Source organism: Pseudomonas sp. WS 5503 (genome assembly GCF_012985385.1).
GTDB classification, from domain to species: domain Bacteria; phylum Pseudomonadota; class Gammaproteobacteria; order Pseudomonadales; family Pseudomonadaceae; genus Aquipseudomonas; species Aquipseudomonas paracarnis.
This window is the reverse complement of record NZ_JAAQWI010000001.1, coordinates 337691-392197: the sequence shown is the minus strand read 5'-3', so window position 1 is coordinate 392197 and position 54507 is coordinate 337691. Positions and strand designations below refer to the sequence as shown.

Sequence of the window (54507 nt, the reverse complement as noted above, 5' to 3'; positions counted from 1 at the left end):
GGCAGCTGGAGCCCGGGCTGTGGGTCAATCAGTGGCGTGAACCCTGTGTGGATGAGAAGTTGTTGCCGCATTTTGCAACGCTGCCGGCAAACGTCTACAAGGTCGAGGCCGACAAACAAATGATTGCCCTGTATTGGGGCGAAAAGGGCGAAGCAAGTGTGCTGAAAGACATCGATGCGCTGCTCAAGGCCCTGGCCTGACCCACACCTGTAGGAGCGAGCTTGCTCGCGAAAATCGCCAACGATAACGCGGATAATCAGGCTATACGCGGCGCTCTCCAGGTTTTCGCGAGCAAGCTCGCTCCTACAGAAAAACCGGCCAATAAAAAGCCCGACATCATCATCGGGCTGGAGCTGGCCAGGCAGGCCGGTAAATCTGTAGGTTGCCGCTAGCCTAGCCGTGTATTGCGTTCTGTACAGCTTTTTCCCACACCTTTTCTATTATTGATCCTGTGAATATTTGAATATTGGCGGGTGGCCAGCCTGTGGGCCGGGTTCTGAAATGACCGGAAAGTCGCGTTTTTCCTAGCCTTTGGAGCGATTGACAATTGCTCGGAATTGGATGAAGGTGGCGTACCCAAATCAAACGGGCGTATGAATTGAGCGTTTGCCTGTCAGACGACTCATACAAAACCCGACTATCGCACTGGCGGGTGTGCCTGGCGGATTGGCGTGAGCATTGATTCAACTGTCAATGTCAAACCAGAGACCAGCGTCCAGTGTGTACTGTTCAGCTTCCATATCGTGGAGATCAGTTGATGATTTACGAAGGTAAAGCCATCACGGTTAAGGCTCTTGAAAGTGGCATCGTCGAACTCAAATTCGACCTCAAGGGTGAGTCCGTCAACAAGTTCAACCGTCTAACCCTGAACGAACTGCGTCAGGCCGTAGACACCATCAAAGCAGATGCTTCGGTCAAGGGCGTGATCGTCTCCAGCGGCAAGGACGTGTTTATCGTCGGCGCTGACATCACCGAATTCGTCGACAACTTCAAGCTGCCCGATGCCGAGCTGGTGGCTGGCAACCTCGAAGCCAACAAGATCTTCAGCGATTTCGAAGACCTCAACGTGCCGACCGTTGCTGCCATCAATGGCATCGCGTTGGGCGGCGGCCTGGAAATGTGCCTGGCGGCAGACTTCCGCGTCATGTCTGCGACGGCCAAGATCGGCCTGCCGGAAGTCAAGCTGGGCATCTACCCAGGCTTTGGCGGTACCGTGCGCCTGCCGCGCCTGATCGGTGCCGACAACGCGATCGAATGGATCGCCGCCGGCAAGGAAAACAAAGCTGAAGATGCACTGAAAGTCGGTGCTGTCGACGCTGTGGTTGCCCCGGACAAATTGGCCGAAGCCGCGCTGAACCTGATCAAGGGCGCCATCAGCGGCGAATTTGACTACAAGGCCAAACGTCAGCCGAAGCTGGAAAAACTCAAGCTCAACGCCATCGAACAGATGATGTCGTTCGAAACCGCCAAAGGTTTCGTGGCCGGCCAGGCCGGCCCGAACTACCCGGCGCCGGTGGAAGCGATCAAGACCATCCAGAAGGCCGCGAACTTCGGTCGCGACAAAGCCCTGGAAGTGGAAGCGGCAGGCTTCGTCAAACTGGCGAAAACCTCGGCGGCCCAGAGCCTGATCGGCCTGTTCCTGAACGATCAGGAACTGAAGAAAAAGGCCAAGGCCTACGACGAAATCGCCAAGGACGTGAAACAGGCCGCCGTACTCGGCGCCGGTATCATGGGCGGCGGTATCGCCTATCAGTCGGCGTCCAAAGGCACGCCGATCCTGATGAAAGACATCAACGAACACGGTATCGAGCAGGGCCTGGCCGAAGCCGCCAAGCTGCTGGTGGGCCGCGTTGATAAAGGTCGCATGACCGCTGCAAAAATGGCTGAAGTGCTTAACGGCATTCGCCCTACGCTGTCCTACGGCGATTTCGGCCACGTCGACCTGGTGGTCGAAGCGGTTGTCGAAAACCCGAAGGTCAAGCAAGCCGTACTGGCTGAAGTGGAAGCCCAGGTCAAAGATGACACCATCCTGGCCTCCAACACCTCGACCATTTCCATCTCGTTGCTGGCCAAGGCCCTCAAGCGTCCGGAAAACTTCGTCGGCATGCACTTCTTCAACCCGGTGCACATGATGCCGCTGGTAGAAGTGATCCGTGGCGAGAAGTCCAGCGAGCTGGCCGTTGCCACCACCGTTGCCTACGCCAAGAAAATGGGCAAGAACCCGATCGTCGTCAACGATTGCCCGGGCTTTTTGGTCAACCGTGTGCTGTTCCCGTACTTTGGCGGTTTCGCCAAGCTGGTCAGCGCCGGTGTGGATTTTGTGCGCATCGACAAGGTCATGGAAAAATTTGGCTGGCCCATGGGCCCGGCGTACCTGATGGACGTGGTCGGCATCGACACCGGCCACCACGGTCGCGACGTCATGGCTGAAGGCTTCCCGGACCGCATGAAAGACGACCGTCGTTCGGCTGTCGATGCACTCTACGAAGCCAAGCGCCTGGGCCAGAAGAACGGCAAGGGCTTCTACGCCTACGAGACCGACAAGAAGGGCAAGCAGAAGAAAGTGGCCGACCCGTCGGTGCACGAAGTACTCGCTCCGGTCATCTACGAACAGCGTGAGGTGTCCGACGAGGACATCATCAACTGGATGATGATCGCCCTGTGCCTGGAAACCGTGCGTTGCCTGGAAGACGGCATCGTCGAAACCGCCGCCGAAGCCGATATGGGCCTGGTGTACGGCATTGGTTTCCCTCCATTCCGTGGTGGTGCGCTGCGTTACATCGACTCCATCGGTGTGGCCCAGTTCGTTGCCCTGGCTGATCAGTACGCTGATCTGGGCCCGCTGTACCACCCGACCGCGAAGCTTCGTGAAATGGCCAAGAATGGCCAGAGCTTCTTCGGTTAAGTGCCCAGACGACTAGAGCGAGAATATTTATGAGCTTGAATCCAAGAGACGTCGTGATCGTCGACTTCGGTCGTACGCCGATGGGCCGCTCCAAGGGCGGCATGCACCGCAACACCCGCGCCGAAGACATGTCGGCGCACCTGATCAGCAAAGTGCTGGAGCGTAACACCAAGGTCGACCCGAACGAAGTCGAGGACGTGATCTGGGGCTGCGTCAACCAGACCCTGGAGCAGGGCTGGAACATCGCGCGCATGGCGTCGTTGATGACCCAGATCCCGCACACCGCGGCCGGCCAGACCGTCAGCCGTCTGTGTGGTTCGTCGATGAGCGCGCTGCACACCGCTGCGCAAGCGATCATGACCGGCAACGGCGATGTATTCGTGGTCGGCGGCGTGGAGCACATGGGCCACGTCAGCATGATGCACGGCGTCGATCCTAACCCGCACATGTCCCTCTACGCGGCGAAAGCCTCGGGCATGATGGGCCTTACCGCGGAAATGCTCGGCAAAATGCACGGCATCACCCGTGAAGCCCAGGACGCCTTCGGCCTGCGCTCCCACCAGCTCGCCCACAAGGCGACTGTGGAAGGCAAGTTCAAGGATGAAATCATCCCGATGAACGGCTACGACGAGAATGGCTTCCTGAAACTGTTCGACTACGACGAAACCATTCGTCCGGACACTACCCTGGAAAGCCTGGCGGCCCTCAAGCCAGCCTTCAATCCAAAGGGCGGCACCGTGACAGCCGGTACTTCCTCGCAAATCACCGATGGTGCTTCGTGCATGATCGTGATGTCGGCACAGCGTGCCCAGGACCTGGGTATCCAGCCGCTGGCGGTGATTCGTTCGATGGCAGTGGCGGGTGTGGATCCGGCGATCATGGGCTATGGTCCAGTACCGGCCACACAAAAAGCCTTGAAGCGCGCAGGCCTTTCCATCTCCGATATCGACTTCTTCGAGCTCAACGAAGCTTTCGCCGCACAGGCCTTGCCAGTGCTGAAAGATCTGAAAGTACTCGACAAGATGAACGAGAAGGTTAACCTGCACGGCGGTGCGATTGCCCTGGGCCACCCATTCGGTTGCTCCGGTGCGCGTATCTCTGGCACTTTGCTTAACGTGATGAAGCAAAATGGCGGCAACCTTGGGGTTGCAACCATGTGCATTGGTCTCGGCCAAGGCATCTCTACCGTCTTCGAACGCGTCTAAACGTTCGGTTGACGGAAGCCGGGGCCCAGTGCCCCGGTTTTTGTTTTTTGGAACTTTTAAATATTTTTTTTCAACAAATTTTGCATGAGGGCCAGAGCATGAAAGTCGAACCAGGGCTCTACCAGCATTACAAGGGGCCGCAGTACCGTGTTTTCAGCGTGGCGCGCCACTCTGAAACCGAAGAAGAAGTGGTGTTTTACCAAGCGCTGTATGGCGAATACGGCTTTTGGGTGCGCCCTTTGAGCATGTTCCTGGAGACCGTCGAAGTTGACGGCGAGCAGGTCCCGCGCTTTGCTTTGGTCACGGCCGAACCCAGTCTTTTTACAGGGCAATAACGGAAGGTCGCGCAGAATGCTGCGCTTGACCTCATCCGGTTGCCACTATATATAGCGTTGCCGCGTCAGGCGCCAACTGCCTTTCACTTCTCGAATTCAGGAATTTTCCGATCCATGGGCAAATCGCTGGTCATTGTGGAATCCCCGGCTAAGGCCAAGACCATCAACAAGTACTTGGGCAACGAGTACGTGGTGAAGTCGAGTATCGGCCATATCCGAGACCTGCCCACCAGCGGTTCGGCTAGCGCCAGCAAGGAGCCTGCCGCCAAGCGCGGCAAGGCCGCCGCGGGCGAAGGTCCGGTACTCACGCCTAAAGAAAAAGCGCGCAAGCAACTGGTTTCGCGCATGGGTGTGGACCCGGACCATGGCTGGAAGGCCAAGTACGAAATCCTTCCGGGCAAGGAAAAGGTCATCGAAGAGCTGCGCCGGCTCGCCAAAGATGCTGACACCATCTATCTCGCGACGGACTTGGACCGCGAAGGGGAAGCCATTGCCTGGCACCTGCGCGAAGCCATCGGCGGTGATGACAGCCGCTACAAGCGCGTGGTGTTCAACGAAATCACCAAGAAAGCCATCCAGGAAGCCTTCTCCAAGCCGGGCGAGCTGGACATCGACCGTGTCAACGCCCAGCAGGCCCGTCGCTTCCTCGACCGCGTCGTCGGCTACATGGTCTCGCCACTGCTGTGGGCGAAGATCGCTCGTGGCCTGTCCGCCGGCCGTGTGCAATCGGTTGCGGTGAAGCTGGTGGTGGAACGTGAGCGCGAGATCCGTGCGTTCATTCCTGAAGAATACTGGGAAGTCCACGCCGACCTCGGCACTGCCAAGGGCGCCAATGTGCGCTTTGAAGTGGCCCGTGAGAAAGGCGAGGCCTTCAAACCACTGAACGAAGCCCAGGCCATGGCCGCGCTGGAGAAGCTCAAGGCTTCCAGCTACAGCATCGTCAAGCGTGAAGACAAACCGACCAGCAGCAAGCCGTCGGCGCCGTTCATCACCTCCACCCTGCAACAGGCCGCGAGCAACCGCCTGGGCTTCGGGGTGAAGAAGACCATGATGATGGCCCAGCGTCTGTATGAGGCTGGCTACATCACCTATATGCGTACGGACTCCACCAACCTCTCGCAAGACGCGGTGGCGATGGCGCGTACCTATATTGAAAGCGAATTCGGCAAGACCTACCTGCCGGAGAAGCCGAACGTCTACAGCAGCAAGGAAGGCGCACAAGAGGCTCACGAAGCGATTCGTCCTTCTGACGCAAACACCACGCCTGCCAAGCTGAGCGGCATGGAGCGCGACGCTGAGCGCCTCTACGAGCTGATCTGGCGCCAGTTCCTGGCTTGCCAGATGCTGCCGGCGCAATACCTGTCTACTACCGTCAGCGTGGGCGCGGGCGATTTCGAGTTGCGTGCCAAGGGCCGTATCCTCAAGTTCGACGGCTACACCCGTGTGATGCCGCAGATCGCCAAGCCTGGCGATGATGATGTGCTGCCGGACATGGCCCAGGGCGACACGCTGAAGCTGATCGAGCTCGACCCGTCCCAGCACTTCACCAAGCCTCCGGCGCGTTATTCCGAAGCCAGCCTGGTGAAAGAGATGGAGAAGCGCGGTATCGGTCGTCCGTCGACCTACGCGGCGATCATCTCCACCATCCAGGACCGTGGCTACGTTGCGCTGCACAACCGTCGTTTCTATTCGGAAAAGATGGGTGACATCGTCACCGAGCGTCTGTCGGAGAGCTTCTCCAACCTGATGGACTACGGCTTCACCGCCGGCATGGAAGAGAACCTCGATGACGTGGCCCAGGGCGAACGCGACTGGAAAAACGTGCTGGACGAGTTCTACGGCGACTTCAAGAAAAAGCTCGAAGTGGCTGAGAACCCCGAGAACGGGATGCGCGCCAACCAGCCGGTGATGACGGATATTCCGTGCACTACCTGCGGTCGACCGATGCAGATTCGTACCGCCTCCACCGGCGTGTTCCTCGGTTGCTCGGGCTACAGCCTGCCGCCCAAAGAGCGCTGCAAGGCGACCGTCAACCTGGTGCCGGGCGATGAAATCGCGGCTGACGACGAGGGTGAGTCCGAGTCGCTGGTGCTGCGTGGCAAGCATCGCTGCCCGATCTGCAGCACGGCGATGGACGCCTACCTGCTGGACGAGAAGCACAAGCTGCACATCTGTGGTAACAACCCGGATTGCAACGGCTACGAGATCGAGGAGGGCACCTATCGCATCAAGGGCTATGAAGGCCCGAGCCTGGAATGCGACAAGTGCGGCAGCGAGATGCAGCTCAAGACCGGCCGTTTCGGCAAGTTCTTCGGCTGCACCAACCCGACCTGCAAGAACACCCGCAAACTGCTCAAAAGCGGTGATGCGGCGCCGCCGAAGATGGACCCGGTGAAAATGCCCGAGCTCAAGTGCGAGAAGGTCAACGACACCTACATCCTGCGTGACGGCGCTTCGGGGCTGTTCCTGGCTGCGAGCCAGTTCCCGAAAAACCGCGAGACCCGTGCGCCACTGGTGATGGAGATCGTGCCGCACAAGGACGAGATCGATCCGAAGTACCACTTCCTGTGTGAAGCGCCGAAGAAGGACCCGGATGGTCGTCCAGCCGTGATCCGCTACAGCCGCAAGACCAAGGAGCAGTACGTGCAGACCGAAGTGGACGGCAAGCCTACTGGCTGGAAAGCGTTCTACGACGGCGGCAAGTGGAAGGTCGAGGACAAGCGCCAGGGCGCTTGATCCGCTAGTCTGTTAACGCCAAAAGCCGTCTGTATAGACGGCTTTTGCTTACTGTAGGATTGAGTTTGTTGTGGCGAGCAAGCTTGCTTGCGCTGGGGTGCGAAGCGCCCCCAATAGCTGGCGACTGCTACGCAGTCGAGCGGGAGCAAGCTCCCTCGCCACAGCAAGCTCGCTCCTACACAGCCAGCATCACGCCTATTCGTTGTGGAGATTGCCGTCATGGCCAACGAACTCTATACCCGTACCAATCAGAAAATTTACTTCGCGGGTTTATCCCTGGACGCCCTTGGCCGTGCCGAGGAAGGGAAAGAGATGAATGCCATCGCGCTGGTGCAGGCGGGGCGCGAAGCGGCGTTGTTCCACCTGTACGGTGCCTTGCTGGGGCTGTGCCATGAAATCGCCGGGTTCTACCGCCTACCCCAGGCCGGTGCGCCGCGTGCAGAAATGATCATGAATCGTGAAGTGCTGGACGCCATGGCGATCCCCGAGTTGGCCGAACTGGTGGAAATGGCCCAGAGCCCCGACAGTTGGGTGGCGCGGCTGCTCAAAGCACATGCGGATATGTTTCAGCCGCCGCGTATTCCCCATGTGCCCAAGGGGGATGTCACCCAGCCGCTGATCGTCGCCGTGGCCTTGGAACAGGATGAGCCTAAGCTTTTGAGCCGTGAGGAGTTGGAAGGCTGGCGCCAGGAGTTGAAGAAGATGGCGCTGCGCTTTCGTGAAGGGCTCAACGAGTGCTGAAGGAGTAAATGACGGGGGCTGGCTGCGCAGCGACGCTGAACCTGTGGCAATGGAGCTTGCTCCCGCGACGGCCGGACGGCCGACGCTTATCTACCTGACGCCCTAGGATCCCAATGTGGGAGCTGGCTTGCCTGCGATGGCCGCCTGACAGGCGACCCTGTTATACCGAGTACATATCCATTCCTGCGGTAACGGCCACTTTGGGTTCCGCCTGGCGGCGGGTCACTTTCGAAAAGCGCGAAAGTAACCAAAGCGCTCTTGCCCCACCACTCGGCACCTCGCCTAGGCTCGGCGTGCCCGAACACAGCCTTGAATCCGTGGGCCGCCGCCACGCGCCATCCATGGCGCGGGGCGGCTAACCCGGCGTCCTGCCGGGTTACCCACGAATTCAAGCCTGCGTTCGGCCAGCGTGGTTTAACGGGGCGCCTGAGATCAAAAGCCAGATCAAGATCACAAGCAGATCAAGATCAAGAGCAGATCAAGATCAAGATCAAGAGCGGCTCGCTTCGCATCGTGGTTACCGTTGGCTGCTACAGCTTGCAAAGTTCTGTGAATGCCCTTGCTGCGATAGAGGCGAGTCAGAAAAGCCCTGAGATAACTGACCACCGCCATCGCAGGAGAGCCAGCTCCCACATTGATTAGCGTTTTGCCATGGCACCATTCATCAAGCCGTCAACAAACCTGTCCATATCCCCTGCGAGGCTGGGTGGATGACTGATATAATCCCAGGCCTTTCGTGGAGAACAGACTTTTATGCCAACGTCCTTTCTGGAAATTGTTGAACTGCCTGACGGCCGAATCGAACTGCGCCGGGCGGAGGACGAGGGTTCTCTGGTTATTCTGGATTTCTCCGAAGACGCCAAAGTCTTCCTGCAAGGCCAGCACGTCGAAGTGGCTAAAGCCATGTTGAGCGTGGGTGTGCAGATGGCAGGTCGCCTTGCCGAAGGCGAGCCGGAGAAAGAAGAAGGGCCGCGCGTTCTTCACTGAGTCCTTCGTGAAGGCTGCTTCGGTGGCGCGCCCATCATTACCCCAATCGAATATTCAAACTCTGTGCATCACCCGTACGCGCAGCGCTGATCAGTTGCTGCTTGGCGCTGGCATTCAGCGGGCTCAACCAGCTCACCACCGTATGGCTACGGCCCAGGCGCAAGGCTTCACAGGTTAGTTGCTGGGCGCTTTGTGCGCCGCGTGGTTGCAGCAACAGGATGCGCTCGCGGTTGAGTCCGGCGTCCCGCAGCCAGGCCTGCGTGAGGCTGGCGGGCGGGGCGATCAATGTCAGCCAGCGGGCGTCCTGATCTTCGCTCAATTCGCGCAGGATAGGTGCCAGCAGGTTCAGGCAGCTCTCAGCCGCACCGCGCAACGACAATTCACTGAACGCCTCAGGTTCGCCGCCCCAGGGGGCTTCGACCGTTTCCTTGAGGATTGGCGCAAGGGGCTGGGCCATGAAGGCCTCGAACAGCGACAGTTGTGTGTGTTGTGGGGTGTGCACGAGCTGCATGATGCCTCCTTTAACGGCGAATGACGCCGACACTCAAGCCTTCGATCACCAGGTCCTGGTCTTTCAGGTTGACTTCGATCGGGGCAAACTCAGGGTTTTCGGCCAGGAGCCAGACCTTGCTGCCTTCGCGCTTGAAGCGTTTGACCGTGACCTCGTCGCCAATACGGGCAACGACGATCTGGCCATTGCGGGCTTCGCGGGTAGTATGCACGGCCAGCAGGTCACCGTCGAAGATGCCCACGTCCTTCATGCTCATGCCGTGCACACGCAACAGGTAGTCGGCACGCGGATGGAAGAAGGTCGGGTTGATGTTGCAGGATTCCTCGACGTGCTGCTGCGCCAGGATCGGCGCACCTGCGGCGACGCGACCGATGATCGGCAATGTCGACTCGTCTGCCTTGGCTTCGAAGCCAGGGATGCGAATACCCCGCGAAGCACCGGGGGTCATCTCGATCGCACCTTTGCGAGCGAGTGCCTTGAGGTGTTCCTCGGCGGCGTTCGGGGACTTGAACCCCAATTCCAGGGCAATCTCCGCACGGGTAGGCGGGTAACCATTGTCATCAAGGCAGCGCTTGATAAAAGCCAGAATCTCAGCTTGGCGTGGCGTCAGTTTTAGCATGTTGATCGCTCTGTCTTTTTATACAGTGACTGGGATTATATACAGTGAACTGCGCTTGGCAATCATCCTTTTTGGCGGCTCCGCTGGACGGTCTTCCGTCAGCCGTCCTACAGAGCAGAAGCGGCGCTGCCTACAGAGCTGCGAGGATATGATTAAATAGCGGTGAAACAGATGACCGACCAGCCGCAAAGCGGACCCGCAGGCTTGACAAGACACACTCTGAAACGTATGTTTCAAACAAGTGTTTGTCAGGCGGAGTAGCCATGGCCCAGTCGGAAACCGTTGAACGCATTCTCGATGCTGCCGAGCAATTGTTCGCGGAAAAAGGATTTGCTGAAACTTCATTGCGTCTGATCACCAGCAAGGCTGGGGTCAACCTGGCCGCCGTGAATTACCACTTCGGCTCGAAAAAGGCCCTGATCCAGGCGGTGTTCTCACGCTTTCTGGGCCCGTTCTGCGCAAGCCTCGACCGTGAGCTGGAACGCCGCCAGGCCAAGGCCGATCACAAGCCCAGCCTGGAAGAGCTGCTGGAAATCCTCGTGGAGCAAGCGTTGGTCGTGCAGCCCCGTAGCGGCAACGATTTATCGATCTTCATGCGCCTGCTTGGCCTGGCGTTCAGCCAGAGCCAGGGCCACTTGCGCCGTTATCTGGAAGACATGTACGGCAAGGTGTTCCGCCGCTATATGCTGCTGGTCAACGAAGCGGCGCCGCGTATTCCGCCTATCGAACTGTTCTGGCGTGTGCATTTCATGCTCGGTGCCGCAGCTTTCAGCATGTCGGGTATCAAGGCGTTGCGGGCAATTGCCGAGACCGATTTCGGTGTGAACACGTCCATCGAGCAAGTCATGCGCCTGATGGTGCCGTTCCTTGCCGCTGGCATGCGCGCCGAAACCGGCGTCACCGACCCGGCCATGGCCACCGCCCAGTTGCGCCCGCGCAGCAAAACCGTACCGGTCGCCGCCAAGGTTTGATCGCTGCGGGTGGGCGCGGTCGCTTGCATCCGCTAAGCTAGCCGCCATGCCGATTTCAGCTATTTATTCGCAACCCGTGGTCCTTGCCCTGCCTGGCAGGGACCACGGGTTGTGTGCGTTATTTAAGGAAGGTTTATGACTGCTGCCCTGCAAGGTTCTTTGATGGTCGACGTCGCCGGTACCTGGCTCACGGCCGAGGATCGTCATCTGTTGCGCCAACCGGAAGTGGGCGGCCTGATCATTTTTGCGCGCAATATCGAGCACCCGCGTCAGGTTCGCGAATTGAGCGCAGCCATTCGCGCAGTGCGCCCGGACCTGCTGCTGGCTGTGGACCAGGAAGGCGGCCGCGTACAGCGTCTGCGCCAAGGCTTCGTGCGCCTGCCGGCCATGCGTGCGCTGGCGGATAACCCCAACGCTGAATACCTGGCTGAGCAGTGCGGCTGGATCATGGCCACCGAGGTGCTGGCGGTGGGCCTGGACCTGAGTTTTGCCCCCGTGCTGGACCTCGACTACCAACGCAGCGCCGTGGTCGGTACCCGTGCTTTCGAAGGCGACCCCGAGCGCGCTGCCGTGCTCGCGGGTGCATTTATCCGTGGCATGAACAGCGCCGGCATGGCCGCCACCGGCAAGCACTTCCCTGGCCATGGTTGGGCCGAGGCCGATTCCCACGTCGCCATTCCCAATGACGAGCGCAGCCTGGAACAGATTCGCGCCAACGACCTGGTGCCTTTCGCGCGCCTGAGCAAGCAATTGGCCGCCGTGATGCCGGCGCACGTCATCTACCCGCAGGTCGATGCCCAGCCTGCTGGTTTTTCGCGTCGCTGGTTGCAGGACATCCTGCGCGGTGAGTTGCAGTTTGACGGGGTCATCTTCAGCGATGACCTGTCCATGGCCGGCGCCCATGTGGTCGGCGATGCGGCCAGTCGGATCGAAGCGGCGCTGACCGCCGGTTGTGACATGGGCTTGGTGTGCAATGACCGTGCGGCGGCCGAGCTGGCGCTCAGTGCAGCACAGCGGATGAAGGTCACGCCATCGGCGCGGATTGCGCGTATGCGTGGGCAGGCGGTTGCGTCGACTGATTACAAACAGGATCCGCGTTGGCTGACAGCGCTTACTGCGTTGCGTGATGCGCAGTTGATCGACTGAAAACCGAAGCGCGGCCATCGCAGGCAAGCCAGCTCCCACATTTTGATTTGTGAATACATTCAGGTGTGGGAGCTGGCTTGCTCGCGAAGGCGGCCTAACAGTCAGCGCTTCTCTTGCTTGTTGGGCAACGGCGCAAACAACGCTTCAATCTCGTCATTGCCCAACTGCCAATCCCCCGTGGTTCGCCCATCCAGCACACCCGCAGCCAGATCGGACTTCTCCTTCTGCAAATGCTGGATTTTCTCCTCCACTGTGCCCCGGGCAATCATCTTGTACACGAACACCGGCTTTTCCTGCCCGATGCGGTACGCACGGTCGGTGGCCTGGTTTTCCGTGGCCGGGTTCCACCAGGGGTCATAGTGGATAACCGTGTCGGCTTCGGTCAGGTTCAAGCCGACGCCGCCGGCCTTCAGGCTGATTAAAAAGATCTGCAACTTACCGCTCTGGAAATCCTTCACCGGTGTACGTCGATCCCGGGTCTGGCCGGTCAGCAGGGCGTAGGCAATGCCGCGCTTTTTCAGTTCGGCCTCGATCAGGCTCAGCATCGAGGTGAACTGTGAGAACAGCAGGATCCGGCGGCCTTCGGCAAACAGCTCGTCGAGCATGTCCATCAGGCTGTCGAGCTTGCCCGAGCTGCTGCCACGGGCGGGCAGGGTGGCGTCGTTGACAAGGCGCAGGTCGCAGCACACCTGGCGCAGTTTGAGCAGGGCTTCGAGGATGATGATCTGGCTGCGAGCCACGCCCTTGCGGGTGATCTCGTCGCGGACCTTTTTATCCATGGCCAGGCGCATGGTTTCGTACACGTCGCGCTGGGCCTCGTTGAGGTCGACCCAGTGGATAATTTCGGTCTTGGGTGGCAGTTCGGTTGCCACTTGTTCCTTGGTGCGGCGTAGCAGGAAGGGTTTGATCCGACCGTTGAGGTGCTGCAATCGCACCTCGCTGGCACGTTTTTCAATCGGCACGCGGTAATCACGGTTGAAGCTCTTCACGTCGCCCAGCCAGCCCGGCAGCAGGAAGTGAAACAGCGACCACAGTTCGCCCAAGTGATTTTCCAAAGGCGTGCCGCTCAGGCACAGGCGCTGGCGGGCATTCAGCTCGCGTGCGGCCTGGGCTGCCTTGCTGGACGGATTCTTGATGTACTGCGCTTCATCCAGGATCAAGACGTGCAAGGGCAGGGCGGCGAGCTGTTCAATGTCCTTGGGCAGCAGGGCGTAGGTGGTCAGCAGCAGGTCGTAGTCATTCAGGTTGGCGAAATGTTTCTTACGTCCTGCGCCATAAAGTGCCTGCACTCTCAGCTGCGGGGTGAAGTGCGCGGCTTCATCCAGCCAGTTAGGGATCAGGCTGGTGGGCATCACGACCATGCAGGGCCGATCAAGGCGCCCTGCGTTTTTTTCGGTGAGGATGTGCGCCAGGGTCTGCAAGGTTTTGCCCAGGCCCATGTCATCCGCGAGTATCCCGCCCACCTCGAGTTGGCGCAGCGACTGCATCCAGCTCAGACCTTCCAGCTGGTAGGGGCGCAAGGTCGCATTCAGGCCTTCGGGCGCCACGCAGGTGAAATCCTTGATATCGCGCAGGCGCTGGGCGAAGTTGCGGATCTTCTCGCCGCCTTCCCATTGCAGAGGCAGGTCTTCCAGCGGGTTGAGGCGTATGGCGTCGGCCTTGGCCAAGCGCAGCGCGGTGGTGCCGGCTTCCTGCAGGTAAAACTCGCCGAGGGTTGCCAGCACCGGCTTCAAGCGGCCGTAGGGCAGCGCCACTTGCAGCGGGCCGTGGCCGTTGGGCAGGCCGGGGATGTTCACCAGGATCAGCTCTTCATCGCGGCGCCGCGCCAGTTTCTCCGGGTTGAGGATCTCGGTATGAGAGCGCATCAGGTTCAGCAGGATCGGCAGCAGGCTCAAGCGTTCGCCGTTGACGATGATGCCCAGCTCCAGATCGAACCAATCGCGTTCCGGCCCTTCATCGACTGTGGCATACCAGTCATCGACGGGGCTCAGGTCAAAGCCGAAGTCTTCATCGATCTGCAGTTCCCAGCCCTCGGCACGCAAGGTCGGCGACACATTGAGGGTGAAGTTCAGCCAGGCACTGTCATTGACCATCTCGAACAGCTCGCCGGCACTTTCCGGCAGGGCCTTGCTCTGGCGCGTGGCGATCTTGAAGCCAAGCAGGCGCAGGTGTTCGCGATAGGCCTGCTCTTGCTCGGGTTGGCGCTTGATCCGCAGGCTCTGCGTCTCCTGGCGCACAATGATGTCGGCATTTTTTTGCCCGCTGACATAGTTGCCCAGGTAGTTGAACGACAGCGCCGCACGGTGCTGGATATAGCGCTGCATCTTGCCGTTGCGCGGCTCGAACGCGCTGAATTCCACGCTGGCCAGCCACAGGCGTGGCACCGGTTGCACGTCGTCCATCACCACCTGTGGCAGGACAACGCGGTTATCGAGCACGGCCTGGAGTTTTTCCAGCAGTTGCGCATCCTGGGCCGCTGCCGGGTAGGCCAGGGTTTCCTGAACCTTGAGCAGCACCGCCGCGATGTGTTTGCAGTTGGTGTGCACCGGGCACGTGCAGCGGCTGTCCACCAGGATCAGCAGGCCCTTGGCCGATTCGCGCAGTGAGATGGTCTGGCGGTAAACATTGCCGCCCGAGCCTTCGCAACTGGCGGTGATGGTGCTGTCGCCGCACTCGACGATGCGCACGCGGTTCTCCAGGGCGTAGCGCCGCCCGCGCTCGAGGCTTTGCTCTTTGAAGCGATTGGCCCACGAAGGGGCCAGGGGTTTGGTCAACGACGACGTCAGGGGCATGGCGCGCAATCAGTCCTGAAGGTCGGGCGGTGGTGCGCTGGGTGGCTTGGCGGTCAGCGAGGTGATCTTGATCAGCAGCGCCAGGTGGCCGCCGTCCAGGTAGTTGAGCTGGTTGTTCTTGGTGCGCACGTCTTTCTGGCTCAAGTGTTCGCTGGCGATCACGCTGCCGTTGCCGTCGAACTGGTTGATCCAGAAATCCGCGTCGATATCGGTAAAGCGCCCCAGTTGCAGGCTCAACACCCCTTCGATAGGGAACTGGCCGAACTGCTCCTGACCGTCGGTGATGGCCACCTTCACCGCTTGCTCGCCCAGGTTCTGTTCCCAGGCCTTGTGGGCGAGCACCGTGTAGTTGGTGTCGGCGCGCAGCTTGTCGACGATATTGCCCAGGCGCGGCGGGCTCATCCGCTCACCCAGGCGCGGCGCTCCGGCATCCCAGTTTTCCGGCGCGGCGCGGCTACTGATCACCGGTTCTGCATTCTGGCGCACCAGGATCATTTCCACCTGATACAGGCTGTCGGCAAAGGCCGAAGGTGCGAGTACCACCAACAACAGGCTCAAAATGCGGAACACGCGCATGGGGGCGTCCTTAAACGGATTTCGGAATGAGGCGTTCAAACAGCGCCTCCAAGGTGTTGAAGCGTTCTTCGGCACGTTCCATCGGCACCATGAACTTGAACAGCGTAGCCCCTTCGAACTTGTAGCGGTTGGGCTGGCCCTGGATCAGCTTGATCAGCACCAACGGGTCGACCGGTGTCTGCGCTTCGAATTCGATACGCCCGCCTTGCGGCCCGGCGTCGACTTTCTTGATGCCCAACTGCTCGGCCTGCAACTTGAGCAGGGTCAGGCGCACCAGGTTCTTGGTCGGTTCCGGCAACAGGCCGAAACGGTCGATCATCTCTACCTGCAAGTCCTTGAGGCCTTCTTCGTCGGCCGCCGAGGCAATGCGCTTGTACAGGATCAACCGTGCATGCACATCCGGCAGGTAGTCTTCGGGAATCAACGCCGGCAAGCGCAGGTTGATCTCCGGGCCGCCGCCCAAGGGTTGGTCGAGGTTAGGTTGTTCGCCTTTGCGGATGGCTTTTACCGCGCGTTCAAGCATCTCCATATACAGCGTGAAACCCACCGCCTGGATCTGCCCGCTCTGGCCGTCGCCGAGCAATTCACCGGCACCCCGGATTTCCAGGTCATTGGTGGCCAATACAAAGCCGGCCCCGAGGTCCTGGGTATTGGCGATCGCTTCCAGGCGTTTTTCCGCATCGGAAGTGATCTGCTGGCGCGGCGGTGTGAGCAGGTAGGCATAGGCCTGGTGGTGACTGCGCCCGACGCGACCGCGCAATTGGTGCAGCTGCGCCAGGCCGAACTTGTCGGCACGCTCGATGATGATCGTGTTGGCGCTCGGCACGTCGATGCCGGTCTCAATGATGGTCGAGGCGATCAGCACGTTGAAGCGCTTGTGGTAGAAGTCGCTCATCACCTGTTCGAGTTCGCGCTCGCGCATCTGCCCGTGGCCGATGGCGATACGGGCCTCAGGTACCAGTTCGGCGAGGTCGGCGGCGCATTTCTCGATGGTTTTCACATCGTTGTGCAGGTAATACACCTGGCCGCCGCGCAGCAGTTCGCGCAGCAGGGCTTCCTTAACCGTGCTCTTGTTCTGCTCCATCACGAAGGTGCGCACCGACAGGCGACGCGCCGGTGGCGTGGCGATGATCGACAGGTCGCGCATGCCCGACACCGCCATGTTCAGCGTGCGCGGAATTGGCGTGGCGGTGAGGGTGAGGATATCGACTTCACTGCGCAGGGCCTTGAGCTGTTCTTTCTGGCGCACACCAAAGCGGTGTTCTTCGTCGATGATCACCAGGCCCAGGTTCTTGATCTTCACATCGTCCGACAGCAGCTTGTGAGTACCGATGACGATGTCGATTTTGCCCTCGGCCAGATCGGCGACGGCGGCATTCACTTCCTTGGCGGACTTGAAGCGGCTCATTACCTCCACGGTCACCGGCCAGTCGGCAAAGCGGTCGCGGAAGCTGTTGTAGTGCTGCTGGGCAAGCAGGGTGGTTGGCACCAGGATCGCCACCTGGCGACCGCCGTGTACCGCAATAAAGGCTGCACGCATGGCCACTTCGGTCTTGCCGAAGCCCACGTCGCCGCACACCAGGCGATCCATCGGCTTGGGCGCGAGCATGTCGGCGCGCACCGCTTCGATGGTGGTTTGCTGGTCCGGGGTTTCTTCGAAGGCGAAGCCGGCGCTGAAAGTGGCGTAGTCGGCTTTCGGGTCGGCGAAGGCATAACCTTCGCGGGCAGCACGGCGGGCATAGATGTCGAGCAGTTCGGCGGCCACGTCGCGCACCTGTTCGGCGGCCTTGCGCTTGGCTTTCTGCCAGGTCTCGGAGCCCAGGCGGTGCAACGGCGCCAAGGCGTCGTCGCTGCCGGTGTAGCGGGCGATCAGGTGCAGGTTGGCCACCGGCACGTAGAGCTTGGCGCCCTCGGCGTATTCCATGGTGAGGAATTCGGCGGCCTGGTTGTCGATCTCCAGGGTCTGCAGACCCAGGTAGCGGCCCACGCCATGGTCGATATGCACCACCGGCGCGCCTTCGCGCAGCTCGGTGAGGTTCTTGATCACCGCGTCGTTGTTGGCATCGGCGCGTTTTTCCCGGCGCCTGCGCTGCATCACGCGCTGGCCGAACAGCGGGCTTTCGGCGATCAAGGCCAGCGCCGGGTCATCCAGCTGCAGCCCTTCGTCCAGCGGCGCGATGGTGATTGCCAGGCGCTCTTTGCTGACGACAAAATCCGGCCAGCTGTCGACGGTTTTTGGCCGCAGCTTCAGGCGTTCCAACAGCTCCAGCAGCACTTCGCGACGCCCGGCGGATTCGGCGGTGAACAGCACGCGGCCCGGGAAGTCACCGAGGAAGTTCGACAGCGCCTCCAGCGGTTGCGTGGCTTTGGCCTGGATCGCCAGATCGGGCAACGCGCTCGCCGGGAAACGCTCGCGGCCACTGCCGGCGTCCACGTCCTGCTGGCTGGCGACCACACGCGGCCAGTTTTTCAGGCGCGCGAAGCAGTCTTCAACTGGCAGGAACAGTTCAGCGGGCGGCAGTAAAGGCCGTGATGGATCGACGCGGCGTTCTTCGTAGCGGTTGCGCACATCGTTCCAGAAGTTTTCCGCCGCCTGTTCGATACCCGGCAGGGAGAACACCTGGGTGTCCTGCGGCAGGTAGTCGAAGAGGGTGGAGGTTTCGTCGAAGAACAACGGCAGGTAGTACTCGATACCGGCAGGGGTAATCCCGCTGCTCAAGTCCTGGAAGATCGGGCAGCGACGGAAGTCCACATCGAAGCGCTCACGAAAGCGCGCCTTGAAGCGTGTTACCGCGTCTTTTTGCAACGGGAATTCCCGCGCCGGCAGCAGCTTGATCGAGTCGACCTTGTCGATGGAACGCTGGTTCTCCGGGTCGAAGGTGCGCAGCGTCTCGATCTCGTCATCGAACAGGTCGATACGGTACGGCAACTTGCTGCCCATCGGGAACAGGTCGATCAAAGCGCCGCGCACCGCGAACTCACCGTGCTCGTACACCGTGTCGACGCAGCGGTAGCCGCTGGCTTCCAGGCGCGTGCGCATCTGCTCGACGTCGAGCTTCTGGCCCACGTCCAGCACCAGGCTGCTGCCGAGCAGGAACTTGGTCGGTGCCAGGCGGTGCAGGGCGGTGGTGATCGGCACCACCAGCACGCCGTGGGCCAGTTCGGGCAAGCGGTACAGGCTGGCGATGCGCTGGGAGATGATGTCCTGGTGCGGCGAGAACAGGTCGTAGGGCAGGGTTTCCCAGTCGGGAAAATGCAGCACCGGCAAATCCGGGGCGAAGAAGCTCAGCTCCTGCTCCAACCGTTCGGCACTTTGGCTGTCGGCGGTGAGCAGCAGGGTAAAGCGCTTGGCTGCGCTGGCAGCCTCGGCTATGGCCAGGCTCAGGGCGGCACCGGGCAGGTTGCCCCAGTGCTGTTTACCTGCCGCGGCAGGGAGTAACGGTAGACGCAGAACGGGCACGGAAGGTTGAGCTCCAAGCGTTGCGACAAAGTCGGTAATTGTAACGGCCCCAGGTGCCGCCTGTCAGTTGCTGACTGTGCCTATTACGGTTTGTAGGAAATGTAGTGGCTAAGACAAACAATGGCGGGTTTTGACTCAATATGTAGTGCCAAAATGCGCGAATGTTTAGGAGGGTTACGGACAAGTCGGCCTGCTCACCAAACTAGTGGCCTTCTGGAACCCGCGTGTTTCCTGGGCTGTAGCGCGGTGGTATTTTTTTGCAAGGGCTTTTTGTTGCCCTTCGCGCATTGCTCAACGCTCAGTCGGGCGACATAATGTAGCCCCTTTTTTCTGCCCCTACATGTGGAAGGTTCCCGTGACTCAGAAGCCCGACCAGTGTCTTGGTGAATGGATCGACCGTGAAGCACTCGCTGAAGCGATGATTCCGCTTATCGGTCAGCTGTACCGCAATAACAATGTGGTGAGCTCGATCTATGGCCGCAGCCTGATCAACCAGTCTGTCATCGCGATTCTCAAAGCTCACCGCTTTGCGCGCCATCGCTCCGCCGACGACAGCGAACTCTCCGTCCACGAAACATTCCCGCTGCTCAAAGCCATGAGCGAGCTCAAGCTCGGCGCGGCTTCGGTAGACCTGGGCAAGTTGGCCTACAAATTCCGCAAAGAAGGCGCTGGCCGCACCGCCGAGCAGTTCGTGCGTGAAGAAATGGCCGATGTGGTTGGCCAGCAAAACGCTGCCGCCCGCAAAGGCACCGATGTGGTGTTGTACGGCTTTGGCCGTATCGGCCGCCTGCTGGCGCGCATCCTGATCGAGAAAACCGGTGGCGGCGACGGCCTGCGCCTGCGTGCCATCGTGGTGCGCAAAGGCGCCGAGAACGACCTGACCAAGCGCGCCAGCCTGCTGCGTCGCGATTCGGTACACGGCTCGTTCAATGGCACCATCACCATTGACGAAGAAAACAATACCATCACCGCCAACGGTAACCTGATCCAGGTGATCTACGCGAAGAACCCGACCGAGGTGGATTACACCCAGTACGGCATCCAGAACGCCCTGCTGGTGGACAACACCGGCGTATGGCGTGATGCCGAGGGCCTGGGCCAGCACCTGGCTTGCCCGGGTGTCGACCGCGTTGTGCTGACCGCGCCTGGCAAGGGCAAGCTCAAGAACATCGTGCACGGCATCAACCACGCTGAAATCACCGCTGACGACAAGATCGTGTCCGCCGCTTCCTGCACCACCAACGCCATCGTGCCGGTGCTCAAGGCTGTGAATGACAAGTTCGGCATCGTTAACGGCCACGTTGAAACCGTTCACTCGTACACCAACGACCAGAACCTGATCGACAACTTCCACAAAGGCGATCGCCGTGGCCGTAGCGCCGCGTTGAACATGGTGATCACCGAGACCGGTGCTGCCACTGCCGCTGCCAAGGCTCTGCCTGAGCTGGCCGGCAAGCTGACCGGTAACGCGATCCGCGTACCGACGCCGAACGTGTCGATGGCCATTCTCAACCTCAACCTTGAGAAAGCCGCCACCCGCGAAGAGATGAACGAGTACCTGCGCTACATGGCGCTGCACTCCGACCTGCATAAGCAGATCGACTTCGTCAATTCCCAGGAAGTGGTCTCCACCGACTTCGTTGGCTCGCGCCACGCTGGTGTGGTGGACGCCGAAGCGACCATCACCCAGGACAACCGTGTTGTGCTGTACGTGTGGTATGACAACGAGTTCGGCTACAGCTGCCAAGTGGTTCGCGTGATGGAAGACATGGCTGGGGTCAACCCGCCTGCGTTTCCGCGCTAAGCCTTTGCGCTGAATGAAAAAGCCCCGACTGGTTCGGGGCTTTTTTATGCCTGTGGGTTTTGTGGTGTCTGGGAGGGCCTTATCGCAGGCAAGCCAGCTCCCACAGTTGAAATGCCTTTACCTGTGGGAGCGGGCTTGCCCGCGATGACGATGGAAAGGTCAACACCTCCATCACTTGAGTAGCGTGTTGCGCAAACTGTCCGACAGCCCTTTGGGCGCCAGCCAGATACCCAGGTAGGCCTTCGCTAATTCAGCGTCCGGGCTGCTGAACACCACCTGGCCATTAATCTCCAGATTCAACCCGCGCCCCGGACGAAAATCCAGGGCGTAGCGATCACCGCTGCGAATGTCCCGAAAGCGCGCGTGCAGCTTGGCTATCTCTGGGTTCAACCCGGCATTGGCTTGCTGGCGCTCCAAGGTGACGGTGGCCGCCTTGATCACATCATCGCGGTCAATGTCGCGAAAGTAATACAGCGCCAGGCGCACAGCCTTCTGCTGGTCCCAGGCCTGCTTTGCCGGTAGGTCAGCGGGTGCATACAGCGCGGCGGCATACACATCCGCCCAGAGATAGTTGAACACCGCCTGGTTTTTCAGGGCCAGCCCCTCGACCTGTGCGGGGAAGCTTGCCTGCTTGAGCCGCTGTGCATCGTTGGCGTACGCCGTGAGCGACACCATCAGCATCAAACAGAAAAATAGTTGTCGCATAATGGCTCATCCTGAATTCGACGCTGATGTGCGTCCTGTAGTATGGCAACACTGGCCTACGACGCGACCAAGGGTTAATGTTCGCGGCGCTCGGCCTTCTATAGACTGTGCCCCGGTTCACACACTTGAGCCAAATTGTCCTTCATGCTCGCTGGCCGCGGCATGATTTAGCCCGGCGTCCAATCGTACGCCTGGCCTGTTCTGAGGAGTACGCATGGCTGTCTACAACTACGACGTGGTGGTACTGGGTTCCGGCCCAGCTGGAGAAGGTGCGGCGATGAACGCTGCCAAAGCAGGGCGCAAGGTGGCGATGGTTGATAGCCGTCGCCAGGTCGGCGGTAACTGCACCCACCTGGGTACCATCCCGTCCAAGGCGTTGCGTCACTCGGTACGGCAGATCATGCAGTTCAATACCAACCCGATGTTCCGGGCCATTGGTGAGCCGCGCTGGTTCTCGTTCCCGGACGTACTGAAAAGCGCTGAAAAAGTCATCTCCAAGCAAGTCGCCTCGCGTACCGGCTACTACGCCCGTAACCGCGTCGACCTGTTCTTCGGCACCGGCAGTTTTGCCGATGAGCAAACCGTCGAAGTGGTCTGCGCCAATGGCGTGGTCGAGAAACTGGTGGCCAAGCACATCATCATCGCCACCGGTTCGCGCCCGTATCGCCCGGCGGATATCGATTTCCACCACCCGCGTATCTACGATAGCGACACCATCCTGAGCCTGGGCCATACCCCGCGCAAACTGATCATCTACGGCGCCGGCGTGATCGGCTGTGAATACGCCTCGATCTTCAGTGGCCTGGGTGTACTGGTCGAGCTGGTGGACAACCGCGACCAGTTGCTCAGCTTCCTCGACTCGGAAATCTCCCAGGCGTTGAGCTACCACTTCAGCAACAACAACATCACCGTGCGCCACAACGAAGAGTACGAGCGGGTCGAAGGCCTGGACAATGGGGTGATCCTGCACCTCAAGTCCGGCAAGAAGATCAAGGCCGACGCCTTGCTGTGGTGCAACGGCCGTACCGGCAACACCGACAAGCTGGGCATGGAAAACATCGGGGTCAAGGTCAACAGCCGTGGCCAGATCGAAGTGGATGAGAACTACCGCACCTGCGTGCCGAACATCTACGGCGCCGGTGACGTGATCGGCTGGCCAAGCCTGGCCAGTGCCGCCCATGACCAGGGCCGCTCGGCCGCTGGCAGCATTGTCGACAATGGCAGCTGGCGCTACGTGAACGACGTGCCGACCGGGATCTACACGATTCCCGAGATCAGCTCGATCGGCAAGAACGAGCACGAACTGACCAAGGCCAAGGTGCCTTACGAAGTGGGCAAGGCGTTCTTCAAGAGCATGGCGCGTGCGCAGATTGCCGGTGAGCCGCAAGGCATGCTGAAAATCCTGTTCCACCGCGAAACCCTGGAAGTACTCGGCGTGCATTGCTTCGGCTACCAGGCCTCGGAGATCGTGCACATCGGCCAGGCGATCATGAACCAGCCAGGTGAGCAAAATACCCTCAAGTATTTCGTCAACACCACCTTCAACTACCCGACCATGGCCGAAGCCTATCGGGTAGCGGCCTACGACGGCCTCAACCGGCTTTTTTGAGCGGCTCCGGCCGGTGGCCTGAGCCGGCCGGGGAGACCGATTTCAGTAATTCTCGAGGGTGGCAGTGGCCAAACCGGGAAAGTCTGTAATCAGGCTATCTACGCCGAAGTCGGCGAGCCTGCGCATCAGCGCAGGTTCGTTGACTGTCCACACGGACACATGCAAGCCCTGGCGCTGGGCTTTTTCCAGCCGCTCGGGGGTGCACAGCGTCCAGTTCAATGCCAAATACTCACAGCCGTAGTTCTGCGCGACCTTCAGCGGGTCGAGCCAGGCATATTCGGCGACCAGCCCGCGTGACAGGTCCGGGGTGAGTTCCACGGCGGCCTTGAGCACTTCCCGCGAGCTTGACGTGACCGTGACCTTGTCCATCAAGCCAAAGCGCACAGCCATTTCGCGAATCGCCAGCACAGTGGTGGCGGCACGGGTACGCGAGGCGCTTTTGACTTCCAGTTGCCAGTGATCGAAGTCGCACTGTTCGAACAACTCCTCCAGGCGTGGAATCGGGCAGGGGCTTACCCAGCCTGGGCCGCCTTTGCGCGCGTCCATTTTCACCAGATCAGCCGCCGAGTACTCGACGACCTTGCCGCGCCGGTCGGTGGTGCGCTTGAGGGTCGGGTCGTGGATGACCATCAACTCGCCGTCCATGGACAGGTGCAAGTCCAGTTCGCAACGACGTACGCCGTGTTTGAGACATTCCTGAAAACTGGTCAGGGTATTTTCCGGTGCTTCGCCTTTGGCACCGCGGTGGCCGTAAATCAGGGTCACAGTTGCTCCTTTGCGCCAGGATGGCTGGCGTCGTGAATACGCATTCAGAGGTCTTCGCTTTGTTCTCGCGCCAGGCGGCGTTCCTGGGCCTGTTTCTGCAGGATATAGCGCGCCAGCAGTTGGCGTTGGGCGTCGGTCATGGACTCGAACTCCGTGCCCACATCAAAGCCGTCGCCCTTGGGGTCGCAATGGGTCACCCGCGCGCGCAGCAACAGGCCGAGCGCCTGGGGCATCAGCACCAGCTTGACCGCCAGGTGAGTGTCGGCGGCCAGCGGTGTCGGGTGCTGGAAGTCGATGCCGCCCTCGGAGAGGATCACCGGTTGCGGCGCACCCACCTCGTTCAGCAAACCGCGAGCCATGACCTGGCTGAGCAGATCCAGGCGTTTGTTCTGCACTTTGAGGAAGGCCGCCAGGCTGCGGTCTTTCTCGCTGATCTGGCGCAGCAGGTGCTGGGCTTCGAATTCGCTCAAGTGCAGCTCGCTGAGCAGATTGAACAGCGGTGAATCATCCAGCAACACTTCCTTGCTCGCCGCGTCGGGGCCCGACAGGGATTTGATTTGAAGTGCGATCATGTCGTCGATACGGTAGTATTCGCGGCGCTCTTCTTCATCTAATGTCGACATGGCGAACCCCAGGTAACGGTAATGGTCTGAGTGTAAAGCTGCTGACCAGACCCCGCCACCGGGACGTCTTCTTTTCCTCCGAACAAGCCCCGACATGTTCAGACCTCTCTTCGTATTTATCGGCACGCGTTATACCCGTGCAAAGCGTCGCAATCATTTTGTGTCGTTCATTTCCTTGACCTCGATGATCGGTCTCGCCCTGGGCGTGGTCGTGATGATCGTGGTGCTGTCGGTGATGAATGGCTTCGATCATGAGATGCGCACCCGCGTGCTGGGCATGGTGCCCCACGCGACCATCGAGGGCGATGCGCCCATCAACGACTGGCAAAGCCTGGCCGCCAAGGTCCAGCAGAACCCCAAGGTGGTGGCGGTAGCGCCGTTTACCCAGATGCAGGGGTTGCTGACCAATGACGGCAAAGTGCAGAAGATCCTGCTCAACGGCATCGACCCGGCCCAGGAGCGCAACGTCTCGATCATCGACAAGTTCATGCTGCAAGGTAAGCTCGACGAGCTGTCGCCGGGCAGCTTTGGCATCGTCATCGGTGACAAGGCCGCGGCCAAGCTGGGCGTGGGGGTTGGCGACAAGCTGACCTTCGTCGCCCCGGAAGTCACCGTGACCCCGGCCGGCATGTTCCCGCGCATGAAGCGCTTTACCGTGGTGGGCACCTTCCACGTCGGCGCTGGCGAGATCGACGGTTACATCGGCCTGACCAATCTCACCGACCTGGCCCGCCTGCATCGCTGGCAGCCCGACCAGGTGCAGGGCCTGCGCCTGAAATTCAACGACCTGTTCGATGCGCCGCGCGGCGCCTGGGAAATTGCCCAGCACCTGGGTGAGACCGAGTACTACGCTCGCGACTGGACCCGCACCCACGGCAACCTGTATCAGGCCATCCGCATGGAAAAAGCCATGATCGGCCTGTTGTTGTTGCTGATCGTCGCCGTGGCGGCCTTCAACATCATCTCCACGCTGGTGATGGTGGTGAACGACAAGAAGGGCGACATCGCCATCCTGCGTACGTTGGGCGCCACGCCGGGGCAGATCATGGCGATCTTCATGGTGCAGGGCACCGTGATCGGCGTGGTTGGCACCTTGATCGGCACGGCGGTGGGCATTTTGGCCGCGCTGAACGTCAGCGCCGCCATCGCCCTGCTTGAAAAGGTGATCGGCCACAAGTTTCTCAACGCCGACGTCTACTTCATCGATTACTTGCCGTCCCAGGTGCAAACCCAGGACGTGCTGATGGTGGGCGGCGCTGCGTTGGTCCTGAGCTTCCTTGCCACCCTGTATCCAGCCTGGCGCGCGGCACGTACCCAGCCAGCACAGGCATTACGTTATGAGTGAATCGGGCATGAGTGAAAAAGCAATCCTGAGCTGCCGCAACCTGGGCAAATCCTACGAGGAAGGCCCGGAGTCGGTGGTGGTGCTGTCCAACCTGCAGCTTGAACTGCACCCTGGCGAGCGTGTGGCGATCGTCGGCAGTTCCGGTTCCGGCAAGAGTACCTTGCTCAACCTGCTGGGCGGCCTCGACACGCCGTCCCAGGGCAGCGTATGGCTGGCCGGTGAAGAACTGTCGGCGTTGAATGAAAAGGCCCGCGGCCAACTGCGCAACCGCTCGTTGGGCTTTGTGTACCAGTTCCACCACTTGCTGCCGGAATTCACCGCCCTGGAAAACGTGTGCATGCCGCTGTTGATTGGCAAGACCGCGATTCCTGAAGCGCGTCAGCGTGCCACGGCCTTGCTCGAGCGCGTCGGCCTCGGCCACCGCCTGGAGCACAAGCCAGCGGAGTTGTCCGGTGGTGAGCGCCAGCGCGTGGCGATTGCCCGTGCCCTGGTGAACAACCCCGGTCTGGTGATGCTCGACGAGCCGACCGGCAACCTCGACTCCCACACCGCCCAGGGCATCAAGGACTTGATGCTGGAACTGAGCACCCAGATGCGCACCGCGTTCCTGGTGGTGACCCATGACATGAGCATGGCCCGGCAGATGGACCGCGTACTGCATTTGCAGGAAGGTCATCTGGTCGCTATCTGACCTGTTGCAAGCCCGGTTTTTTGAGGTCGGGCTTTTTCATTTTTCCAACGGTGCCCGCGAATGTTCAGACCGTTATCGATTTTTATCGGCACGCGCTATACCCGCGCCAAGCGCCGCAACCGTTTTGTCTCGTTTATCTCGATGACCTCGATGATCGGCCTCGCCCTGGGCGTACTGGCGATGATCGTAGTGCTTTCGGTGATGAACGGCTTTCAGCGTGAAATGAGCTCGCGCATCCTCGGCATGGTGCCCCACGCCACCATCGTCGGCGTAAAGCCGATTGATGATTGGCAGCCGGTGGCCGCGGCCGCGATGAAGAATCCGCAAGTCACCGCCGCTGTGCCCTTCACCCAGATGGATGGCATGTTTTCCTATAAGGGCGCGATGCAGCCCATCGAGATCAGCGGCGTCGACCCGGCTCAGGAAGGCAAGGTGTCGATCGTGGCCCAGCACATCGTGCGCGGCAAACTCGACGACCTCAAACCCGGCGAGTTCGGGGTGGTGGTCGGTGATATCACTGCACGGCGTTTTCGCCTGAACGTGGGCGACAAACTGACCCTGATCGTGCCGGAACTCAGCAGCGCCCCGGGCGGTATCACCCCGCGCATGCAGCGCCTGAATGTGGTGGGCATCTTCAAGGTCGGCGCCGAACTGGATGGCTCCATGGCCCTGATCCACATGGCCGACGCCGCTGAAATCCAGCATTGGCAGCCCAACCAGGTGCAAAGCGTGCGCCTGGCGGTGAAGGACCTGTATGCAGCGCCCAAAGTCTCGGCAGATATCGCCGCCAGCCTGGGCGCGGCTTACAAGCCGGATGACTGGACCCACACCCAGGGCAGCCTGTTCAGCGCGATGAAAATGGAAAAGACCATGATCGGCCTGCTGCTGCTGATGATCGTCGCCGTGGCCGCGTTCAACATCATCGCCACCTTGATCATGGTGGTGAACGACAAGGGCGCGGATATCGCCATCCTGCGTACCATCGGCGCCACACCTCGGCAGATTATGGCGATCTTCATGGTGCAGGGCACCGTGATTGGCGTGGTCGGCACCTTGATCGGCGGCGTGCTGGGGGTGATTGCGGCCCTGAACGTGAGTGAGCTGGTGGGCTGGCTGGAGCGGGTGAGCGGGCAGCATATCTTCAGTTCGGATGTGTATTTTGTCAGCAACCTGCCTTCGGAGCTGCAAGGTGGGGATGTGTTGCTGATTTGCTCGGCGGGGTTTGTGTTGAGCTTCTTGGCGACGATTTACCCGGCGTATCGGGCGGCGAAGATTGAGCCGGCGCACGCCCTCAGGTATTCGTAACCCGCTCGTTCCCACGCTCTGCGTGGGAACGCCTCACCGGACGCTCCGCGTCCGCTGTTAGGACGCAGAGCGTCCCGGAATGCGTTCCCACGCGGAGCGTGGGAACGATCAGCAGTCTCCCTTGGGCAACTTGATCACAAACCTTGTCCAGCCCGCCTGCGACTCACAATAAATCCTGCCGCCATGCGCCCGCACAATCGACTGGGTGATCGCCAACCCCAGCCCGGCATGTTCACTGCTGCCTGCGCGCCTCGACGGGTCGGCTCGGTAGAAACGGTCAAACAGCCTCGGCAGTAACGACGCAGGAATGCCTTCCCCGCTGTTCTCAACCGTCAGTGTCACGCCACTCTCGATCCGCACCCGCACTTCACCGCCCGGTGGGGTAAACCGCAGCGCGTTATCCAGCAGATTCGACAAGGCCCGGCGCAACATACCGCGATCGCCCATCGTCTGGGCGGTGCCTTCGCGCACCAGCGTCACCTGTGCGTCCTCCGCCAGCAGGGTAAAGAACTCCAACAGTGCGTCGACCTCATCGCCCAAATCCAGAGCTTCTCGGCTGGGCATCAGCAAGCCGTGGTCAGCTTTGGCCAGGTACAGCATGTCGTTGACCAGTTGCGCCATCCATTGCAGCTCTTCCAGGTTGCTGTGCAGCGCCTCGCGGTAATCCTCCAGCGGGCGTGGCTGGGTGAGGATGACCTGGGTCTGGGTCAGCAAGTTGGACAGCGGTGTGCGCAGTTCGTGGGCAATATCTGCGCTGAAGGCGGACAGGCGCTGGAACGCATCATCGAGGCGGGCCAGCATGGCGTTGACGGCCTGGGCCAGTTCCGCGAGCTCCACCGGCATTTGTTCTTGGGGTAAGCGTTGCGTGAGGGAGTGGGCGGAGACACTGGCGGCCACTTCGCCCATGCGCCGCAGCGGTCGCAAGCCACTGCGCGCAGCCCAGGCGCCGAGCAGGGCAGTGGCCAGGGCCGAGAGGCCGACGGTCAGCCAGATCAAGCGTTGCATGCGTTGCAGAAAGTGCTGGTGGTGGGTGATGTCGAGGATCAGGGTCAGTTGTGGCGAATCCAGTTGGCTGGGCGTCAAGGGCGCGATGAATACGCGATAGTCGGTGCCTGCGTATTGCAGGCTGTGCAGGCCGGGTGCTTGGGGCAAGGGAAGGTGTGGCGCGCCGTCCAGCCAACGTTGCCCAGCTCCGGTGATGCGCAAGGCGAGGTCGGGCTGGTGATCGAGTTCGGCGCGCAGTTGAGGGGTTTGCCGGGCGAGGTCTTCCGGTGAGGCGACACCCTGCAAGGTGCTGCGCAGGGCCACCAGTTTGCTTTCGAGCTGTTGCTGGTCCAGCTCCATGAAATGCGCCTCGCTGGCCCGGTTGAACAACACCCCGGCGATCAACGAGACCACCGCCGTGCAGGCGGCAAACAGCAGCGCCAGGCGGCTGGTCAGGGACAGGCGCTTGATCACGTGAACCGTTCCTCCAACACGTAACCCATGCCGCGCACGGTGTGGATCAGCTTATTGGGGAAATTGTCGTCGACTTTCAGGCGCAGGCGGCGAATGGCGACTTCGATGATGTTGGTGTCGCTGTCGAAATTCATGTCCCACACCTGGGAGGCGATCAGCGTCTTGGGCAGCACTTCGCCCTGGCGGCGTAGCAGCAGCTCCAGCAAGGCGAACTCCTTGGCGGTGAGGTCGATGCGCTGGCCGCTGCGCTCGACACGGCGGCGGATCAAGTCCAGGCTCAGGTCGGCCAGTTGCAGCGTGGTCTCCTGCGGCATGCTGCTGCCACGGCGCAACAAGGTGCGCACCCGCGCCAGCAGTTCGGAAAATGCGAAGGGTTTGACCAGATAATCGTCGGCGCCCAGCTCCAGGCCATGTACTCGGTCTTCTACGGCATCGCGAGCGGTGAGGAATAGCACCGGGATGTCCAGGCCGCCACTGCGCACCGCCTGCAGGATTTGCCAGCCATCGCGGCCGGGCAGCATCACATCGAGGATCAACAAGTCATAGTCGCCCGTCAGCGCCAAGTGCTGGCCACTGGTGCCGTCGGCCACCAGTTCGGTGGTAAAGCCCGCTTCGGCCAGGCCCTGGCGCAGGTAATGACCGGTTTTGGGTTGGTCTTCGACGATCAGCAGTTTCATATCGGGCTCTTGATAGGGGCTATGTAGGAGCGAGCTTGCCCGCGAAAAACGCCAACGGTAACGCGGGCTGTCAGGCTTGACGCGTTGTGCTCAAGCCCTTCGCGAGCAAGCTCGCTCCTACAAAAAACATTGGGCTTTATACCGTGCTCGTCAGGGGATGGGCGCAAGCTGACAAAGTTGTAATCTAGCAGTCAGCTGGCTGGCAGCGAGGCCATCTTAAAGTGTTGCCCAAGCTGGGTACCTATTTTGGAGAGTGAAAGATGGCGTTGCGTACACCTCTGTTATTGGCAGGCTGCCTGCTGGCGTTGAGTTTCAATGCCCTGGCAGATGCGACTCACACCTACGCGTTCGGCCAGCCGGCCCCGGCGGATAAAGCCACGCGCACCGTTGAAGTCACGCTGCGGGACATTACCTTTGAGCCCAAGTCCCTGGACGTAAAAGCCGGTGAAACCGTGCGCTTTGTGCTGGTCAACAAAGGCCAGTTGCTGCATGAGTTCAACCTGGGAGACGCGGCCATGCATGCCGCCCACCAGAAAGAGATGTTGCAGATGCAAGCCAGTGGAATGCTCACCGCTACCGGCATGGGCAAGATGGATCACAGCGCCATGGGCCACGGCGACATGGGCGGCATGAAGCACGACGATCCCAACAGTGTGTTGGTGGAGCCGGGCAAGACGGCCGAGCTGACCTGGACGTTCAAGCAGGCTACAGGCCTTGAGTTTGCCTGCAACCTGCCCGGGCATTACCAGGCGGGCATGGTCGGCAAACTGACCGTTGAGTGAGGCGTTTGTTAAGGGCGGGAGCAAAGGCTGGTAGACTGGCGCGGTTTATTTAGCCAGGTTTCCGCCATGCATCCCGCAGCCGAACATTCGCCGCTGGGCAAGTCCAGTGAATACATCAGCACTTACACGCCTTCGTTGTTGTTCCCGATTCCACGCGCCGCCAAGTGGGCCGAGCTGGGCCTGAGCGCCGAGACCCTGCCTTACAAGGGCGTGGACTTCTGGAACTGCTTCGAACTGTCCTGGTTGTTGCCCTCGGGCAAGCCGGTGGTGGCCATCGGTGAGTTCAGCATTCCGGCCGACTCGCCGAACATCATCGAGTCCAAGTCGTTCAAGCTGTACCTCAACTCGCTGAACCAGACCGCGTTTGCCGATACGCAAAGCCTTGAAGCCACCTTGCGCACCGACCTCAGCTCTGCGGCCGGCAAGCCAGTGAGCGTGCGCATTCGCAGCCTGGCCGACATCGAGGCAGAAGGCGTGATGGCGTTGCCGGGCGTGTGCATTGACGGCCTGGATATCAACGTCAGCAGCTACGAACACCCACGCCCGGAACTGCTGCGTTGCGATGATTCGCGCGTGGTGGAGGAGAGCGTGCACAGCCACCTGCTCAAATCCAACTGCCCGGTGACCAGCCAGCCTGACTGGGGCAGCGTAGTGGTGGAATACCGTGGTGCGGCGCTGGATCACGCCAGCCTGCTGGAATATATCGTCAGCTTTCGCCAGCATTCGGACTTTCATGAACAGTGTGTGGAGCGGATCTTCCTGGACTTGCAGCGCTTGCTCAAGCCGGAGAAGTTGACCGTGTATGCACGGTATGTGCGTCGGGGTGGGTTGGATATCAATCCGTATCGCAGCACTGAGAACACCCAGTTCCTGAACGTGCGGCTGGCGCGTCAGTAAGCCTTCATACAAAAAACTGTGGGAGCTGGCTTGCCTGCGATTGCGATTTTTCAGTCCTTCATCAAGTGACTGATACACCGCTATCGCCGGCAAGCCAGCTCCCACATTTGGTTTTGTGTTTGGCTTGGGCTCGGGTTAGATGCCGATATTGCCAAGGGTCAGCACGATATTGCGCAACGTCCCGGCAATGCCTGGATGGTCCAGTTCAAAACCTTCCACTGCCCGGTTCACATCGTCAGCGATGCTGGGCGTCTGGGTGGCCGGTTCCATTTCCAACTGGACTTCGAACTTGGCGATCAACTCTTCCAAGGCTTGACGTTTCTCGGCGGGCAACTCGGGATGGTTCTCCAGTTGCTCACGCACAATATCGGCCTGCTGTTGTAACTTCTCGCGATCAGGCATGACGTTCTTTCCTTTTATCGATAGGCACTGGCATAGACCGCGGCGCACGGCGAAAGGTCTACGGGCTGACCTGTAGATTAATCCACTGGGGCCAACTGTGCATGATCTCGATCAGGGCTTCTCGCCCTTGAGCTGGCGCAGGCGGATGTCGGCCAGGCAGGTGCCGAGTTCGCCGAGGTGGTCGATCACCGAATGCACACCCAGGCCATAGAGCGCCACCGTGGCCTTGCCGCGCTTGTGTTCGCGTTGCTGCTCGGTCAGCGCCTGCCATTGCCGGGGCGACAGGCCGCAGAGCGAACCGCAGGAGGCCAGGCCGATGGTCCACAAACCGGCATTCAGGCCCGATTGCAGCAGACGCGGCTCGCCGCTGACCAGTACGCAGCCTTCCAGACGTTCGATGTTCAACTCCATCAGCGCTTGCCAGCAGGCGTGGGGCGCAGGCCAGCGAATGGAGGAGGGCGAGGCGGCCTTGAGCCAGCCCGGCAGGCCGGCGCAGAGTGGCGCGGTCACGGCGGGAGGCAGTTCGTCCAGCCAGGCGCAGGGCACGCCTTGTTCTTTGAGACTGCGCAGGATTTTCAATGCGCCTGGCGTGGCCTCGGCGTCGGCGCAAGGTGAGTCGGTGCGCGCCAGGGAACCAAAATCCACCAGGCAGCCACTCAGGCCAAATAACACGGCGGTCAATGAGGGGGCGGCGGCGACGGCAATCTCGGCGTGTGGCATCTGAACGTCCCTGAAATAGCTGCCACGCTATCGGGGCGGCATGACAAGGGGATGACACTGTCGGTATTTGTAGGAATTTTGTGCATTTTCCCTAAGACGATTCTAGGTAGCTGCCTAAATCGACACTTCCGTCATATACTGACAGCCTTATTCAGGGCATAGCGCCCATGACAGACCATTCAAGGAGCAAAAGCTATGCGCTGGAGCCAGTACTTCGCTCAGCTATCGGTGTGTGCCACCATCCTGTTGGCACCTTTCGCTGCCCAAGCGGCCTCGGAAGATGACCCGTGGGAAAGTGTCAACCGCCCCATCTTCACCTTCAACGATACCGTTGACACTTATGCCCTCAAGCCAATCGCCCAGGGCTATCAGTTCGTCACCCCACAATTTGTGCAGGACGGCGTTCACAACTTCTTCCGCAACATCGGTGACGTCGGCAACCTGGCCAACAACGTGCTGCAACTCAAGCCGCACAATGCAGGCGTCGACACCGCCCGCCTGTTGGTCAACACCACATTTGGCGTACTGGGCTTTATTGACGTCGGCACCAAAATGGGGCTGCAGCGCAGCGACGAAGACTTCGGCCAGACCCTCGGCTACTGGGGCGTGGGCAGTGGCCCGTACGTGATGATCCCGTTGCTGGGCCCAAGCACCTTGCGTGATGCGCCGTCCAAATACGTCGACAGCTACACCCAACCGTACCGCTACATGAACGATATCGGCTGGCGTAACAGCACCTTCGGCCTCAACGTCGTTGACGTGCGCGCCAGCCTGCTCGACAGCGAGAAGCTGATCAGCGGCGACAAGTACACCTTCATTCGTAACGCTTACCTGCAGAACCGCGAGTTCAAGGTCAAGGACGGCAAGGTCGTTGACGACTTTTAAGCTGTGACGTTTTGAAATGAAAAAGGCGACCTTTGTAAGGTCGCCTTTTTTGTGCGCGCTGATCGTTCCCCACGCTTCGCGTGGGAACGCATCCCGTGACGCTCCGCGTCACCCTTGCGCAGGGGCTGGATGCTGCGTTAGCGCATTTTCAGAATCTTGAGGCCCAGATGCTGGTCATCGCCTACTGCCTTGGTCCACACCACCTCGGTATCCGCTTCAAGACCCCTGAGCGCAGCGTGTTCTGAATCAATGCGCACGGTCAGCAGGTCACCCACCGTGAACTGGCGAGGTGCCTGCACTTGCATGCCGGAACTGGAGAGGTCCACGCAGGTACCGGCGATCTCCTGCCCGGCATGGATCAAAGACACATCGGCATCTATTCGCATGCGGATGAAATCGCGTTTTTCGGCGTAGTCGCGCTCGTGTTCGCTCACAGCATCCATCCTTACTTTGCGTTGTGGTTGTGAGGGTTCTTATAACTCCCGGTGATTTGCGGTGTAAAGACGCCCGGCGACCATCGGCATGAGCTTGAAACCCCTCACGGATGGGAGTACCGTCTGCGCCTTAGAAGGGCACCTCTGCTTTACCGTTGTGCATGGGCCAAATCCCAATGCTTTGTAGGACAGAGAGGCTAGAAAGCGAATCCAGTACGTGAGCCCGGCCATTGCCGAGCCGCCTACGCCAACCTAATTCTGGCGCCGTTTGCCCACATGCAAAAAACCAGTGCCACGCTGCTGATAATCGATGACGACGAAGTAGTGCGCGCGAGCCTCGCGGCCTACTTGGAAGACAGTGGCTTCAGCGTCCTGCAGGCCAGTAATGGCCAACAGGGTCTCCAGGTATTCGAGCGCGACAAGCCCGACCTTGTGATCTGCGACCTGCGCATGCCCCAGATGGGCGGCCTGGAGCTGATTCGCCAGGTGACCGACCTTGCCCCGCAAACGCCGGTGATTGTCGTGTCCGGTGCCGGTGTCATGAACGATGCCGTTGAAGCCTTGCGCCTGGGCGCCGCCGATTACCTGATCAAGCCCCTGGAAGACCTGGCCGTGCTGGAGCACTCGGTGCGCCGCGCCCTGGACCGTGCACGCCTGCTCCTGGAAAACCAGCGCTACCGCGAAAAGCTCGAGACCGCCAACCGCGAACTCGAAGCCAGCCTGAACCTGCTGCAGGAAGACCAGAACGCCGGGCGCCAGGTGCAGATGAACATGCTGCCGGTGAGCCCCTGGACGATTGACGAGTTCAAGTTTGCCCACCAGATCATCCCGTCGTTGTACCTGTCGGGTGATTTCGTCGACTATTTCCGCGTCGATGAGCGCCGCGTGGCGTTCTACCTGGCCGACGTTTCCGGCCACGGCGCGTCTTCGGCTTTTGTCACCGTGTTGTTGAAGTTCATGACCACACGGCTATTGTTCGAGTCCAAGCGCAATGGCACCTTGCCGGAGTTCACCCCCTCCGAGGTGCTGGGCCACATCAACCGGGGCCTGATCAGCTGCAAGCTGGGCAAGCACGTGACGATGGTCGGCGGCGTGATCGACGAAGAAACCGGTCTTTTGACCTACAGCATTGGCGGTCACCTGCCGATGCCTGTTTTGTACGCTCCTGACAGTGTGCGCTACCTGGAAGGGCGTGGCCTGCCCGTAGGCTTGTTTAACGAAGCCACCTACGAAGACCACATCCTGGAACTGCCGCCGACCTTCAGCCTGACGCTGATGTCCGACGGTATTCTGGACCTTCTTCCAGAGCCTACACTCAAAGAGAAAGAAGCCGCCTTGCCCCAAAAGGTCAAGTCGGCGGGCGGCAGCCTGGATGGCCTGCGGCAGGTTTTTGGATTGGCCACGCTAGGGGAGATGCCGGATGATATCGCCCTATTGGTGTTGAGCAGGAATCTTTGATGAGTACCGGAAGAATCCAATTCGCCGAGCAAGACGGGACCTTCGTCCTGAAATTTGTCGGTGAAGTGCGCCTGACCTTGTGTTCGGCCCTGGATGCGACGATTGAGCGGATCTTCACAGCGCTGAACTTCTCGGCGATCGTGATCGACCTGACCGAAACGCGCAGCATCGATAGCACCACCCTGGGCCTGTTGGCCAAATTATCCATTCTGTCGCGGCAGAAGGTCGGCCTGTTGCCGACCGTGGTCACCACCCACGAAGACATCACCCGTCTGTTGCAATCCATGGGCTTTGACCAGGTGTTCAACATCGTTGACCGCCCCATCCCGTGCCCGGAATGCCTCACCGACCTGCCGTCGCAAGACCAGTCCGAAGAGATCGTACGGGTCAAGGTGCTGGAAGCGCACAAGATCCTCATGGGCCTCAACGAGTCCAATCGCGAAGCCTTCCACGACCTCGTCAACGCCCTAGAGCGCCACTGACAGCCTCCCTGTTGAAACACATTCCCCTGTGGGAGCTGGCTTGCCTGCGATTGCGCAGTGTCAGTCGATGAAGTGTTGGCTGGCCCACCGCTATCGCAGGCAAGCCAGCTCCCACATCGGACGGCGGTGACACCGACGCACAAAAAAGGGCGACACCCTCACAGGTGCCGCCCTTTTTGCCGCTATCTGCCTTTACAGCTTGGCCGACAACAACGCCTCCAGCTTCTCTTGGTCCCGAGCAAACTGACGAATCCCCTCCGCCAGCTTCTCAGTCGCCATCGCGTCCTCGTTGGACTCCCAACGGAACTGCGCTTCAGTCATATGCACACGGGCCTCACCGGCATGGCCTGGCGCCAATTTGCGCTCCAGCTTGCCTTCATCGGCTGCCAGCTTCTCCAACAGGTCCGGGCTGATGGTCAGGCGATCACAACCGGCCAGTTCCTCGATCTGGCTGAGGTTACGGAAGCTCGCACCCATCACTACTGTTTTGTAGCCGTTAGCCTTGTAGTAGTTATAGATGCGCGTCACCGACTGCACGCCCGGGTCATCGGAACCGGTGTAGTCGTTGCCGTTGGCCTTCTTGTACCAGTCGTAGATACGGCCCACGAACGGCGAAATCAGAAACACACCCGCTTCCGCACAGGCAACGGCCTGGGCGAAGGAGAACAGCAGCGTCAGGTTGGTCTGGATGCCTTCTTTTTCCAGCTTCTCGGCGGCACGGATGCCTTCCCAGGTGGAGGCGATCTTGATCAGCACGCGATCGCGGCTAACGCCGGCTTTGTCGTACAGGTCGATCAGACGATGCGCACGCTTGAGAATGGCGGCCTCGTCAAATGACAGACGCGCATCCACCTCAGTGGAAATACGGCCCGGCACTACTTTGAGAATTTCTTGACCCACCGCCACCGCAAAGCGGTCACTGGCCAGGCCCACATCGCCGTTGCAGTCCTGCACGCACTCATCCAGCAGCTTGGCATAGCCAGGGATCGACGCAGCCTTGAGCAGCAGGGAAGGGTTGGTGGTAGCGTCTTGTGGCTTGAGCTTGGCGAGAGTGGAAAAATCGCCGGTATCGGCTACGACGGTGGTGAATTGCTTGAGTTGTTCCAGCTTGGAAGTCATGGGCGTGCTCTGTCCTGTGGGTCTAGTGACATTACCCGAGCGCTGGCAGGCGCTCAAGGGCGCAAATGCGTTAGGTCGTTTGCGAGGGCAATAACCTGGAAACGGCCGTTTGAATCACCGGCCGTGGTGCTCAATTGGAGGGCAAAATCGCAGCTAGGTTCAACTGGATTCCACCCGTCCTGCGCCACTGGTTTCAAGCCAGTTGATAGAGGAAATATCAATGTTTTGAAGTTGTGAAAAGTTTATTTTCCAGCTCTTTAGTTGTTGCTGTTTTTACTTGTGCTATACCTGGCTGGCAAGCGCTAACTTGGGCCGATAAAAACTCTGATGACATAACTGTCCGCGGCGAAGTGTGTGCGTCTGTGCATTAAAATCTGCTGGTTCGTTAGTTTGAAAGCAAAGGAGAGATGTAATGAAACGGAATATATCAACACTATTCGCCGCCCTGGGTTTTATTTGTTCAACAACGGTATTTGCCGATGTGACGGTACAGCAGGCCCTCAGCGCCGGTTGTTACGATACCCAGGAAATGCGTGGCATCATTGACACTGCCAAGGCAGGTAAACCCATGGGGAGCCGCACCCTGGAAAAGGAAAACGAACTGACCTCATCCTACGGCGGCAAGATCACCGATACCAGAGTGACTGCGCCTGCCACCTGGGTATACCGCGCGTATGAGAGCGCGGACACCAACAATTGGCACGTCCAGAAACTCAAGGCCGGGGTGATCTACTCCAAGGCGCAGAATGACCTGGATAAATACCTAAGGGACGGTGGCACACCCGAAAAGTACTGGGCCATCGATGGGCCTGACCTACACGCGCTGGGTTTTAACGGTGCCACCTACACGACAATGCGACTGCTCGCCTTACAGTCCAGCGACACCCCGAAAAGTCAGTTCGTGAGTTTTGCACTGGACTACGCCACCACCGGAACCTTTGGAGACGCCGTGTATGCACTGCAAGTAAACCCGAACTCACCCATTCTGGGGTTGGTTAACTGCAAAACGCCAGGCGGTGAAGTTCAATTTCAAATACTCGGCGGCACCACATTCAACACGCTTTACCGAAAAGTCAGGACCGATAAAGATTGGAAAAGGTATAACCGCGACACCGACCAATGGGTAACGGTGCCCAAAGGAACAGTGCCGGAAAACTAAGCAACAGTGCAGCAAGGGCCGGCAGCACCTGCCGCGCCCTTGCAATCACCGCTAAATATGTGGGAGCTGGCCTGCGATAGCGCCGGTACACCCAGTGAGCACTTACCTGACACTCACCAGGCAAAAATGTGGGAGCTGGCTTGCCTGCGATAACGTCGGTACGCCCAATGAGCATCTACCTGACACTCGACCAATCACCGCCCCTCCAACAACGTCCCCGCCTGATCCAGCAACGCCAACGGATCCGCCGCCTTATGAATATCCACCGACAACAACTGCCTGAACTTGCGCGCCCCTGGAAACCCCGTGCCCAACCCCAACACATGCCGAGTAATGTGATGCATCGTCCCACCACTGGCCAAATGCTCAGCAATATAAGGCCGCAACTGCGCCAACGCCTCCGCCCGGCTAATCACCGGCGCCTCACTGCCAAACAACCGCTGGTCCACCTCCGCCAACAGATACGGATTGTGATAAGCCTCCCGCCCCAGCATCACCCCATCAAACGTCTGCAAATGCTCCTGGCACTGCTCCAGCGTCTTGATCCCACCATTGAGATTAATCTCCAACTCCGGAAAATCCTGCTTCAACTGCGCCGCCACGTCATAACGCAACGGCGGAATGTCCCGGTTCTCCTTGGGCGACAACCCCTCCAGAATCGCAATCCGCGCATGCACGGTAAAACTGGTGCAACCGGCGTTCTTCACCGTCCCGACGAAGTCACACAACTCGGCATAACTGTCCCGACCATTGATGCCGATACGGTGCTTCACCGTCACCGGAATCGACACCGCATCGCGCATGGCCTTCACACAGTCCGCCACAAGGGCAGGGTGCGCCATCAGGATCGCGCCGATCATATTGTTCTGCACCCGGTCGCTGGGGCAGCCGACGTTCAGGTTCACTTCGTCGTAACCCGCGGCCTCGGCCATACGGGCGCAGGCGGCCAGATCAGCCGGAACACTGCCGCCTAATTGCAGCGCCAGCGGGTGCTCGGCTTCGTCATGGCGCAGGAAGCGGTCGTGGTCGCCGTGGAGGATTGCGCCGGTAGTGACCATCTCGGTGTAGAGCAGGGCGTGTTTGGAGAGCAGGCGCAGGAAGAACCGGCAGTGGCGGTCGGTCCAATCCATCATGGGGGCAACACTAAAGCGCCGAGACAGCGTGGGCCTTGCGTTTACGGGGCTAAAGGTCTGTTTATCTAGCATTTTACTCAACGTGTTCTTGGCGTGTTTTGGGGTGTTTTCAGGCGTTTTTCAGGTCTCGGTGGTACGATGTACCACTTCAAAACTGGCGCGTACCACTTTCAATATGGCGACTATCAGGGCAAGAAAACTGGCGGATGGGACTGTGAGCTACACGGCACAGATCCGCATCAAGCGCGACGGAGTGCAAGTCTACCAAGAGAGCCAGACCTTCGCCCGAAAACAGGCCGCCCAGGCGTGGGCACGCAAGCGCGGCTCGGAGCTGGATGAACCTGGTGCGATCGAGCGCGCAAACCGAAAGGGCGCCACGCTCAAAGAAATGACTGATCGCTACCTGGTCGAAGTGGAGAAAGCCAAGCCGCTGGGCAAGACCAAGCGCGCCACACTCAATGCGATTGGCGAAACTTACCTGGGCAAGTTGACCGATACGGATATCAACACCCAGTGCCTGGTCGATTATGCACTTTGGCGGATGAGCGGGGAGGGCGGTGGCGTTCAGCCCCAAACCGCTGGCAATGACCTGGCGCACCTCGGTGCGGTGCTGGCAATTGCCAAAGACGCATGGGGCTACCAGGTCGATCCGCTCGCCATGGGCGGTGCGCGGCGTGTATTACGCAAGCTGGGCTACAATTTGAAAAGCCGTGAGCGTGACCGCCGACCGACATTGGATGAGCTGGGACGGGTGCTGACGCACTACCAGGCCATGCAGGAGAGGCGCCCGACCGTCATAAATATGCTGAAGGTCGTGGGCTTCGCCCTGTTCTCCACGCGCCGGCTCGATGAAATAACCCGAATTCGCTGGGCAGACGTCGACGAGGCCGGCCAGCGGGTGCTGGTGCGCGACATGAAAAACCCAGGGCAGAAGATCGGCAACGATGTTTGGTGTTACCTGCCGGACGAGGCGTGGCACATCCTCCAGACGATGCCGGAGGCCGGCGAAGACATCTTCCCCTACAGCCCTGAGTCGATCTCCACGTCCTGGACGAAAGCCTGCAAGTTTTTGACCATCGCGGATCTGCACTTCCACGACCTCCGGCATGAAGGTGTCAGCCGCCTGTTCGAAATGGACTGGGATATTCCGCGTGTGGCGAGCGTTTCCGGCCACAGGGATTGGAATTCAATGAGGCGTTACACCCACCTTCGCGGTCGGGGCGACCGCTATGTGGGCTGGGAGTGGCACGAAAAGATTCTGAGGGCGCCCGTCCAACTGGGCGCCGCATCGCAGAAGTGGCTCAAACGGCGTGTTTTATCCCGTTGAGCTGGTTGTGCTCTTTAACTGCTGCTGCGCGTTGCAGGTCCAGGTACGCGGCCAGATCGGTGAGATGGACGCCCCTGGCCGACTTCTGGCTGGGCTCCAGGCGGGTGATGGGCAACTTGATCTGACCGCTCATCACCTTGCGCTGGAACATGTCCGGCGTCAGGTGCGTGAAATAATCACGGCACACCAGCTCCAAAGAGATGACCGCCTGGCCGTCGTACTGGGCCATCAGGATAAAGGCTGTGTTCATGGCTGTTGCTCCAGCTGAGCGGAGGTCATATCTATCAGCTTGCGATAACCCGCGTCGTACAGCGCTTCAGCGCTTTGCGTGATGGTCAGGCAAGCACCTACAAACGGATTTAAGACTTTTACCAAGTCATCAACTCCCTTTTTCCGCTGGGCTGCGGCCTCATCAGCAGTCAAGGGGCGACAGTGTGCCGTCATATCGTGTCCGATTTCGTGCCAATACGCGTGCCAATACGCGGCAAGCTCCGTATCCGTAGTTTGGTCTTCGATGTGCCGGCCGGAAAAGATTGCCCACGCAATCGGTTCGCTGAAATATCGAAGAATGGCTTGCTGCGCAGCGGTCCAGCACCGCCAGTAAGGCTCCAGATCTGACGCGTCGTTGTATCCTTCGCCATTCCAGTGCGCGCTAATCTTGGCAATCGGTAAGCCAAGCGTCGACGCGACATAGGCTTCGAAGTCTTTGCGGGCATTTTCTGCAACTGTACTCATAGCTTAACCTCCTGCTGAGCCACGCTCAGGGCCATCGCTACCGGCTGAGCCTTATGTTCTGCCGGTTTTGCTCCAGCGCCCTGGATCTCGCAGATGAACCGATGTCGCTTCCGATTGGGTGCAGTCAGTGCCTCGGTCAGACCTGGTAAGACGTTGGCGCACTGCTCGTAGGCGTCAGGCCCGCTCCAGCTATCTGTCTTCACAACTTGGCAATCCGTGCGAGTCGCATCCGCGCACAGGTAAAGCAGGAGAAATACGGTCATACCGCCTCCTGCAGCTCTAGGCGGGGATTAACCGGCGTTGGGCTGATGACGGATGCCATACCCATGACTCGCATATCACGATCATTCAGAGCCGGAAGCTGGTCCTCGGCCGGAGTAGATGGGAACAAGTGGTTGGCTTGTACGAACGCCGAGAAGGCGTCGTCGAAGTGAGCGGCGAGTGCTTTACGTAACGTGTCGTAGTGAAGCTCAAACTCAATAGCTTCTGACGGCGAGACTTCCACGCCAATTTTCTTGACCCTTCCCTTGCTGATATAGAGGCCGGGCGAGTCGGAGTCGCAGACCTTTGACATGATTTGCGCGGCCAGCTTTCGGTCGTACTTGGTTGATAAGGGAAACCAACGAATCTCGCGGCGGTCGTCGACCAGGTCGTCAATGCTCATTCCGTGACGCGCTAGGAGCTTTTCAAGCATTCGTTGGGCGTTGTCCTTTTCGCCACCTTCGCCTCGCTGTGCGAGGGCAAGCAACTTGCGTAGCTTGGCCTCAACTTTCGCATTGTCGCCGTGGGTTTTTGGTGCTTGCATGGTGCTTCTCCTTTCAGGCAGTGGGGGAGTTGCAGCTCCCCGTGTCCCGCCTGTGTGGGGTATCAATGCGCGTATCGACGCGGTTTGTTTTGTTTGGCAGCCTCACGCTCGGCCATGAAAGCCGCCCACTCCGCCGTTTTGGTCTGCTGGCGGATACGGCTACAGAGCTGGTGTTTGCGTGTGGAGCGGGCATTGCCGCAGATATCGCAACGACTGGGCAGGTCAAGCCGATGGCTTGCCATGGTTGGGCGCTCGCGTTCAGGGCTGGCGTGTTCAGGCATTTGCCACCTCAATCGCCTTCAATTTTGCAAAGCGCGCGGTTTCGTATTCGCTGGCCAGGATCTCTACTGCACCGTCGATCCACCCGCTTGTTGGTTGGCCCGCCGCGACCAGGGCGTCGTGCTCGGCTTTGTTGATTTGAAAGCCCAGGTGGAAATAAGCGACGTCGTTGAGTTCAAACTTGATACCGCCACACAACCAGAGGTTGCCGGTATTAATGCCAAGCCGATCCCAGTAGTCGCTTCCACTCAAGCGTCCGGGGCAATGCTCATTCCACTGAGCGATAAGGCGCTCGTGTTCCGTTCGAATCGCCGCTCGATTCTCTTTTGAAATGCCTTTGCCAGGCTTCGCAGCCGCACGCAGTGAGCGATAGCCGTGGTCATCAGGACGACACCAGTGCACATCCAGATCCGTGCCGCCGCTGAGTTTCACGCCGCCGGCGTAGTTGGAGTCAACGTCGCGCATTGGAGCGACCTTGCCGCCGAACATGGAACCAAGAACGTTCAGTTGGGCTAGGAAAATCGCCTTCTGAGCGTAGAAGTCGCGGACAATCGAAACGGTCGTGGGCTCGTTGGACCTGTAGAAGAAGTCAGCCATGATCACTGCCCTCCCATGAGCATGCGCGTCAGCGCATTGGGCTGGTCGGCGGGCGTCAATTTGCTCAGCGGCTGCGTGGTGGTTCGGCCATTGGCACCGCGCAATGTCGCGATATCGCCAGTGATTGCCTCGATTACGGCTTTGCGGGCGCTGAAACGGTAGCTACGACCACCACCACTGATGGCGACGTAACTGACCTTGTCTCCGACAGCCAGCGGCGTTGTGGTAGCCTCTGCGATGCCGCCTTGGGGTTGATTCACTTGCATGGTGCTTCTCCTTTGGGTGGTCGGTGGCGAGGGGTTGCAGCCCTTCGCCACCACCTTCTTACTGGCTTTCGCCGGTTGGTTTTTGCTTCCGCACCAGGTGCAGCAGCAGGTTTTCAAACTCAACAACTTCATCAGTTGCTGACTGCCATTCTAGGACTGCCTGGATCTGTTCCCGGCTGCACTCCAGCGCCAGGATCTCTTCATTGTTAGCCGCTTGAACCTCCAGGATCGCGACCAGACCGGCTGGGTCGTAGGCTTCGGCGTGAACGATTTTTCCGGTCTCGCCAATCCAGTCCTTAAGGCCTTTCAGAAGCCTGAGCCGGACTGTTTCCCCCTTCTGGCCGTCACCGGTGATGACTTGTACGTGCATGGTGCTTCTCCTTTGGGTGGCAGGCGTTGCAGCGCCAAAACCGATGATTTCAGAACTGAACGAAATCGGTTTCGACGATGTATCGAACCGCGCTCAATGAATTGAGGCGTTGTTCACTGGTGAGGTTGAGCAGCAAGCTGAGAGCGTCCACAAGCGCCATCAACTGCCCACCATTTTTGGCTGCACGCACGGTCAATTGATGGCCGTGTTCATCAAGCAGCGATGCCGTGTAGGCGGGCGCGAGCTTATTGAAGGTGCTGACTATCTGGTCTTCACGCTGTGCTACGGCCTGGCCGAAAGCCCCCGCTTGTTGGGCGGTGAGTTGACTCAGGGCAGAAGCGCTCTTCTGGCTTTCTGTAGTGTGAGCAATGCCGAGATGAATATGGGCAATGCGACTTTCGAAGACTTCGCTGCACTGGATGGGCTGGCTGCTAACGATTGTTAGAGCACCTCGAAAGTACGTTGTTTGCGATCCGCTCTGCAGGGCGTGCCGGGTGGTGCCGCCGCTGTTGTACAAATCGCGGAGTTCGTCCCAGTCGAAAGTTGATTCAGCATTTGATACCGATTCGAAAATAACGACGGGCTTACTCGCGTCGAACAGAGCGCGCGTACGACCAGCCGGCGTCGCATATTCCGGCGAACAGGCCGTGAACTCTTCCTCGCCGAGGAGTTTCCAGAGGTAGCTGATAAGGAAGGTTTTGCCGCTACCCGCTGCGCCTTCGACGTACAGAAAGGGGAAGCTATGATGATCTGCACGGATTCGACCGGCGTGTAGCGCGCCAAGCCACCAGGCCATTGCGACAACCCCTTTCGTGCCAAAAACGGTGTAAAAATCGTCAAATTGAATTTCTGCTTTCAGTTCGGTTTGCATGTTATTGCTCCTGTTGTTGCGGTGGTTACACGCCCTGGAATACCCAGCAGCGAATGGTTTTTGGTTTGTCGAAAGCGTCGAGCAGCCGGGCTGAGTTGACGGCTTTGTTCGACTCCAGAAACTTGGGTGACTTGCTGGTCTTGAGCAGGCGCTTCAGGTCGCTCAACGGCGGAACCTGCTGCCGCTTGTTTGCTGCCATCTCCACGAACTCGTTAAGGTTCACGGCGATCAGGCCATCACGACGGGCGTGGTTCAGAGCCCCTTTCTCGTCCATGCCATTCAGGAAGTTGTACAAGTCCCAAAACTCAGTGACGGTCGGGTGGTCGGCGTTGATTGCCTGCTGACGCTCCAGGGCCATGCGGCTGATTTCGGCGTGGGCGAGGGCTTTTCGGTGGTCGCCGAGCGGCACAACCCCGGCCAGTGCATCCACCAGGCTGCGCAGTTGGGCGTGGTTCTTGGCGATACGCACGGTGCGCACGCCAGGTTGGGCCAGCAGCTCCTGTTCGTAGCCGGAGGTGTTTTCTTCCATCAGCCGCATGGTTTCGTTTTCGCGCTGCAGCGCCTTGACCAGGAAGCCGCTGATGCTGTCCATCGGCATGCGCTCCAGCTGCTCGGCGTACTGCTTGGTTTCAGGCGTGTGGTGCTCGCGTGTCAGGTGGACGTGGCAGATCCGCTGCAGGATCGGCTCCGATGCGTTCACGGGATTGTTCTGCGCGATCAGCAGGGCGGCGCGAAACGGCGGTTCGTGGGTGTCGTTACCGTTGTTTTTCACACCCGTGGAGCGAACGCTACGGCCGTTGTAGGCGGTTTTCAGTTCGTCCCAATCGAAGTGTTTTACCGGCTGGCCTTCCTTCTGTTCACGCTCCGACTCGATCAGCACCACCGGCAGGTTGCTGACCTGCGAAAAGTTGCGCGCGCGGCTTGCGGGGGTAGCTTTGGACGGGTCGAAGCCTTCGTAATCAGTACGCCCTGCCGACTTCCATAGCAGTTCGACCAGGGTGGTCTTGCCCGAGCCGGCTTCACCCACAAGCTCCAGGAACATAAAAGATTTGTGGATCTGGCGGATCTGTTCGGCGTGCAGTGCGCCCAGCCACCAGGCAAGCACTACCAGGCCCTGTACGCCAAAGCAGCGCCAGTAAATGTCGAACCAACCTTCGTTGTAGGCGTTGAGGTCGGTGTTGATATGCAGGACCGGCGACTGGCTCTGCGACTTGATGCTCAGCTTGCCGAGATCAAAAAAATCTTCCTTGTTGCGCGCCTGCGCCTTGCCACCATGAAACGCCACGTCGTTGAAGACATAGGCGCCGTGGTCGCGGCTGTAGCCGATCCATTCGATGGTGTTGACGGCTTTCAGGCAGTCCAACTGGGGCGCCAAGATCCGTTTTAGTTGCTGGGCGCTGCCATCAAACCAAGCACCATTGGCGACGTTGAGCAGGCGATTCGAGAACTCAGACGATGACGTGAGTTGTTTGGCCGTGAACGTGCTCTTGATGGCAGCACCTTGTGGGCGCTCAATGCGGAAGTAATACCAGGCCTCGTCAGTCAGGTCGTTGCGCATGTAGTACAGCGCCTGGAAATTACAGTTAGCGATGCTGGTGACTGAACCGGATTGACGCAACGCTTTGTAACGGCGCTGTTCGTCGCTGAGCAACTGGTCTTCATGGCGTTCTGAACTTTCCAGATCGCTCATGGCGCGGTCGTACTTCTCAAGGTCCAGCCGAAACCAATACAGACGCTTGCGGAATGAGAAATGGAATTCCTTGCGCTCGTTGCGCACGTAGATCAGGAACGCTTTTTCTTCCGCCGAATCAGCCAATAGCAAATCGCCCTGATGGCGCGCTTCGTCAAGGTCCTGCTCGATCTGCTCGGCGCGCTTGTCATCGCCTTCGATCGACTTCCACCGCAGGTGCAGGTCGTTCCAATCGATCTTCTTGCCATTGGGCTGTGGGATCACTGCCGCCTTGCAGGTGAAGCCCAAATCGCGAGCTTCCTTCGCCCAGCGGCGCATGTTGGCCTTGGCTACGGGCTCGTTATCAAGCGCCCAAACCAGTACCGGCAGGCGTTTGTCCGCGTCGTGGCGTAGCTTGACCAGGGCCTTGAGCGAATCAATTGGGCATGGTGCGCTGGACATCATCGACACGGCCGATACGTCGTTATGCACCAACGCGATAGAGTCGAAGATGCCTTCGACTACAAACAGCTCGTCCACCTCGAGCAGGTCCACGCTCGGCGGGCACCACCAGACGCCTTTGTAACCGGGCTGACCTTCACCAGTCGGCCGGAAGCGCGCTTTCATCTTGCCGAACCGGTCAGGCCGATCTATCAAACGCTCCCAGTAGCCGCCTTTCTCAAGGGGGAAACGTACCGTGGCGCTGCCAATGTTCAGCCGGCCATCCCAGTAGTTGTCCTGGCTGAACCAACCAGCAATCAGCTCAAACTTGAAGCCCCGGGCAAACTCAAGGTAAGCGCGCGCCGTGGCAAGGGGGTTGTCGGGTGTCGACGGAGCGGTTTTGCTCCAGTCGTTGAACAGGTCGTCGTAGACATCCTTTACGTGAACACGGTGGTCGCACTTTTCCGGGCGTCCACATATCAGCGTCCAGGGCGAGTTGTAGAAGGTGTACAGGGTCTTCTGGCCGCAGGCCGGGCAAACACCCTTACGCATATAGTCGGTGCCGCGCATGTGCTTGAGCTGGTAATCCCGCTCAATGCGTTGGATGACGTCGGCGCGCAGCCTTTCTTTCATTTCCATCGTGGCTTACTTCGCTTCGTCGAGGCTGTGTTTAAGGGCGCCAATCAGGCTTTTTCGTGCGGCCAGCGCGGGGAAGGCCACCAGCAACGAGCCGTGCCGCAAACCCTCGGGGATCATGCGAAAGCGGTCGTCATACCAATGCTCGTTGAACAGCACCGCGTACTGCGCGCGCAGGTCCTGGAGCAGTGCCTCGGCCTGGGCGCGGGGCAGTTTTGCAGTGATGGCGATGTCGATTTCCATGGTCCACCTCGGATTGCGGGCAAAGCTCACCCAAACCCATTGGGAATGGGGTAGGGCGGGTGTTTAAAGGGAAGCGTTACTGAGGGTGTGGCTTGTGTACGGTGGCGCGCTGGTCGAGCAGTTTCTGCGGTAGAAACCGAGCCGAAACCAGGAAGCGTTGGTCCGCGAGAACATCCACCAGGTGGACACGGGTGCTGTCCGACCCACTGGCCCAGTCGACGCCAATCCAACGGCGCTTTTTGATCACCTGCAGTTCTGTCCAGGCGTTGTGAACAAGTTTCGGTGCCATGAACACGGGCACTTCCAACGCAAGGGTCAGATGGCGAATGCAGCGGTCGAACAACAGATCGGAATCGACCAGGTGTTCTGCCTCATGGCGTTGCAGGTATGCGAAAGCAGCGTGTTGCATGCTGCTGCGGTAGTCATGAGTTTGTTGATCAAGGTTCATCACGCACGCTCCATTTCGAGTTGCTCCAGCAGATCGGGTTGATCGTTTACTGTTTTCATTGCCTGGCGACGAATGACCGCATCGGCAACAGGCAAGCGCACAGCCGGGTTTGGCATACCGCTGGGGCTGAGTTCGTGGGTCATTTGAAATTCAGAACGCACCGACCAGCCGCAGGCTTCGTTCGTGCATTGGATGTAAGCGATACGTAGGAAAATGTGCTGGCCTTCGCTGGTGCGGATGCGCATACGACTTTGGCAGTGAGGGCAGACCAGCTTGTAAGTGCTCATAAACGGCGTCCTTTACAGCGCTTCCGCAGCTTCGTGGGCAATGTTCAACGGTGTGATTGCGTCACCGATGGCCAAGCGGATGTCAGTGCCAGAGCAGTCGTGATTGGTGGTGGCGACGATTTCTTTTAATGTGTTCAGTCGCTGTTGAGCGATCACCAGCAGATCCGATAGATGTTTTCTTTCTTCTTCAAGGATGTAAGTCATGGGTAATCACTCAAAAAGAGAAGTTGAACGCTTGCTGCAACGTTTGCAGGAGCGGAATGAAGCACTGGCGAAAGTCATGCGTGGTCGTGACGCGACAATGCTGACCGACAGGGAAGCGCCAGGACTGGTAGTGAGCGCCGAAGACATTCGCTTTGCTGTCGACGACGTAGCTACTGCGTTGAAAGAGATCAAGGCACGGCTCGGCAAAGGCTGATGGCAGGTGATCACTGTTTAGTCCCCCGGCTGTGTAGCAGAATCGTTGCCAGAACCTCGGAGTGGCGAGCCGCCATGTAATGGCTGTGAGCGCGCAGAATCGCCTCAGCTTCGTCGCGCTCTATGACGCCGTCGTCCAACGCCTTGGCAATGATTTGATCGACCACACCGCGCTTGGCTGCTGCACGTACCGAACGGTTGTAGAGGTCAACGTTGTCCAGTGTTTCAGGCTTGGCGAGGGGGACGAACATGCCGCCGTACATGGCTGCGATGTATTCCGGCAGGTAGGTGGTGCCCATGTCCTGCTCTAACAGGTGGATCTGTTCGTCACTCAAGGGCCGACTGCCGGCGTTTTCGTAGATGTGGTTATCGAACTTCTTGAGTTCGTATCCAAGCCGGGCTGCTGCGCATTCCCGGCCACCTTCGTAGTCGTTGATCACTGCGCTCATTACCTGGCGCTTTGTCGCTAGAACTGGGCGTTTCATATTCTGGTTTCGCCTTGGAGCCAGAGGCCCTAGTTTGTAATCACACCGTCTTTGATCCCGAGCAGAACAGCTGCCCGGTGAGCTTCACCACGACGACCTTTCTTGCGGCCGTTGAGCAGGTCGCTGACCAGATTTCTGTTCAACTCGTACTTACGGCAGAACTCGGCAATGCTGACGCCCTTGCGGTCAAGAGCCGCGCGGGCTTGCTCGGGTGTAAGGGGGGCGGGCATAGTGTTCATGTGTGTTCGTTCGTGTTGGTGTGGAGTCATTCTTGAATAGAAAAATGTTCAAGTCAATAAGGGTTGATCAAAAAAATGTACATTTCTGATGGGGTGGGCGATCGCCTAAAAGAAGAGCGCGACCGTTTGGGCCTGAATCAGACTGATTTTGGGGCGCTGGGAAGCGTCAGCCGAGGGACGCAGAAGGCGTACGAGCAAGGCACCAATTCGCCAGACTTGCGTTACCTGGCAGCTCTTGAGGGGGCGGGTGTGGATGTTCAGTACGTGCTGACAAGCGTGAAGGCTGTGCTGTCTAAGGATGGGATCGATAGTGCAGAATCTCGAATTCTAGAAAACTACCGCTCTCTCTCTGACGGTGATAAAGCATCGGTCCAGCGGCTGACCAGTGCCTTGGCAATCTCCACGACTACTTGATCTTTTGCCTCGCTTTAGACCGGTGGCAACCACTCGGCCTTAGTTCCTACGGACTACACCGACTTACTTCTCTACCCACAGCATTCGTCGCCTTTTTTTGCATGGCGGGGGTGGTGGCACACGGAAACACGCTGAGAATCGCTCGTTCGCCGGGTGTTTTCGACGGCACTATTGATGGTGCCGGGCGCCCGTTACGTGTTGCAAAGGGAGTACGACATGTTGGTGAACAGCGATGCAGAGACCAATCAAACCGCAAGCGGTGATGATCAGCGCTTGACACCCGCTGAGCTGCACCTGGTGATGGCGTTCAGGCAGTTAAGCGAGGAACACCGGAACGACATGCTGCGGTTTATTGCTGCGCTCTTGAACGCTCAGTAGGAGGAGAAGCCCGGCTCGCCGGGCTTTTAGATCAAGCCACTATGGTTTCGGAAAATCCGCATACGCTGCACTCATGAAAGCGTGCGTTGCAGCCCAAAGCCCCAAATGTTTTGTCTGGCTTGGATGAGATGAGTTTATAAGTGCGATTATTGCAGCTTGGGCAAGGGGTGCCAGTAGCGCTCGTCAACGAGCTGATTTTTTCTTTGAGTTGCACATTTTCTGATAGCAGATCGGCAAGCTTTAGTTTGACTTCAGCCAGCTCAAGGCTCAAATCTGCAAGGATGTTTTTGAACTCGGCATTCTCTATATTTTTGCTGATTTCTTTCAGGCGTGAAGCAAGGCCCAAAGCAGTAGAGACGGTGGAAATCAGATCTGTCATTTCTTTTCCTTGATGATGGTTTCCTCGGTGATCGGATTGTAGCCCATACATCATTCGACGGATTTGCGAGGCCATTGTCGCAGGGAGTTGATTGATGGGGAGGATATGAAGTCGCTTGTAGGTATTGCCGAAACAGTGACCTACTAATAGCCTATGTGCCTTGGCAACATCCACAAGACGCGGAAGCGTCAAGGAATGATCGACAGAGGGATTGCTGTGAATACTGATGTTTTGATGGGTTTTGGCACCGGCCTGGTGCTGCTAGCGCTCTCGACAAATTCCTTTGCTGATTCCTGTGACGCTGTCATTGATGCACTACAGCAGGAACGCCACCTATCTCAGGTCAAACAAACCGACGGAAAACAAACCACCGAGTACCGTGATGGCCCGAGCATCGTGCTGTCCCTCAGCTGCGCCATGGGTTCCCCCAATGTTGCAACCACTTGGGATGGCCCAACCCCGGATCAGGCGTTTTATGACCTGGTGGGGCGCACCGGTAGTTTGGTATCAAAGCGTTCTGCTGCCGACATCGTGGAGGCATCCAGGCAATGCCGCCAACAAGCACTGAAGGACGAAAGCGAGATTGCGACAGTCGAACAAAAAGGTCTGGCCATCGAATGCCAAGCCTTTGCCCGCGACGGTGGTAGCACAACCATTACTGTGTTTGCGGAATAACTTTCCTACACTTTGGCCCCGCTACTAGCAGGGCCTCCCGCTTCGGCTTTCGCCGCCTTTAACCGCTTCCACTCCCGATCCACCGCTCGCTTGGCCGTGTTCTTGTTGGCATACAGCCACAGCAAGCGCCGAGGTTTGGCCTGGTCGCCGGACGTCATTGTTTTCTCTTTCCCGGTTTTATCGTCGCGGTAGTAGGCGATGATCCCGGTGTAAGTCAGTTTATTTTCTTCGGCCAGGTCATCGACCGTGTCTTCCGGCAATTTGCTCTCCAGTTCCAAACTCATTGTGTAGCCGTTGTCCGGGCTGAGGTTGTGCTGCACGTTGCCGCCGTACCAGATGATTTCGTCGATTTCCGCCTTGACGCCCTGGAGCGTGTAGGTCAGTTCAGGGATCAGATCCGGCCGGCCCATGGCGAGCGTGTAGCTGAGCGTCGCGCTGCCGCGTTGTAGACGTCGGAACTCGGCCCTTGCAGCCCTTAGCGCTGACTGCTGATCGCTGTAGGTGTGACGTAAATCCTTGAGGTTCTCGCCACCGCCGGCAATCGCCTCCTGTTTTTTGGCGCTGTGCACGTCGTAGAAATATGCACGGACACCATCGTAGCTGTCGCGATCCGCCTGCAGGTAGCGGTGCTGGTCGCCGTCTGCGCGGGTGAGGGTGATGTGGGGCAGGGGAAGCCCGCTGGCGGTCTTACCGCCCCCGGCGGGGATGCACAGCAGGCACCCGGCTTTGACGCTGGCTACCGCGTCGAATTCTTCGCCCAGGCGTGTTATCAGGTTGGCGTCCGATTCGTTGGCCTGGTCAAGCTGCAGGATCGGTAGCGCCCCGAGCGCGTCGGCAACGGTCGAGGTCAGGTTGTTTCCCATGGCGATATCGCCGATGACCTTTCCCAGTGTGGTGTTGCTCCAGCTGCGCTCGCGCTTGGTCTTCAGCCCTTTGCGCAGGTCTGCTGATCGAGCGCGGATGCTGAGCACATCCGGCGCGCCGCTGTGTTCCGTCTCGTCGACGGTGTAGGTGCCCTTGTCCACCAGGCCGGTGTCGCTCCAGCCCAGCCACAAGCGAAGTACTGCGCCCTTGGGCGGTATCGACAGCAGGCCGTCGTGGTCGCTCAATGTGATCGTCAACTGGTCCGCCTCGACGCCACGGTTGTCTGTTAGATCCAAGTTCATCAGCCGCGGACTCACCTTCATGGCGATATCGTTGCCGTCCACCGTGAGACGGAAGGCCGGAACGGGATAGGCGGCGTCCCGAACGAAGCGTTCCGCCGTATCCATGAGGTAACCGGTGACTTTGGATAGCGCGGCCTCTATCACAGCAAACCCCGCAGAATGTTGAGCCCAGTACTGGTAGCTGCGCCGAGAAGGTCAATACGGTCATCATCGGTACGCTTGAGCGCAAGGGTAAACTCAATGCGTCGTGGCGTGCCGTCGCGAAAAAACAAGGTCTTGGTCTCGCTCAGGGTATCGATCACCCACAACCCATAAATCCGTCCAGTGCCTTCAACCATCGGCCAGGCCTTGCCGGTGTTCGCCATCAGGCGCAGAGCATCCAGGCTGAGCACGCTGCCAGCCAGTTCCGGCAGGATGACACCGGGCAACGTGATGGTGTCTTCGCCGCGGCCAACAAACTGCAGCGCAGGAGGCGCGCCGACGCGGCTGTTGCTGGCATGGCGCCAATTGGTTTGACGCTGCAGCTCCTGGTAGGCGGCGGTCGATAGACTGAAAACGAACATGCCAAGGGCGAGCATCATGGGGCATTACTCCAGATCAGACAGCCTGCTGCGCGTGCGGGCACTTTTCTCGCTGGCGATGCGGGCCAGCTCGGCGCGCACGGCTCTGGCGATCGCTCGTGCATCGTCCCCTGAGGCTGGGTGGATGTTGATTTCATAGTTGTCATGGCTGTCATAGCTAGGCGCCGCGAGCTGATTAATTGGGGGGCGTTCATCGATAGCGATTGCGGGCGTCGTTACTGTTCCGAGCGCCAACGTGCCGGCGGTGATGAATTGCTTGCCGAAGTTGATCAAGGCTGTGAGAGGATTTTCCTCAAGCGGTGCTGGAACCTGTGCAGTGGCGGGCAATGAAGGTATGCAGGGCCTGTCTGGAGAGTGCAATTGCGCATAGGGCTGTTTTTCAACGGGTGGCGTGCTCGCCGCAGTAGGACCAAGCGCAAACTCTCTGGCGTCGCGGAGGCGTACGTCTGGAGCCGGTTTACTATCAATACTCGTAGTGGCAATCACAGGAGCCGGGAACGCGGGTACTGGAAAGGTCAGTTGTCCCACTTGAGTGATCTGCTTACTGAGGTCGTTGATTGCCCCGAGTGGACCTTTCTCACCGGCTTCCAACCCTTGGGTCAATCCAGCCATAGTAAAGCCGCCCAGCTCCGCAAACACCCGCGACGGGCTGTGAATGCCGAGCTTTTCCTTGAACCATCCAATGGTCGAGTCGCCGATTGATACGATGGTGTCCTTCACCAGGCCCATGCCGGACATCAGGCCATTCACCAGTCCGTTGACGATCATGCTGCCGAATTCGGTAAAGCGTGAGGGCAGTTCAATGCCCAGGTAACTCAGTACTCCGGAAAATGCCTGGTACACCAGCCCCAGAGGGCTGAAGTTCACCAGCGTGGCGATGATTCCGCCGATGCCGCCGTTGAATCCGGCCTTGATCTCAGTCCAGGCATTGCTGAAGTACAGCTTCACTGCGTCCCAGTTCCGGAAGATCAGGTACGCACCGCCGGCAATCGCGGCGACAACGGCGGCGATGATCAGAACAATCGGGTTGGCCGCCAATCCCCACAGGGCTATGCCAACCGTCCGAATCGCGGTCAGCAAGGCCCCACCCATGGTCACGGCCAGCAAGCGAATGCCCTGCATCAGCATAGGAAAGGCGTTTCTGGCGAGGCCAACCAATGTCGGGAACAGTCTCTGGGTTACTGCGACAATCCCGGCGCTCTTGAGACCGAACAAGCCCATGCCGTAACTAACTACTGCGAAAGGGCCGATCAAGCTCGCCAGGGTCAAAGCAAGTGCGCCAAAGACACCGGCCAGCACACCGACCACCATCAGGGTTTTCGTCATGCCAGCGGCAGCAGCTGGGTTCTCCTTCATCCAGGC

At 59.3% G+C, this 54507-nt stretch carries 60 protein-coding genes and 1 pseudogene (2 of these 61 only partly in view); 26 read left to right on the top strand and 35 right to left on the bottom strand.

Features of this window, described 5'->3' with window-relative positions:
* The 8 genes and pseudogenes from HBO10_RS01925 to HBO10_RS01890 all read left to right on the top strand — a co-directional run.
* Positions 1–200 carry the 3' portion of a hypothetical protein gene (locus HBO10_RS01925; protein WP_034126644.1) on the top strand. Its footprint begins 238 nt before the window's first position, so 200 of the gene's 438 nt are visible here — the last part of the coding sequence; its start codon lies off the left edge, out of view; its stop codon occupies positions 198–200.
* Positions 201–221: 21 nt separating this feature from the next.
* Positions 222–308, top strand: a pseudogene (locus tag HBO10_RS01920) (outer membrane lipoprotein carrier protein LolA); the annotation flags it as partial.
* A gap of 449 nt (positions 309–757) precedes the next feature.
* Positions 758–2905 (top strand): fatty acid oxidation complex subunit alpha FadB, encoded by a 2148-nt coding sequence (fadB, locus tag HBO10_RS01915; RefSeq protein ID WP_003189649.1) that lies wholly within the window; start codon positions 758–760, stop codon positions 2903–2905.
* Positions 2906–2934: 29 nt separating this feature from the next.
* Entirely contained in the window at positions 2935–4110 is a 1176-nt protein-coding gene (fadA, locus tag HBO10_RS01910) for an acetyl-CoA C-acyltransferase FadA (RefSeq protein WP_003189650.1), read from the top strand.
* 98 nt (positions 4111–4208) lie between these two features.
* Entirely contained in the window at positions 4209–4445 is a 237-nt protein-coding gene (locus tag HBO10_RS01905) for a DUF1653 domain-containing protein (RefSeq protein WP_003189651.1), read from the top strand.
* A gap of 114 nt (positions 4446–4559) precedes the next feature.
* Positions 4560–7181, top strand: coding sequence for a type I DNA topoisomerase (gene topA / locus HBO10_RS01900; protein WP_034126645.1), 2622 nt, complete (start codon positions 4560–4562; stop codon positions 7179–7181).
* Positions 7182–7400: 219 nt separating this feature from the next.
* Positions 7401–7922 carry a DUF6586 family protein gene (locus HBO10_RS01895; protein ID WP_034126646.1) on the top strand — a complete coding sequence of 174 codons (522 nt, stop codon included), beginning with the start codon at positions 7401–7403 and terminating at the stop codon, positions 7920–7922.
* Positions 7923–8675: 753 nt separating this feature from the next.
* Positions 8676–8909 carry a hypothetical protein gene (locus HBO10_RS01890; protein ID WP_003189656.1) on the top strand — a complete coding sequence of 78 codons (234 nt, stop codon included), beginning with the start codon at positions 8676–8678 and terminating at the stop codon, positions 8907–8909.
* A gap of 37 nt (positions 8910–8946) precedes the next feature.
* Here the strand turns inward: HBO10_RS01890 and sulA are convergent, their stop codons facing one another.
* Together sulA and lexA are read right to left on the bottom strand one after the other, a co-directional pair.
* On the bottom strand, positions 8947–9420 hold the full coding sequence (gene sulA, locus HBO10_RS01885; protein ID WP_020302896.1) for an SOS-induced cell division inhibitor SulA: 474 nt from the start codon (positions 9418–9420) through the stop codon (positions 8947–8949).
* A gap of 10 nt (positions 9421–9430) precedes the next feature.
* Positions 9431–10039, bottom strand: a complete 609-nt coding sequence (lexA, locus tag HBO10_RS01880; RefSeq protein ID WP_003172575.1) for a transcriptional repressor LexA — start codon at positions 10037–10039, stop codon at positions 9431–9433.
* Between the two features lie 263 nt (positions 10040–10302).
* Between lexA and HBO10_RS01875 the strand changes: the two genes are divergently transcribed.
* Complete coding sequence (locus HBO10_RS01875; RefSeq protein WP_034126647.1) at positions 10303–11010, top strand: TetR/AcrR family transcriptional regulator; 708 nt, start codon at positions 10303–10305, stop codon at positions 11008–11010.
* 135 nt (positions 11011–11145) lie between these two features.
* Positions 11146–12156, top strand: coding sequence for a beta-N-acetylhexosaminidase (nagZ, locus tag HBO10_RS01870; RefSeq protein WP_019818244.1), 1011 nt, complete (start codon positions 11146–11148; stop codon positions 12154–12156).
* Positions 12157–12257: 101 nt separating this feature from the next.
* On the opposite strand, the gene HBO10_RS01865 is transcribed toward nagZ, so the two are convergent.
* From HBO10_RS01865 to mfd, 3 genes are read right to left on the bottom strand one after another with little or no spacing between them, the layout of a single operon-like run.
* Positions 12258–14948, bottom strand: coding sequence for a DEAD/DEAH box helicase (locus tag HBO10_RS01865; protein WP_034126648.1), 2691 nt, complete (start codon positions 14946–14948; stop codon positions 12258–12260).
* 9 nt (positions 14949–14957) lie between these two features.
* Positions 14958–15524, bottom strand: coding sequence for a CsiV family protein (locus HBO10_RS01860; RefSeq protein WP_034126649.1), 567 nt, complete (start codon positions 15522–15524; stop codon positions 14958–14960).
* A gap of 10 nt (positions 15525–15534) precedes the next feature.
* Positions 15535–18984: a transcription-repair coupling factor gene (mfd, locus tag HBO10_RS01855; RefSeq protein ID WP_034126650.1), complete on the bottom strand. Its 3450-nt coding sequence runs from the start codon at positions 18982–18984 to the stop codon at positions 15535–15537.
* 340 nt (positions 18985–19324) lie between these two features.
* Between mfd and HBO10_RS01850 the strand changes: the two genes are divergently transcribed.
* Complete coding sequence (locus HBO10_RS01850) at positions 19325–20788, top strand: glyceraldehyde-3-phosphate dehydrogenase (RefSeq protein WP_032873405.1); 1464 nt, start codon at positions 19325–19327, stop codon at positions 20786–20788.
* A gap of 171 nt (positions 20789–20959) precedes the next feature.
* Here HBO10_RS01850 and HBO10_RS01845 read toward each other — a convergent pair whose 3' ends face one another.
* A complete protein-coding gene (locus tag HBO10_RS01845) occupies positions 20960–21493 on the bottom strand; it encodes a chalcone isomerase family protein (protein WP_034126651.1) in 534 nt (177 codons plus the stop codon).
* A gap of 214 nt (positions 21494–21707) precedes the next feature.
* Here HBO10_RS01845 and sthA point away from each other — a divergent pair, with 214 nt between their 5' ends.
* Positions 21708–23102 (top strand): Si-specific NAD(P)(+) transhydrogenase, encoded by a 1395-nt coding sequence (sthA, locus tag HBO10_RS01840; protein ID WP_003189670.1) that lies wholly within the window; start codon positions 21708–21710, stop codon positions 23100–23102.
* A 42-nt stretch (positions 23103–23144) separates the two neighbouring features.
* Here sthA and HBO10_RS01835 read toward each other — a convergent pair whose 3' ends face one another.
* Positions 23145–23867, bottom strand: a complete 723-nt coding sequence (locus tag HBO10_RS01835; protein WP_014717518.1) for a glycerophosphodiester phosphodiesterase family protein — start codon at positions 23865–23867, stop codon at positions 23145–23147.
* 44 nt (positions 23868–23911) lie between these two features.
* Positions 23912–24490: a PilZ domain-containing protein gene (locus HBO10_RS01830; protein WP_034126652.1), complete on the bottom strand. Its 579-nt coding sequence runs from the start codon at positions 24488–24490 to the stop codon at positions 23912–23914.
* A 94-nt stretch (positions 24491–24584) separates the two neighbouring features.
* Here HBO10_RS01830 and HBO10_RS01825 point away from each other — a divergent pair, with 94 nt between their 5' ends.
* The 3 genes from HBO10_RS01825 to HBO10_RS01815 are packed head-to-tail and all read left to right on the top strand — an operon-like array spanning position 24585 to position 27831.
* Complete coding sequence (locus HBO10_RS01825; RefSeq protein ID WP_034126653.1) at positions 24585–25835, top strand: lipoprotein-releasing ABC transporter permease subunit; 1251 nt, start codon at positions 24585–24587, stop codon at positions 25833–25835.
* A 7-nt stretch (positions 25836–25842) separates the two neighbouring features.
* Complete coding sequence (gene lolD / locus HBO10_RS01820; protein ID WP_019818240.1) at positions 25843–26526, top strand: lipoprotein-releasing ABC transporter ATP-binding protein LolD; 684 nt, start codon at positions 25843–25845, stop codon at positions 26524–26526.
* A gap of 60 nt (positions 26527–26586) precedes the next feature.
* Positions 26587–27831, top strand: coding sequence for a lipoprotein-releasing ABC transporter permease subunit (locus HBO10_RS01815; protein WP_014717521.1), 1245 nt, complete (start codon positions 26587–26589; stop codon positions 27829–27831).
* A gap of 108 nt (positions 27832–27939) precedes the next feature.
* Here the strand turns inward: HBO10_RS01815 and HBO10_RS01810 are convergent, their stop codons facing one another.
* Together HBO10_RS01810 and HBO10_RS01805 are read right to left on the bottom strand one after the other, a co-directional pair.
* A complete protein-coding gene (locus tag HBO10_RS01810) occupies positions 27940–29289 on the bottom strand; it encodes a heavy metal sensor histidine kinase (RefSeq protein ID WP_034126654.1) in 1350 nt (449 codons plus the stop codon).
* Positions 29286–29966 carry a heavy metal response regulator transcription factor gene (locus HBO10_RS01805; protein WP_034126655.1) on the bottom strand — a complete coding sequence of 227 codons (681 nt, stop codon included), beginning with the start codon at positions 29964–29966 and terminating at the stop codon, positions 29286–29288. The genes HBO10_RS01810 and HBO10_RS01805 overlap by 4 nt, the downstream gene beginning before the upstream one ends.
* Before the next feature lie 260 nt (positions 29967–30226).
* On the opposite strand from HBO10_RS01805, the gene HBO10_RS01800 reads away from it, so the two are divergent.
* Positions 30227–30748 (top strand): cupredoxin family protein, encoded by a 522-nt coding sequence (locus HBO10_RS01800; protein ID WP_034126656.1) that lies wholly within the window; start codon positions 30227–30229, stop codon positions 30746–30748.
* Between the two features lie 66 nt (positions 30749–30814).
* Entirely contained in the window at positions 30815–31645 is an 831-nt protein-coding gene (queF, locus tag HBO10_RS01795; protein ID WP_034126657.1) for an NADPH-dependent 7-cyano-7-deazaguanine reductase QueF, read from the top strand.
* Between the two features lie 135 nt (positions 31646–31780).
* Here the strand turns inward: queF and HBO10_RS01790 are convergent, their stop codons facing one another.
* Together HBO10_RS01790 and HBO10_RS01785 are read right to left on the bottom strand one after the other, a co-directional pair.
* Entirely contained in the window at positions 31781–32047 is a 267-nt protein-coding gene (locus HBO10_RS01790) for a DUF4404 family protein (RefSeq protein WP_014717525.1), read from the bottom strand.
* A 111-nt stretch (positions 32048–32158) separates the two neighbouring features.
* Positions 32159–32767, bottom strand: coding sequence for a hypothetical protein (locus HBO10_RS01785; protein WP_034126658.1), 609 nt, complete (start codon positions 32765–32767; stop codon positions 32159–32161).
* A 195-nt stretch (positions 32768–32962) separates the two neighbouring features.
* Here HBO10_RS01785 and HBO10_RS01780 point away from each other — a divergent pair, with 195 nt between their 5' ends.
* Positions 32963–33652, top strand: a complete 690-nt coding sequence (locus HBO10_RS01780) for a VacJ family lipoprotein (RefSeq protein WP_003189688.1) — start codon at positions 32963–32965, stop codon at positions 33650–33652.
* A gap of 137 nt (positions 33653–33789) precedes the next feature.
* Here the strand turns inward: HBO10_RS01780 and HBO10_RS01775 are convergent, their stop codons facing one another.
* Positions 33790–34086 carry a PilZ domain-containing protein gene (locus tag HBO10_RS01775; protein ID WP_003189689.1) on the bottom strand — a complete coding sequence of 99 codons (297 nt, stop codon included), beginning with the start codon at positions 34084–34086 and terminating at the stop codon, positions 33790–33792.
* A 276-nt stretch (positions 34087–34362) separates the two neighbouring features.
* On the opposite strand from HBO10_RS01775, the gene rssB reads away from it, so the two are divergent.
* Positions 34363–35544 carry a two-component system response regulator RssB gene (gene rssB, locus HBO10_RS01770; RefSeq protein ID WP_034126659.1) on the top strand — a complete coding sequence of 394 codons (1182 nt, stop codon included), beginning with the start codon at positions 34363–34365 and terminating at the stop codon, positions 35542–35544.
* The gene (gene rssC / locus HBO10_RS01765) at positions 35544–36026 is read left to right on the top strand and encodes an anti-sigma factor antagonist RssC (protein ID WP_010212025.1); all 483 of its coding nucleotides are present in this window, start codon (positions 35544–35546) and stop codon (positions 36024–36026) included. The genes rssB and rssC overlap by 1 nt, the downstream gene beginning before the upstream one ends.
* 192 nt (positions 36027–36218) lie before the next feature.
* Here the strand turns inward: rssC and tal are convergent, their stop codons facing one another.
* A complete protein-coding gene (gene tal, locus HBO10_RS01760; RefSeq protein ID WP_003189693.1) occupies positions 36219–37145 on the bottom strand; it encodes a transaldolase in 927 nt (308 codons plus the stop codon).
* Positions 37146–37557: 412 nt separating this feature from the next.
* Between tal and HBO10_RS01755 the strand changes: the two genes are divergently transcribed.
* Positions 37558–38304, top strand: coding sequence for a hypothetical protein (locus HBO10_RS01755; RefSeq protein ID WP_034126660.1), 747 nt, complete (start codon positions 37558–37560; stop codon positions 38302–38304).
* 194 nt (positions 38305–38498) lie between these two features.
* Here the strand turns inward: HBO10_RS01755 and dusA are convergent, their stop codons facing one another.
* The gene (gene dusA / locus HBO10_RS01750; RefSeq protein ID WP_169921923.1) at positions 38499–39509 is read right to left on the bottom strand and encodes a tRNA dihydrouridine(20/20a) synthase DusA; all 1011 of its coding nucleotides are present in this window, start codon (positions 39507–39509) and stop codon (positions 38499–38501) included.
* A gap of 103 nt (positions 39510–39612) precedes the next feature.
* Here dusA and HBO10_RS01745 point away from each other — a divergent pair, with 103 nt between their 5' ends.
* Positions 39613–40764, top strand: a complete 1152-nt coding sequence (locus tag HBO10_RS01745) for a site-specific integrase (protein WP_169921947.1) — start codon at positions 39613–39615, stop codon at positions 40762–40764.
* On the opposite strand, the gene HBO10_RS01740 is transcribed toward HBO10_RS01745, so the two are convergent.
* From HBO10_RS01740 to HBO10_RS01680, 14 genes are all read right to left on the bottom strand, one after another.
* Positions 40739–41014 carry a pyocin activator PrtN family protein gene (locus tag HBO10_RS01740; RefSeq protein ID WP_127881823.1) on the bottom strand — a complete coding sequence of 92 codons (276 nt, stop codon included), beginning with the start codon at positions 41012–41014 and terminating at the stop codon, positions 40739–40741. The genes HBO10_RS01745 and HBO10_RS01740 overlap by 26 nt on opposite strands.
* Complete coding sequence (locus HBO10_RS01735) at positions 41011–41499, bottom strand: hypothetical protein (RefSeq protein ID WP_169921922.1); 489 nt, start codon at positions 41497–41499, stop codon at positions 41011–41013. Before HBO10_RS01735 ends, HBO10_RS01740 begins: the two co-directional genes overlap by 4 nt.
* Entirely contained in the window at positions 41496–41762 is a 267-nt protein-coding gene (locus tag HBO10_RS01730; RefSeq protein WP_169921921.1) for a hypothetical protein, read from the bottom strand. The genes HBO10_RS01735 and HBO10_RS01730 overlap by 4 nt, the downstream gene beginning before the upstream one ends.
* A complete protein-coding gene (locus HBO10_RS01725; protein ID WP_169921920.1) occupies positions 41759–42304 on the bottom strand; it encodes a DUF2786 domain-containing protein in 546 nt (181 codons plus the stop codon). Before HBO10_RS01725 ends, HBO10_RS01730 begins: the two co-directional genes overlap by 4 nt.
* A 62-nt stretch (positions 42305–42366) precedes the next feature.
* On the bottom strand, positions 42367–42585 hold the full coding sequence (locus tag HBO10_RS31190; RefSeq protein WP_044462211.1) for a hypothetical protein: 219 nt from the start codon (positions 42583–42585) through the stop codon (positions 42367–42369).
* Positions 42578–43180: a hypothetical protein gene (locus HBO10_RS01720; RefSeq protein WP_169921919.1), complete on the bottom strand. Its 603-nt coding sequence runs from the start codon at positions 43178–43180 to the stop codon at positions 42578–42580. Before HBO10_RS01720 ends, HBO10_RS31190 begins: the two co-directional genes overlap by 8 nt.
* A 2-nt stretch (positions 43181–43182) precedes the next feature.
* On the bottom strand, positions 43183–43446 hold the full coding sequence (locus HBO10_RS01715; protein WP_169921918.1) for a hypothetical protein: 264 nt from the start codon (positions 43444–43446) through the stop codon (positions 43183–43185).
* Between the two features lie 58 nt (positions 43447–43504).
* On the bottom strand, positions 43505–43816 hold the full coding sequence (locus tag HBO10_RS01710) for a hypothetical protein (protein WP_169921917.1): 312 nt from the start codon (positions 43814–43816) through the stop codon (positions 43505–43507).
* Between the two features lie 49 nt (positions 43817–43865).
* Positions 43866–44687: a hypothetical protein gene (locus tag HBO10_RS01705; RefSeq protein ID WP_169921916.1), complete on the bottom strand. Its 822-nt coding sequence runs from the start codon at positions 44685–44687 to the stop codon at positions 43866–43868.
* Positions 44688–44712: 25 nt separating this feature from the next.
* Positions 44713–47430, bottom strand: a complete 2718-nt coding sequence (locus tag HBO10_RS01700) for a toprim domain-containing protein (protein ID WP_169921946.1) — start codon at positions 47428–47430, stop codon at positions 44713–44715.
* A 12-nt stretch (positions 47431–47442) separates the two neighbouring features.
* Positions 47443–47676 (bottom strand): hypothetical protein, encoded by a 234-nt coding sequence (locus tag HBO10_RS01695; RefSeq protein WP_169921915.1) that lies wholly within the window; start codon positions 47674–47676, stop codon positions 47443–47445.
* A gap of 76 nt (positions 47677–47752) precedes the next feature.
* Positions 47753–48124, bottom strand: a complete 372-nt coding sequence (locus tag HBO10_RS01690; RefSeq protein WP_169921914.1) for a hypothetical protein — start codon at positions 48122–48124, stop codon at positions 47753–47755.
* Positions 48124–48411: an ogr/Delta-like zinc finger family protein gene (locus tag HBO10_RS01685; protein WP_169921913.1), complete on the bottom strand. Its 288-nt coding sequence runs from the start codon at positions 48409–48411 to the stop codon at positions 48124–48126. Before HBO10_RS01685 ends, HBO10_RS01690 begins: the two co-directional genes overlap by 1 nt.
* Positions 48412–48423: 12 nt before the next feature.
* A complete protein-coding gene (locus tag HBO10_RS01680) occupies positions 48424–48615 on the bottom strand; it encodes a hypothetical protein (protein WP_169921912.1) in 192 nt (63 codons plus the stop codon).
* Between HBO10_RS01680 and HBO10_RS01675 the strand changes: the two genes are divergently transcribed.
* Positions 48614–48829 carry a hypothetical protein gene (locus HBO10_RS01675; RefSeq protein WP_169921911.1) on the top strand — a complete coding sequence of 72 codons (216 nt, stop codon included), beginning with the start codon at positions 48614–48616 and terminating at the stop codon, positions 48827–48829. The two genes, HBO10_RS01680 and HBO10_RS01675, sit on opposite strands and share 2 nt — an antisense overlap.
* A gap of 10 nt (positions 48830–48839) precedes the next feature.
* Here HBO10_RS01675 and HBO10_RS01670 read toward each other — a convergent pair whose 3' ends face one another.
* Positions 48840–49313 (bottom strand): YmfL family putative regulatory protein, encoded by a 474-nt coding sequence (locus tag HBO10_RS01670; RefSeq protein WP_169921910.1) that lies wholly within the window; start codon positions 49311–49313, stop codon positions 48840–48842.
* A 29-nt stretch (positions 49314–49342) separates the two neighbouring features.
* Complete coding sequence (locus tag HBO10_RS01665; protein WP_083360378.1) at positions 49343–49543, bottom strand: DNA-binding protein; 201 nt, start codon at positions 49541–49543, stop codon at positions 49343–49345.
* 84 nt (positions 49544–49627) lie between these two features.
* On the opposite strand from HBO10_RS01665, the gene HBO10_RS01660 reads away from it, so the two are divergent.
* Together HBO10_RS01660 and HBO10_RS01655 are read left to right on the top strand one after the other, a co-directional pair.
* A complete protein-coding gene (locus HBO10_RS01660) occupies positions 49628–49966 on the top strand; it encodes a helix-turn-helix transcriptional regulator (protein WP_169921909.1) in 339 nt (112 codons plus the stop codon).
* 216 nt (positions 49967–50182) lie between these two features.
* Positions 50183–50344: a hypothetical protein gene (locus HBO10_RS01655; RefSeq protein WP_169921908.1), complete on the top strand. Its 162-nt coding sequence runs from the start codon at positions 50183–50185 to the stop codon at positions 50342–50344.
* A 31-nt stretch (positions 50345–50375) separates the two neighbouring features.
* On the opposite strand, the gene HBO10_RS01650 is transcribed toward HBO10_RS01655, so the two are convergent.
* Positions 50376–50723 (bottom strand): hypothetical protein, encoded by a 348-nt coding sequence (locus tag HBO10_RS01650; RefSeq protein ID WP_169921907.1) that lies wholly within the window; start codon positions 50721–50723, stop codon positions 50376–50378.
* A gap of 216 nt (positions 50724–50939) precedes the next feature.
* Here HBO10_RS01650 and HBO10_RS01645 point away from each other — a divergent pair, with 216 nt between their 5' ends.
* Positions 50940–51398, top strand: a complete 459-nt coding sequence (locus HBO10_RS01645) for a hypothetical protein (protein ID WP_169921906.1) — start codon at positions 50940–50942, stop codon at positions 51396–51398.
* A gap of 5 nt (positions 51399–51403) precedes the next feature.
* Here HBO10_RS01645 and HBO10_RS01640 read toward each other — a convergent pair whose 3' ends face one another.
* The 3 genes in view from HBO10_RS01640 to HBO10_RS01630 are tightly spaced (at most 6 nt apart) and all read right to left on the bottom strand, a layout consistent with a single transcriptional unit that may run on beyond the window.
* A complete protein-coding gene (locus HBO10_RS01640; RefSeq protein WP_169921905.1) occupies positions 51404–52708 on the bottom strand; it encodes a phage late control D family protein in 1305 nt (434 codons plus the stop codon).
* Entirely contained in the window at positions 52705–53145 is a 441-nt protein-coding gene (locus HBO10_RS01635; protein ID WP_169921904.1) for a phage tail protein, read from the bottom strand. The genes HBO10_RS01640 and HBO10_RS01635 overlap by 4 nt, the downstream gene beginning before the upstream one ends.
* 6 nt (positions 53146–53151) lie before the next feature.
* Positions 53152–54507 carry the final stretch of a phage tail protein gene (locus HBO10_RS01630; protein WP_169921903.1) on the bottom strand. The gene runs 1668 nt beyond the window's last position, so only the last 1356 of its 3024 coding nucleotides appear in the window; the start codon falls outside the window, past its right edge; its stop codon occupies positions 53152–53154.

What these genes read in the sequence shown, in the direction of transcription:
- HBO10_RS01815 (WP_014717521.1), top strand. Translation starts at nt 26,587, where the DNA reads ATGTTCAGACCGTTATCGATTTTTATCGGCACGCGCTATACCCGCGCC.
- HBO10_RS01705 (WP_169921916.1), bottom strand. Translation starts at nt 44,687, where the DNA reads ATGCAAACCGAACTGAAAGCAGAAATTCAATTTGACGATTTTTACACC.
- HBO10_RS01905 (WP_003189651.1), top strand. Translation starts at nt 4,209, where the DNA reads ATGAAAGTCGAACCAGGGCTCTACCAGCATTACAAGGGGCCGCAGTAC.
- lexA (WP_003172575.1), bottom strand. Translation starts at nt 10,039, where the DNA reads ATGCTAAAACTGACGCCACGCCAAGCTGAGATTCTGGCTTTTATCAAG.
- tal (WP_003189693.1), bottom strand. Translation starts at nt 37,145, where the DNA reads ATGACTTCCAAGCTGGAACAACTCAAGCAATTCACCACCGTCGTAGCC.
- HBO10_RS01735 (WP_169921922.1), bottom strand. Translation starts at nt 41,499, where the DNA reads ATGAGTACAGTTGCAGAAAATGCCCGCAAAGACTTCGAAGCCTATGTC.
- HBO10_RS01685 (WP_169921913.1), bottom strand. Translation starts at nt 48,411, where the DNA reads ATGAGCACTTACAAGCTGGTCTGCCCTCACTGCCAAAGTCGTATGCGC.
- HBO10_RS01825 (WP_034126653.1), top strand. Translation starts at nt 24,585, where the DNA reads ATGTTCAGACCTCTCTTCGTATTTATCGGCACGCGTTATACCCGTGCA.
- HBO10_RS01670 (WP_169921910.1), bottom strand. Translation starts at nt 49,313, where the DNA reads ATGAAACGCCCAGTTCTAGCGACAAAGCGCCAGGTAATGAGCGCAGTG.
- HBO10_RS01725 (WP_169921920.1), bottom strand. Translation starts at nt 42,304, where the DNA reads ATGCAAGCACCAAAAACCCACGGCGACAATGCGAAAGTTGAGGCCAAG.
- HBO10_RS01655 (WP_169921908.1), top strand. Translation starts at nt 50,183, where the DNA reads ATGTTGGTGAACAGCGATGCAGAGACCAATCAAACCGCAAGCGGTGAT.
- lolD (WP_019818240.1), top strand. Translation starts at nt 25,843, where the DNA reads ATGAGTGAAAAAGCAATCCTGAGCTGCCGCAACCTGGGCAAATCCTAC.
- HBO10_RS01875 (WP_034126647.1), top strand. Translation starts at nt 10,303, where the DNA reads ATGGCCCAGTCGGAAACCGTTGAACGCATTCTCGATGCTGCCGAGCAA.
- HBO10_RS01715 (WP_169921918.1), bottom strand. Translation starts at nt 43,446, where the DNA reads ATGCAAGTGAATCAACCCCAAGGCGGCATCGCAGAGGCTACCACAACG.
- HBO10_RS01675 (WP_169921911.1), top strand. Translation starts at nt 48,614, where the DNA reads ATGGGTAATCACTCAAAAAGAGAAGTTGAACGCTTGCTGCAACGTTTG.
- nagZ (WP_019818244.1), top strand. Translation starts at nt 11,146, where the DNA reads ATGACTGCTGCCCTGCAAGGTTCTTTGATGGTCGACGTCGCCGGTACC.
- rssC (WP_010212025.1), top strand. Translation starts at nt 35,544, where the DNA reads ATGAGTACCGGAAGAATCCAATTCGCCGAGCAAGACGGGACCTTCGTC.
- HBO10_RS01780 (WP_003189688.1), top strand. Translation starts at nt 32,963, where the DNA reads ATGCGCTGGAGCCAGTACTTCGCTCAGCTATCGGTGTGTGCCACCATC.
- topA (WP_034126645.1), top strand. Translation starts at nt 4,560, where the DNA reads ATGGGCAAATCGCTGGTCATTGTGGAATCCCCGGCTAAGGCCAAGACC.
- HBO10_RS01700 (WP_169921946.1), bottom strand. Translation starts at nt 47,430, where the DNA reads ATGAAAGAAAGGCTGCGCGCCGACGTCATCCAACGCATTGAGCGGGAT.
- HBO10_RS01845 (WP_034126651.1), bottom strand. Translation starts at nt 21,493, where the DNA reads ATGCGACAACTATTTTTCTGTTTGATGCTGATGGTGTCGCTCACGGCG.
- dusA (WP_169921923.1), bottom strand. Translation starts at nt 39,509, where the DNA reads ATGCTAGATAAACAGACCTTTAGCCCCGTAAACGCAAGGCCCACGCTG.
- HBO10_RS01800 (WP_034126656.1), top strand. Translation starts at nt 30,227, where the DNA reads ATGGCGTTGCGTACACCTCTGTTATTGGCAGGCTGCCTGCTGGCGTTG.
- HBO10_RS01805 (WP_034126655.1), bottom strand. Translation starts at nt 29,966, where the DNA reads ATGAAACTGCTGATCGTCGAAGACCAACCCAAAACCGGTCATTACCTG.
- HBO10_RS01860 (WP_034126649.1), bottom strand. Translation starts at nt 15,524, where the DNA reads ATGCGCGTGTTCCGCATTTTGAGCCTGTTGTTGGTGGTACTCGCACCT.
- HBO10_RS31190 (WP_044462211.1), bottom strand. Translation starts at nt 42,585, where the DNA reads ATGCCTGAACACGCCAGCCCTGAACGCGAGCGCCCAACCATGGCAAGC.
- fadA (WP_003189650.1), top strand. Translation starts at nt 2,935, where the DNA reads ATGAGCTTGAATCCAAGAGACGTCGTGATCGTCGACTTCGGTCGTACG.
- HBO10_RS01895 (WP_034126646.1), top strand. Translation starts at nt 7,401, where the DNA reads ATGGCCAACGAACTCTATACCCGTACCAATCAGAAAATTTACTTCGCG.
- HBO10_RS01740 (WP_127881823.1), bottom strand. Translation starts at nt 41,014, where the DNA reads ATGAACACAGCCTTTATCCTGATGGCCCAGTACGACGGCCAGGCGGTC.
- HBO10_RS01850 (WP_032873405.1), top strand. Translation starts at nt 19,325, where the DNA reads ATGTGGAAGGTTCCCGTGACTCAGAAGCCCGACCAGTGTCTTGGTGAA.
- HBO10_RS01680 (WP_169921912.1), bottom strand. Translation starts at nt 48,615, where the DNA reads ATGACTTACATCCTTGAAGAAGAAAGAAAACATCTATCGGATCTGCTG.
- HBO10_RS01650 (WP_169921907.1), bottom strand. Translation starts at nt 50,723, where the DNA reads ATGACAGATCTGATTTCCACCGTCTCTACTGCTTTGGGCCTTGCTTCA.
- rssB (WP_034126659.1), top strand. Translation starts at nt 34,363, where the DNA reads ATGCAAAAAACCAGTGCCACGCTGCTGATAATCGATGACGACGAAGTA.
- sulA (WP_020302896.1), bottom strand. Translation starts at nt 9,420, where the DNA reads ATGCAGCTCGTGCACACCCCACAACACACACAACTGTCGCTGTTCGAG.
- HBO10_RS01695 (WP_169921915.1), bottom strand. Translation starts at nt 47,676, where the DNA reads ATGGAAATCGACATCGCCATCACTGCAAAACTGCCCCGCGCCCAGGCC.
- HBO10_RS01865 (WP_034126648.1), bottom strand. Translation starts at nt 14,948, where the DNA reads ATGCCCCTGACGTCGTCGTTGACCAAACCCCTGGCCCCTTCGTGGGCC.
- sthA (WP_003189670.1), top strand. Translation starts at nt 21,708, where the DNA reads ATGGCTGTCTACAACTACGACGTGGTGGTACTGGGTTCCGGCCCAGCT.
- HBO10_RS01830 (WP_034126652.1), bottom strand. Translation starts at nt 24,490, where the DNA reads ATGTCGACATTAGATGAAGAAGAGCGCCGCGAATACTACCGTATCGAC.
- queF (WP_034126657.1), top strand. Translation starts at nt 30,815, where the DNA reads ATGCATCCCGCAGCCGAACATTCGCCGCTGGGCAAGTCCAGTGAATAC.
- HBO10_RS01785 (WP_034126658.1), bottom strand. Translation starts at nt 32,767, where the DNA reads ATGCCACACGCCGAGATTGCCGTCGCCGCCGCCCCCTCATTGACCGCC.
- HBO10_RS01710 (WP_169921917.1), bottom strand. Translation starts at nt 43,816, where the DNA reads ATGCACGTACAAGTCATCACCGGTGACGGCCAGAAGGGGGAAACAGTC.
- fadB (WP_003189649.1), top strand. Translation starts at nt 758, where the DNA reads ATGATTTACGAAGGTAAAGCCATCACGGTTAAGGCTCTTGAAAGTGGC.
- HBO10_RS01660 (WP_169921909.1), top strand. Translation starts at nt 49,628, where the DNA reads ATGTACATTTCTGATGGGGTGGGCGATCGCCTAAAAGAAGAGCGCGAC.
- HBO10_RS01635 (WP_169921904.1), bottom strand. Translation starts at nt 53,145, where the DNA reads ATGATGCTCGCCCTTGGCATGTTCGTTTTCAGTCTATCGACCGCCGCC.
- HBO10_RS01790 (WP_014717525.1), bottom strand. Translation starts at nt 32,047, where the DNA reads ATGCCTGATCGCGAGAAGTTACAACAGCAGGCCGATATTGTGCGTGAG.
- HBO10_RS01690 (WP_169921914.1), bottom strand. Translation starts at nt 48,124, where the DNA reads ATGAACCTTGATCAACAAACTCATGACTACCGCAGCAGCATGCAACAC.
- HBO10_RS01755 (WP_034126660.1), top strand. Translation starts at nt 37,558, where the DNA reads ATGAAACGGAATATATCAACACTATTCGCCGCCCTGGGTTTTATTTGT.
- HBO10_RS01890 (WP_003189656.1), top strand. Translation starts at nt 8,676, where the DNA reads ATGCCAACGTCCTTTCTGGAAATTGTTGAACTGCCTGACGGCCGAATC.
- HBO10_RS01665 (WP_083360378.1), bottom strand. Translation starts at nt 49,543, where the DNA reads ATGCCCGCCCCCCTTACACCCGAGCAAGCCCGCGCGGCTCTTGACCGC.
- HBO10_RS01730 (WP_169921921.1), bottom strand. Translation starts at nt 41,762, where the DNA reads ATGACCGTATTTCTCCTGCTTTACCTGTGCGCGGATGCGACTCGCACG.
- HBO10_RS01745 (WP_169921947.1), top strand. Translation starts at nt 39,613, where the DNA reads ATGGCGACTATCAGGGCAAGAAAACTGGCGGATGGGACTGTGAGCTAC.
- HBO10_RS01720 (WP_169921919.1), bottom strand. Translation starts at nt 43,180, where the DNA reads ATGGCTGACTTCTTCTACAGGTCCAACGAGCCCACGACCGTTTCGATT.